The sequence below is a fragment of the Streptomyces coeruleofuscus genome (assembly GCF_039532725.1).
Classification (GTDB): Bacteria; Actinomycetota; Actinomycetes; order Streptomycetales; family Streptomycetaceae; genus Streptomyces; species Streptomyces coeruleofuscus.
The window spans coordinates 1-56,159 of record NZ_BAAASE010000005.1; the positions used below are offsets into that span (position 1 = coordinate 1).

Annotated in this window: 55 protein-coding genes and 1 pseudogene (1 of these 56 running past the window's edge); 35 read left to right on the top strand and 21 right to left on the bottom strand. The window is 70.8% G+C overall.

Translation table 11 applies throughout. The annotated features are described in order from the left end of the window. A pseudogene (locus ABFX81_RS19505) lies at positions 1–108 on the top strand (IS5/IS1182 family transposase); the annotation flags it as partial. Between the two features lie 285 nt (positions 109–393). Beyond that, on the top strand, positions 394–993 hold the full coding sequence (locus ABFX81_RS19510; RefSeq protein WP_346138390.1) for a hypothetical protein: 600 nt from the start codon (positions 394–396) through the stop codon (positions 991–993). Positions 994–1,054: 61 nt separating this feature from the next. Here the strand turns inward: ABFX81_RS19510 and ABFX81_RS19515 are convergent, their stop codons facing one another. Next, a complete protein-coding gene (locus ABFX81_RS19515; RefSeq protein ID WP_086855151.1) occupies positions 1,055–2,065 on the bottom strand; it encodes a glycoside hydrolase family 3 N-terminal domain-containing protein in 1,011 nt (336 codons plus the stop codon). A 188-nt stretch (positions 2,066–2,253) separates the two neighbouring features. Between ABFX81_RS19515 and ABFX81_RS19520 the strand changes: the two genes are divergently transcribed. Further along, positions 2,254–2,982 (top strand): NAD(P)H-binding protein, encoded by a 729-nt coding sequence (locus ABFX81_RS19520; RefSeq protein ID WP_086855150.1) that lies wholly within the window; start codon positions 2,254–2,256, stop codon positions 2,980–2,982. A 65-nt stretch (positions 2,983–3,047) separates the two neighbouring features. Next, positions 3,048–4,082 carry a LacI family DNA-binding transcriptional regulator gene (locus ABFX81_RS19525; protein WP_346138597.1) on the top strand — a complete coding sequence of 345 codons (1,035 nt, stop codon included), beginning with the start codon at positions 3,048–3,050 and terminating at the stop codon, positions 4,080–4,082. Positions 4,083–4,108: 26 nt separating this feature from the next. On the opposite strand, the gene ABFX81_RS19530 is transcribed toward ABFX81_RS19525, so the two are convergent. Next, positions 4,109–4,564 (bottom strand): hypothetical protein, encoded by a 456-nt coding sequence (locus tag ABFX81_RS19530; protein WP_346138391.1) that lies wholly within the window; start codon positions 4,562–4,564, stop codon positions 4,109–4,111. Positions 4,565–4,734: 170 nt separating this feature from the next. Between ABFX81_RS19530 and ABFX81_RS19535 the strand changes: the two genes are divergently transcribed. From ABFX81_RS19535 to ABFX81_RS19560, 6 genes are all read left to right on the top strand, one after another. Continuing rightward, positions 4,735–5,940, top strand: coding sequence for a family 1 glycosylhydrolase (locus ABFX81_RS19535; protein WP_086855148.1), 1,206 nt, complete (start codon positions 4,735–4,737; stop codon positions 5,938–5,940). Positions 5,941–5,966: 26 nt separating this feature from the next. Then, positions 5,967–6,785, top strand: coding sequence for an SDR family NAD(P)-dependent oxidoreductase (locus tag ABFX81_RS19540; protein ID WP_346138392.1), 819 nt, complete (start codon positions 5,967–5,969; stop codon positions 6,783–6,785). A gap of 90 nt (positions 6,786–6,875) precedes the next feature. Next, entirely contained in the window at positions 6,876–8,726 is a 1,851-nt protein-coding gene (gene uidA, locus ABFX81_RS19545) for a beta-glucuronidase (RefSeq protein WP_086855468.1), read from the top strand. Positions 8,727–8,831: 105 nt separating this feature from the next. Then, positions 8,832–10,214: an MFS transporter gene (locus tag ABFX81_RS19550; protein WP_086855469.1), complete on the top strand. Its 1,383-nt coding sequence runs from the start codon at positions 8,832–8,834 to the stop codon at positions 10,212–10,214. 64 nt (positions 10,215–10,278) lie between these two features. Continuing rightward, positions 10,279–12,939: a family 78 glycoside hydrolase catalytic domain gene (locus tag ABFX81_RS19555; protein WP_086855470.1), complete on the top strand. Its 2,661-nt coding sequence runs from the start codon at positions 10,279–10,281 to the stop codon at positions 12,937–12,939. A gap of 67 nt (positions 12,940–13,006) precedes the next feature. Then, the gene (locus ABFX81_RS19560) at positions 13,007–13,618 is read left to right on the top strand and encodes a TetR family transcriptional regulator (RefSeq protein ID WP_086855471.1); all 612 of its coding nucleotides are present in this window, start codon (positions 13,007–13,009) and stop codon (positions 13,616–13,618) included. Between the two features lie 75 nt (positions 13,619–13,693). On the opposite strand, the gene ABFX81_RS19565 is transcribed toward ABFX81_RS19560, so the two are convergent. After that, positions 13,694–14,488 carry an SDR family NAD(P)-dependent oxidoreductase gene (locus tag ABFX81_RS19565; RefSeq protein ID WP_086855472.1) on the bottom strand — a complete coding sequence of 265 codons (795 nt, stop codon included), beginning with the start codon at positions 14,486–14,488 and terminating at the stop codon, positions 13,694–13,696. Positions 14,489–14,559: 71 nt separating this feature from the next. On the opposite strand from ABFX81_RS19565, the gene ABFX81_RS19570 reads away from it, so the two are divergent. Then, positions 14,560–15,015 (top strand): MarR family transcriptional regulator, encoded by a 456-nt coding sequence (locus tag ABFX81_RS19570; RefSeq protein WP_086855473.1) that lies wholly within the window; start codon positions 14,560–14,562, stop codon positions 15,013–15,015. Positions 15,016–15,201: 186 nt separating this feature from the next. On the opposite strand, the gene ABFX81_RS19575 is transcribed toward ABFX81_RS19570, so the two are convergent. Continuing rightward, the gene (locus ABFX81_RS19575; RefSeq protein WP_346138393.1) at positions 15,202–15,897 is read right to left on the bottom strand and encodes a TetR/AcrR family transcriptional regulator; all 696 of its coding nucleotides are present in this window, start codon (positions 15,895–15,897) and stop codon (positions 15,202–15,204) included. Between the two features lie 138 nt (positions 15,898–16,035). On the opposite strand from ABFX81_RS19575, the gene ABFX81_RS19580 reads away from it, so the two are divergent. Beyond that, on the top strand, positions 16,036–16,818 hold the full coding sequence (locus ABFX81_RS19580; RefSeq protein WP_346138394.1) for an alpha/beta fold hydrolase: 783 nt from the start codon (positions 16,036–16,038) through the stop codon (positions 16,816–16,818). 23 nt (positions 16,819–16,841) lie between these two features. Here the strand turns inward: ABFX81_RS19580 and ABFX81_RS19585 are convergent, their stop codons facing one another. Continuing rightward, positions 16,842–20,162 (bottom strand): family 78 glycoside hydrolase catalytic domain, encoded by a 3,321-nt coding sequence (locus ABFX81_RS19585; RefSeq protein ID WP_346138395.1) that lies wholly within the window; start codon positions 20,160–20,162, stop codon positions 16,842–16,844. Between the two features lie 276 nt (positions 20,163–20,438). Between ABFX81_RS19585 and ABFX81_RS19590 the strand changes: the two genes are divergently transcribed. The 7 genes from ABFX81_RS19590 (at position 20,439) to ABFX81_RS19620 (ending at position 26,145) form a co-directional block, all read left to right on the top strand. After that, a complete protein-coding gene (locus tag ABFX81_RS19590; RefSeq protein ID WP_346138396.1) occupies positions 20,439–21,377 on the top strand; it encodes an ABC transporter ATP-binding protein in 939 nt (312 codons plus the stop codon). Further along, a complete protein-coding gene (locus ABFX81_RS19595) occupies positions 21,374–22,210 on the top strand; it encodes an ABC transporter permease (RefSeq protein WP_086853098.1) in 837 nt (278 codons plus the stop codon). The genes ABFX81_RS19590 and ABFX81_RS19595 overlap by 4 nt, the downstream gene beginning before the upstream one ends. Before the next feature lie 109 nt (positions 22,211–22,319). After that, positions 22,320–23,588, top strand: a complete 1,269-nt coding sequence (locus ABFX81_RS19600; RefSeq protein ID WP_086853096.1) for a histidine kinase — start codon at positions 22,320–22,322, stop codon at positions 23,586–23,588. Then, positions 23,585–24,250 (top strand): response regulator, encoded by a 666-nt coding sequence (locus ABFX81_RS19605; protein WP_086853094.1) that lies wholly within the window; start codon positions 23,585–23,587, stop codon positions 24,248–24,250. Before ABFX81_RS19600 ends, ABFX81_RS19605 begins: the two co-directional genes overlap by 4 nt. 100 nt (positions 24,251–24,350) lie before the next feature. Continuing rightward, positions 24,351–25,055 carry a YqjF family protein gene (locus tag ABFX81_RS19610; protein ID WP_346138397.1) on the top strand — a complete coding sequence of 235 codons (705 nt, stop codon included), beginning with the start codon at positions 24,351–24,353 and terminating at the stop codon, positions 25,053–25,055. Between the two features lie 4 nt (positions 25,056–25,059). Beyond that, the gene (locus ABFX81_RS19615) at positions 25,060–25,695 is read left to right on the top strand and encodes a hypothetical protein (RefSeq protein ID WP_086853091.1); all 636 of its coding nucleotides are present in this window, start codon (positions 25,060–25,062) and stop codon (positions 25,693–25,695) included. A 69-nt stretch (positions 25,696–25,764) separates the two neighbouring features. Continuing rightward, positions 25,765–26,145 (top strand): hypothetical protein, encoded by a 381-nt coding sequence (locus ABFX81_RS19620; RefSeq protein WP_086853089.1) that lies wholly within the window; start codon positions 25,765–25,767, stop codon positions 26,143–26,145. Here the strand turns inward: ABFX81_RS19620 and ABFX81_RS19625 are convergent, their stop codons facing one another. From ABFX81_RS19625 to ABFX81_RS19640, 4 genes are all read right to left on the bottom strand, one after another. Continuing rightward, positions 26,146–26,589 carry an SRPBCC domain-containing protein gene (locus ABFX81_RS19625; protein ID WP_086853087.1) on the bottom strand — a complete coding sequence of 148 codons (444 nt, stop codon included), beginning with the start codon at positions 26,587–26,589 and terminating at the stop codon, positions 26,146–26,148. A 2-nt stretch (positions 26,590–26,591) separates the two neighbouring features. Next, positions 26,592–26,942, bottom strand: a complete 351-nt coding sequence (locus ABFX81_RS19630; RefSeq protein ID WP_086853085.1) for a metalloregulator ArsR/SmtB family transcription factor — start codon at positions 26,940–26,942, stop codon at positions 26,592–26,594. Continuing rightward, complete coding sequence (locus ABFX81_RS19635) at positions 26,939–27,397, bottom strand: SRPBCC domain-containing protein (RefSeq protein WP_086853083.1); 459 nt, start codon at positions 27,395–27,397, stop codon at positions 26,939–26,941. Before ABFX81_RS19635 ends, ABFX81_RS19630 begins: the two co-directional genes overlap by 4 nt. 94 nt (positions 27,398–27,491) lie before the next feature. Further along, positions 27,492–28,709, bottom strand: a complete 1,218-nt coding sequence (locus tag ABFX81_RS19640; protein ID WP_086853081.1) for an acyl-CoA dehydrogenase family protein — start codon at positions 28,707–28,709, stop codon at positions 27,492–27,494. Positions 28,710–28,846: 137 nt separating this feature from the next. Here ABFX81_RS19640 and ABFX81_RS19645 point away from each other — a divergent pair, with 137 nt between their 5' ends. The 7 genes from ABFX81_RS19645 to ABFX81_RS19675 all read left to right on the top strand — a co-directional run bounded on the left by ABFX81_RS19645 (position 28,847) and on the right by ABFX81_RS19675 (position 36,451). Beyond that, positions 28,847–29,683, top strand: coding sequence for an enoyl-CoA hydratase-related protein (locus ABFX81_RS19645; protein ID WP_086853079.1), 837 nt, complete (start codon positions 28,847–28,849; stop codon positions 29,681–29,683). A 94-nt stretch (positions 29,684–29,777) separates the two neighbouring features. Then, on the top strand, positions 29,778–30,410 hold the full coding sequence (locus tag ABFX81_RS19650; RefSeq protein ID WP_346138399.1) for a hypothetical protein: 633 nt from the start codon (positions 29,778–29,780) through the stop codon (positions 30,408–30,410). Beyond that, on the top strand, positions 30,407–33,001 hold the full coding sequence (locus tag ABFX81_RS19655; protein WP_086853075.1) for a putative PEP-binding protein: 2,595 nt from the start codon (positions 30,407–30,409) through the stop codon (positions 32,999–33,001). The genes ABFX81_RS19650 and ABFX81_RS19655 overlap by 4 nt, the downstream gene beginning before the upstream one ends. Then, positions 32,998–34,116: an acyl-CoA dehydrogenase family protein gene (locus ABFX81_RS19660; RefSeq protein WP_346138400.1), complete on the top strand. Its 1,119-nt coding sequence runs from the start codon at positions 32,998–33,000 to the stop codon at positions 34,114–34,116. Before ABFX81_RS19655 ends, ABFX81_RS19660 begins: the two co-directional genes overlap by 4 nt. Positions 34,117–34,134: 18 nt before the next feature. Then, positions 34,135–34,578: a zinc ribbon domain-containing protein gene (locus tag ABFX81_RS19665; RefSeq protein WP_086854782.1), complete on the top strand. Its 444-nt coding sequence runs from the start codon at positions 34,135–34,137 to the stop codon at positions 34,576–34,578. Further along, on the top strand, positions 34,575–35,729 hold the full coding sequence (locus ABFX81_RS19670; protein WP_086854781.1) for a thiolase C-terminal domain-containing protein: 1,155 nt from the start codon (positions 34,575–34,577) through the stop codon (positions 35,727–35,729). The genes ABFX81_RS19665 and ABFX81_RS19670 overlap by 4 nt, the downstream gene beginning before the upstream one ends. A gap of 17 nt (positions 35,730–35,746) precedes the next feature. Continuing rightward, the gene (locus ABFX81_RS19675; protein ID WP_086854780.1) at positions 35,747–36,451 is read left to right on the top strand and encodes an SDR family NAD(P)-dependent oxidoreductase; all 705 of its coding nucleotides are present in this window, start codon (positions 35,747–35,749) and stop codon (positions 36,449–36,451) included. Between the two features lie 6 nt (positions 36,452–36,457). On the opposite strand, the gene ABFX81_RS19680 is transcribed toward ABFX81_RS19675, so the two are convergent. Next, a complete protein-coding gene (locus tag ABFX81_RS19680) occupies positions 36,458–37,156 on the bottom strand; it encodes a TetR/AcrR family transcriptional regulator (protein WP_346138401.1) in 699 nt (232 codons plus the stop codon). 143 nt (positions 37,157–37,299) lie between these two features. Here ABFX81_RS19680 and ABFX81_RS19685 point away from each other — a divergent pair, with 143 nt between their 5' ends. Then, positions 37,300–37,905: a TetR/AcrR family transcriptional regulator gene (locus ABFX81_RS19685; protein ID WP_086854778.1), complete on the top strand. Its 606-nt coding sequence runs from the start codon at positions 37,300–37,302 to the stop codon at positions 37,903–37,905. Between the two features lie 16 nt (positions 37,906–37,921). On the opposite strand, the gene ABFX81_RS19690 is transcribed toward ABFX81_RS19685, so the two are convergent. The 4 genes from ABFX81_RS19690 to ABFX81_RS19705 form a co-directional block, all read right to left on the bottom strand. Next, positions 37,922–39,373 (bottom strand): 2-oxo acid dehydrogenase subunit E2, encoded by a 1,452-nt coding sequence (locus ABFX81_RS19690; protein WP_346138402.1) that lies wholly within the window; start codon positions 39,371–39,373, stop codon positions 37,922–37,924. Between the two features lie 5 nt (positions 39,374–39,378). Beyond that, the gene (locus tag ABFX81_RS19695) at positions 39,379–40,404 is read right to left on the bottom strand and encodes a pyruvate dehydrogenase complex E1 component subunit beta (protein WP_086854708.1); all 1,026 of its coding nucleotides are present in this window, start codon (positions 40,402–40,404) and stop codon (positions 39,379–39,381) included. 5 nt (positions 40,405–40,409) lie between these two features. Beyond that, entirely contained in the window at positions 40,410–41,414 is a 1,005-nt protein-coding gene (locus ABFX81_RS19700) for a thiamine pyrophosphate-dependent dehydrogenase E1 component subunit alpha (RefSeq protein ID WP_346138403.1), read from the bottom strand. Between the two features lie 95 nt (positions 41,415–41,509). Beyond that, on the bottom strand, positions 41,510–41,965 hold the full coding sequence (locus ABFX81_RS19705) for a VOC family protein (RefSeq protein ID WP_346138404.1): 456 nt from the start codon (positions 41,963–41,965) through the stop codon (positions 41,510–41,512). A gap of 232 nt (positions 41,966–42,197) precedes the next feature. Here ABFX81_RS19705 and ABFX81_RS19710 point away from each other — a divergent pair, with 232 nt between their 5' ends. From ABFX81_RS19710 to ABFX81_RS19725, 4 genes are all read left to right on the top strand, one after another. Beyond that, entirely contained in the window at positions 42,198–43,436 is a 1,239-nt protein-coding gene (locus tag ABFX81_RS19710; RefSeq protein WP_346138405.1) for an aromatic ring-hydroxylating oxygenase subunit alpha, read from the top strand. Continuing rightward, positions 43,433–44,257, top strand: coding sequence for an SDR family NAD(P)-dependent oxidoreductase (locus tag ABFX81_RS19715; RefSeq protein ID WP_346138406.1), 825 nt, complete (start codon positions 43,433–43,435; stop codon positions 44,255–44,257). The genes ABFX81_RS19710 and ABFX81_RS19715 overlap by 4 nt, the downstream gene beginning before the upstream one ends. 31 nt (positions 44,258–44,288) lie before the next feature. Further along, entirely contained in the window at positions 44,289–46,025 is a 1,737-nt protein-coding gene (locus tag ABFX81_RS19720; protein WP_086854704.1) for a PEP-utilizing enzyme, read from the top strand. A gap of 71 nt (positions 46,026–46,096) precedes the next feature. Then, the gene (locus tag ABFX81_RS19725; RefSeq protein WP_086854703.1) at positions 46,097–46,411 is read left to right on the top strand and encodes an antibiotic biosynthesis monooxygenase; all 315 of its coding nucleotides are present in this window, start codon (positions 46,097–46,099) and stop codon (positions 46,409–46,411) included. Positions 46,412–46,449: 38 nt separating this feature from the next. On the opposite strand, the gene ABFX81_RS19730 is transcribed toward ABFX81_RS19725, so the two are convergent. From ABFX81_RS19730 to ABFX81_RS19745, 4 genes are read right to left on the bottom strand one after another with little or no spacing between them, the layout of a single operon-like run. After that, positions 46,450–47,481 carry an NADP-dependent oxidoreductase gene (locus ABFX81_RS19730; RefSeq protein WP_346138408.1) on the bottom strand — a complete coding sequence of 344 codons (1,032 nt, stop codon included), beginning with the start codon at positions 47,479–47,481 and terminating at the stop codon, positions 46,450–46,452. Positions 47,482–47,485: 4 nt separating this feature from the next. Then, complete coding sequence (locus ABFX81_RS19735; protein WP_086847888.1) at positions 47,486–47,701, bottom strand: transposase; 216 nt, start codon at positions 47,699–47,701, stop codon at positions 47,486–47,488. Positions 47,702–47,708: 7 nt separating this feature from the next. Then, a complete protein-coding gene (locus tag ABFX81_RS19740; protein WP_346138409.1) occupies positions 47,709–48,035 on the bottom strand; it encodes a 2Fe-2S iron-sulfur cluster-binding protein in 327 nt (108 codons plus the stop codon). After that, positions 48,020–49,426, bottom strand: a complete 1,407-nt coding sequence (locus ABFX81_RS19745; protein ID WP_346138410.1) for an aromatic ring-hydroxylating oxygenase subunit alpha — start codon at positions 49,424–49,426, stop codon at positions 48,020–48,022. The genes ABFX81_RS19740 and ABFX81_RS19745 overlap by 16 nt, the downstream gene beginning before the upstream one ends. A 237-nt stretch (positions 49,427–49,663) precedes the next feature. Here ABFX81_RS19745 and ABFX81_RS19750 point away from each other — a divergent pair, with 237 nt between their 5' ends. From ABFX81_RS19750 to ABFX81_RS19765, 4 genes are read left to right on the top strand one after another with little or no spacing between them, the layout of a single operon-like run. Continuing rightward, positions 49,664–50,806 carry a substrate-binding domain-containing protein gene (locus tag ABFX81_RS19750; RefSeq protein WP_086847894.1) on the top strand — a complete coding sequence of 381 codons (1,143 nt, stop codon included), beginning with the start codon at positions 49,664–49,666 and terminating at the stop codon, positions 50,804–50,806. Further along, positions 50,791–52,314 (top strand): sugar ABC transporter ATP-binding protein, encoded by a 1,524-nt coding sequence (locus tag ABFX81_RS19755; protein WP_346138411.1) that lies wholly within the window; start codon positions 50,791–50,793, stop codon positions 52,312–52,314. The genes ABFX81_RS19750 and ABFX81_RS19755 overlap by 16 nt, the downstream gene beginning before the upstream one ends. A 27-nt stretch (positions 52,315–52,341) precedes the next feature. Beyond that, positions 52,342–53,436 carry an ABC transporter permease subunit gene (locus ABFX81_RS19760; RefSeq protein ID WP_086847898.1) on the top strand — a complete coding sequence of 365 codons (1,095 nt, stop codon included), beginning with the start codon at positions 52,342–52,344 and terminating at the stop codon, positions 53,434–53,436. A 2-nt stretch (positions 53,437–53,438) separates the two neighbouring features. Next, positions 53,439–54,500, top strand: a complete 1,062-nt coding sequence (locus tag ABFX81_RS19765; protein WP_086847900.1) for an alcohol dehydrogenase catalytic domain-containing protein — start codon at positions 53,439–53,441, stop codon at positions 54,498–54,500. Here the strand turns inward: ABFX81_RS19765 and ABFX81_RS19770 are convergent. The 3 genes from ABFX81_RS19770 to ABFX81_RS19780 form a co-directional block, all read right to left on the bottom strand. Further along, positions 54,488–55,192: a DUF4328 domain-containing protein gene (locus tag ABFX81_RS19770; RefSeq protein WP_346138412.1), complete on the bottom strand. Its 705-nt coding sequence runs from the start codon at positions 55,190–55,192 to the stop codon at positions 54,488–54,490. The genes ABFX81_RS19765 and ABFX81_RS19770 overlap by 13 nt on opposite strands. A 171-nt stretch (positions 55,193–55,363) precedes the next feature. Next, complete coding sequence (locus tag ABFX81_RS19775) at positions 55,364–56,146, bottom strand: ThuA domain-containing protein (protein WP_086847904.1); 783 nt, start codon at positions 56,144–56,146, stop codon at positions 55,364–55,366. A 3-nt stretch (positions 56,147–56,149) separates the two neighbouring features. Then, a protein-coding gene (locus ABFX81_RS19780; RefSeq protein WP_086847906.1) for an SDR family NAD(P)-dependent oxidoreductase crosses the window boundary here: on the bottom strand, positions 56,150–56,159 show its 3' end. It continues 755 nt past the right edge of the window; only the last 10 of its 765 coding nucleotides appear in the window; its start codon lies beyond the right edge, outside the window; the stop codon is at positions 56,150–56,152.

Sequence of the window (56,159 nt, forward strand, 5' to 3'; positions counted from 1 at the left end):
AACAGGCTCAAGCAGTCACGGGCCGTGGCTACCCGATACGACAAGCGCGGCTACGTCTTCCTCGGCACTGCCACTGCGGCGGCCCTCGTCATCTGGCTCCGTACATGATCGGCCGGACAAGTCCTAGCTGGCGCCTGGACCGGTCGCGGCCGACTCGCTTCAGCGTCCCGCCTACACGGCGAGCTCGCTATCAGGTACCGAGCTCCTGGCGGCGCTGACGGAGCTTGGCGGACAGGGAACGCAACGCCCCGACCAGTCCGCTTCCTCTGATTGCTGGTGAGTGGATGGTAGGTCGAAGTCGATGGCGAATACGACGGGGGATCCGCCGAATCCGAGCGTCATCGGCTCCTTGAGCCGTTGTCAGGGCTACCGGCGCCCAGTAGTGTTCCGCTCATGGACGCTGGGGGAATAAAGCAGAAAGCAGGCAGTGTGAACGTCCTGACGTTCACACTGCCTCCGCTTTTCGGCATACTTATCTGGGGTGGCGTCTATGCCGCGGCCCGGGGGGTCTGGAACGCGGGCTACGGGAACTGCGGGGTGCGAGGATATCCGGAATGCCCGACCGGAACGGGGTTCGGCGTTCTCTCAATATTCCTCGTCGGGTTCGCCGTGATCGCTTACCTGGCGTCCTCGGTGAGCGCGTCGAGCAGGGGCGGACTGATACACCTTCTTGCGGTGCCGGTAGGCGCACTTGTCGTCTGGCTACGTGTAACCGTCACAGGGATCGCAAACTACCACGGAGATGTGAATGTGATCTTCCTTATGGTTTGCCTCACCATAACCGCATACCTTTTCGGATATCTTTTCCTGAGCAAGGTGGTCGTCGGTGATCGCGCGACGCGATGCGCATCGCTGAGGCGCTTTCGAACCGAGAACAAGAAGTATGAACCCCCGCGGAATCCGGCAGAGTTCAGAATCTTCTTCACCGTCTTACTGGTGGATCTTCTGAGCATCGCGGCTGGTATCTGGTTGTTCTCGTATCCGTTCTCATGATGACGTTCCTCATGCCGACAGGGGACTTGATGCGCGACGGGAACGGGCTCCCAAACTGAACTCACACGCGCTTGGCCGCTTCGGCAGTCTTGCGCACATGCTGTGCGGCACGCGCGACGGCTTGTCCGAACGCGGGATCGTCTCCAGACCGCGCGGCGATCGCTTCCGCCAGGGCGATGACCTCAACCCCGCCAGGCAGGAGCAGCAGCTCCGCTCCGGCCTCGATGCTTGCGAAGACCGTATCGACAAGACTGCGGCCATGCGTGGTGCTCGGTGCGTCGAGGTCATCGCTGATGATCAGGCCGTTGAATGCGAGCGACCGGCGCAGAAGGTCGACCGTGGTCGTCGATGTGGCCGCCGGCTCGCCGGCGTCCAGAGCCTCAACGACCGCAGGGCCGAGCATGACTGCTCCCACCCCGGCCTCGATGGCCCGACGGAAGGGGACGAGGTCACCTTCGTCGGTTACCTGGGCCGCCAGAACGGTGTCTTCGAGCGCAGGGTCGAGATCGAGCTGCGGGAAGCCGGGAAAATGCTTGGCGACAGCCACCACGCCCCCTTCCTGCACACCGGTCACGACGGCGGCCGCGATCCTGCCCACCTCTTCGGGCTTCAGCGCGAGTGAACGACCCTCGAGCCACGGATTGGCCCCGGTCAAGATGTCGAGTACAGGCGCTAGGAACATGTTCACTCCGAGACCCGCCGCGGCGGTCGCCACCGCCTTCGAGGACGCACGGATCTCCTCGTCGGAGAGCTGCGGCAGCAGCCTGGGCTCGGGGTAGGAGGGGACGAGTCCATGCAGTCGCTGGATACCCCACGGTTCCTGGTCGACCGCCACGAGAACAGGCGCCCCCGCCAGGTCTTCGACCTCGGTGACGAACCGGGTGAAGTCGACGGCCGTTTCAGTGGCGCGACGCCGGGCGCTCATCCTCCGCGCCACGTACTCTTCGCGGCTCTCACCGGGCAACACGGCGACGGTCCCGCGCTCCAGGAGCGTGCGGAGCCAGGGACTCACGGACAACTCACTGACAACCGGCAGGAGTACCGCATGCGCATCGCGGGTGTGCTGGCTCATGACGCCTTCCTCCAGAGTTGGTGATACGAATAACCACGGACGTTCGCATACGTCGTCGAGGCCGTCAAGCTCCGAACCGGTGGTACGGAATGGGAGGGGCGATCAGGATGTTGGGAGCGAACGACCCCAGGCACGTTCTGAGGCAGGGACACGCGAAGTCACCTCGTTGGAGGGAAGGGAGCACTCGGATGAACGTGTTCGTCATCGGGATCACGGGCAAGATCGGCCGCCTGCTGATGCAGGAGCTTCTCTCCAGGGGGGATGCCGTTCACGGGCTCGTGCGCCGCGATGAACAGCGGGCGGACCTTGCCGCGCACGGAGTCGATGCGGTGGTCGGGGATCTGGCCGGCATGTCCGTGGAGGAGCTGGCGGAGGCGTTCGGGGACGTTGACGCCATCGTGTTCACTGCCGGATCCAACGGCGGATCCAGGGAGTTCACGAAGGCAGTTGACGGTGATGGCTTCGTCAAGGCGATCGAGGCTGCCCGTCGCGCGGGGGTTGTCCGCCTCGCGCATGTCTCGGTGTTCCCGGAGGCCTGGCGTGAACGTGATCTGGGTGACGAGGTCGAGTACTACTTCGCCGTGAAGAAGGAAGCAGACATGGCACTCAGCCGCAGTGATCTGGACTGGCTGATCATTCGCCCGTCATTGCTTGTCGACGATCCTGGACTGGGCACGATTTCACTGGGGCCGGCAGAGTTCCATGGCCAGGTGGCCCGCGCCGATGTCGCCGAAACCATCGCCGAGCTGCTGCACGAGCCTGGCATCGGCCGGCAGATCCTCGAACTCAATACCGGATCCACTCCGATCCGAGATGCCGTCAAAGCCAACGCCCATCGACGTCAGCCCGACGCAGGGCAGGTGCATGCGGCCCCCGTGCCGTTGCGACGCAACCAGGGCGTCGGCGGGAAAAATTAGGATGGGACCGTCGGGCGACCGGGGCCCGCACCATCGTCGGAGGGCGGGACAGCGCGTTGGTCACCATGAAGGACGTAGCACGCGCCGCGGGCGTCTCGCAGGCGACGGTGTCGTACGTCTACAACAACCTGGGCAGGGTCTCCGAAGCACAGCGTGAGCATGTCTACGCCGTGGCCGCCCAGCTCGGATACGCCGGACCGAACGCCGTGGGCAGCAGCCTGCGCTCAGGGCGAGTGGGCGCGGTCGGTGTCGTCGTCATGGACTCGGTGGTCGATGCCCTGGAAGATCCTTCGACGATCCTGCTGATGAAGGGAATCGCCGAGGTCGGCGACCTGGAGGGCGTGGCCCTGACGCTTCTGACCGCCGGCGAGGACGTAAGGACCTCCAAAGCGCTGCGGGGTCTGGTCGACGGGATCGTCCTGCACAACATGCCCGAGGAACATCCCCTGGCCGGGGTGTTGGCGACTTCGGGCATTCCTGCGGTGGCAGTGGACTCACCGCGGGGCAGCGGCCTGCCGTACGTAGGCATCGATGACCGGCGTGGCGCCCGGCTGCAGATGGAACACCTGCTGGAGCTCGGCCACCGCCGGGTGGGCATTCTCGTCGACAAGCTGTTCACCCATGGCGATGGCGGCCTGGTGAGCCTTGCCCAGGCGCGCAGGGCGACTGAGCGCAACGCGAGGGAGCGGCTGGCCGGTCACTTCAAAGCCTGGCGTGACGCCGGCCTGGAGCTGTCCGACCTGCGGATCGTGGACGCGGCGGGGATCGACGAGGTGGCGGGCGCTCGCGCGGCCCTGACCCTGTTCGACGATGCCGAGGTGACGGCGGTTGTCGCGCTGTCCGATGTGCACGCGGCGGCCGCGATGCGTGTTGCGCGGGACCGCGGAATGTCAGTGCCAGGTGATGTCTCGGTGATCGGTTACGACGACGCGCCCGTGGCCGCTCTGACGGACCTGTCCACGATCCATCAGCCGATCGTGGAGAAGGGCCGGCAGGCCGCGGGCATGCTGTTGGACCGCATCGCCGGGGGCAGCCGCAAGCGGACGCTGCTGCGGACGAAGCTGGTGAAGCGGGGCTCCACGGCCGCACCGCGCATGTGAAGCCGTTGCGGCCGGCGTCGGCCGGGTCATGGCCCCCGGCTGACGGATGATGTCGACGGCGCCGTGCGACTTCCCCCGTTCACCCGTCTGACCGGAGCGATGTGCGCCGCGCCGGCGCGAGGCAGCCGGTAACACGTGCGCACGCAGTCGGGCAGGAACACGGGAAGGCGCAGCTCGTCCAGTCCCACAGCCAGGGCAGACGTCCTGGCCCACCGGTCGCTCAGTGCCCGGGCGACCAGCGCGGCGACCGGCAGCAACGCCGGCGGCAGCCAGGGCTCCACTGTGGCCAGTGTGCTGGCTCCGCCGGTGAACACCACGCCGGGTGCGGGGAGTTGGCCCGGGGTGAGGGCGTAGAAGAACCCCAGTGGCTCCCCGTCGGCATCGCCGTCGCGGCCAGGTCCCCGCTGCGTCGGCCCGGCCATGCGGGCGGGTGCGCTGCGGGCGTGTCCGCCGAAGACGCGCACACGTAACTCGGCCAGCACCCGGTAAGCCAGCTGGACGAGAAGCCCTACACCTGACGAAGCGTCACCAGATAACGCTCTGATCACGAAGCCGAACCGCGGTCTTCCCACCCTTGCGATCCCGGTCTACGTTCCCTCGAAAACCAACCACGTGGTAACAGTTGGCCGACAAGCAGGAAAGGCAGTCGACGATGACCGAGTTCGCTCCGGGATTCCTCTGGGGAGCCTCCACGGCACCGCACCAGATCGAAGGCAACAACCTCAACAGCGACTTCTGGGCGAGTGAGGGGCGCATGCCGGGCATGGAGCGCAGTGGTGACGCCTGCGACAGCTACCACCGGTACCGCGAGGACATGACGCTGCTCGCCGACGCCGGGCTCGACTCCTACCGCTTCGGCGTCGAGTGGGCACGGATCGAGCCGGTCCCCGGGATGATCTCGCGGGCCGAACTGGCCCACTACCGGCGCATGATCGAAACGGCCTTCGAGCTGGGTCTGACGCCGGTCGTGACCCTGCACCACTTCACCAGCCCGCTCTGGTTCGCCCAGGAGGGCGGCTGGCTCGGCGACCGTGCCGTCGAGCGGTTCCGGGCGTACGCCGAGGCGGTCGCCCCGATCCTCGACGGCGTCGAGTGGGTCGTCACCATGAACGAGCCGAACATGCTGGCCATCATGATCGGCATGGCACGGGCGCTGCAGGACGACCCGCACGCGGCTGACGCGTGGCTGAGCCCCACCGTCGACAACGAGGGCCCGCGGCCGAAGACTCCGGCCCCGGACGTGAAGATCGGTGAGCGGCTGGTCGAGGCGCACCACGCCGTCCGCGAGGTGCTGCGCGAGCGCACCGGCGCGAAGGTCGGCTGGACGGTCGCCAACCGCGCCTTCGTCGCCCGCCCGGGGGCAGAGGAGAAGAAGCGGGAGCTGGAGTACATCTGGGAGGACCTCTACCTGGAGGGATCGCGCGGCGACGACTTCGTGGGCGTGCAGTCGTACTCCAGCCAGTGGGTCGGCCCGGACGGTGTCGAGCCGCACCCGCAGCACCCGGACAACACCCTCGTGGGCACCGCCTACCGGCCCGACGCCCTGAGCATCGCCGTGCGGCACACCGCCGAGGTCACCGGCGGCATGCCGATCCTGGTCACCGAGAACGGCATCGCCACCCGTGACGACACCCGCCGGATCGCCTACACGGACGAGGCGCTGAAGCACCTCAGGGCGGCGATCGCCGACGGTGCCGACGTACGCGGCTATCTGCACTGGAGCTTGCTGGACAACTACGAGTGGGGGCACTGGGAGCCGACGTTCGGCCTCATCGAGGTCGACCGCGAGACCTTCGAGCGCCGCCCCAAGCCCAGCCTCGCCTGGCTGGGCGAGACCGCCCGCCGCCTGCGCGGCTGACGGCCCCGCCGCCGGAAGGACGCACTGTGCAGGTATCCGTACCGGACGTCTCGTCCCGGTCCCTGGCCGAACTGATCTCCCTGTCCGGACGACGGGCCGTCGTGACCGGTGCCGGCCGCGGTCTCGGCCGGGCCATCGCCCGGCGCCTGGCCGAAGCGGGCGCGGACGTACTCGTCGCCGACATCGAACCAGAGCTCGCCGCCACCGCCGCCGAGGGCCTGAACGCCCTCCGCCCGGGCTGTGCGGTGGCCGCTCATGTGGACGTCTCCGACGCCGGCAGCGTCATCGCGGCCGCCGACCTCGCCGTCCGGGAACTGGGCGGACTCGACATCTGGGTCAACAACGCCGGGATCTTCCCCAGTGTCCCCGCACTTGAGATGTCCGACACGACCTGGGACGAGGTGTTCGCCGTCAACACGCGCGGCGTCTTCCTCGGGTCCCGGGAGGCCGCCCGCCGGATGCGCGAGGGCGGGGGCGTCATCGTCAACGTCGTCTCCACGGCCGGGTTCCGGGGGACGGCCCCAGGGCTCGCCGCCTACGTCGGTTCCAAGCACGCCGCACGGGGGGTCACCCGGCAACTCGCCCTGGAATTCGCCCCGTTCGGCATCCGCGTACTGGGCGTCGCGCCGACGTACGTGCCGACCGAGGGGAACATGGCCGCTGCCACCGCGGCCGCCGGGGATCCCGCGGCCGCCGGGGACATCGTCTCCGTGATGCGGCCGAGCCGGCTCGGTCGTCTCGGCGTACCCGACGACATCGCCCGGGTGGTGCTGTTCTGCGCGAGCGATCTCTCGGCCTTCATGACGGGGAGCACGCTCCTGGCCGACGCCGGAGAAACGATTTAGCCCCGTCCGCCCCACCCCCTCCACTCCCCCGCCGCCCTGCCCACCCCTGGCCCCCTCTGGCCACTGTCCGCAACGACGCGTAGGAGCCCCATGCTCTCCCCCCGTACCAGCCCGACCCGCGACATCGTCAGCCTCGACGGCCTCTGGCGATTCGCCCTCGGCACCCGCGCCGGTGCCGACCCGTGGACGTCACGGCTCACCTCGTCGCTCGAAGCCCCCGTCCCCGCCAGCTACAACGACCTGTTCGTGGACGCGGAGATCCGTGACCACGTCGGCGTCGCCTGGTACCAGCGCGACGTGCGGGTGCCGCGCGGCTGGGCGGGAGAGCGGGTGGTCCTCCGCTTCGGCTCCGTCACCCATGCGGCACAGGTGTACGTGGACGACCGTCTGGTGGCCGAACATGTCGGCGGTTACACGCCGTTCGAGGCGGACCTGACCGGGATCGTGCGCCCCGGCGCCGAGTTCCGGCTGACGGTCGGCGTCGACAACCGGCTGACGAACGAGACGATCCCGCCGGGCACCGTCACCACAGGCTCCGACGGCCGCGAACGCCAGTCCTACCTGCACGACTTCTACAACTACGCGGGCATCGCCCGCCCGGTCCGGCTGTGCAGCACACCGCTGACCTTCATCGAGGACGTCACGGTCGTCACCGGACGGGACGGCGCCGCCGGCATCGTCGACTACCGCGTGGAGACCGGCGGCGAGACCGCGGAGGCGACGGCCGTCCGAGTGCGCGGGGTCGACGAGGCGGGCCGGACCGTGGCGGAGGCGTACGGCCCCGAGGGGACCTTCCGCATCGAGGACGTCACCCTCTGGCAGCCCGGCGCCGCCTACCTCTACGACCTCGTGGTGGAGCTGCTCGCCGAGGACCGGGCCGGTGCGGGAGAACTCGTCGACAGCTACACCCAGCCCTTCGGCGTCCGCACCGTCGAGGTGCGCGGCACCCGGTTCCTCATCAACGGCGAACCGTTCTACTTCACCGGTTTCGGCAAGCACGAGGACACCCCCGTCCGGGGCAAGGGCCACGACGACGCCTACCTCGTCCACGACTTCCAGCTCATGGAGTGGACCGGCGCCAACTCCTTCCGCACCTCGCACTACCCGTACGCCGAGGAGGTGCTCGACTTCGCCGACCGGCACGGCATCGTCGTCATCGACGAGACCGCCGCCGTCGGCCTCAACCTGGGCGTCATGGGCGGCCTCACCGGCGCCGCACCGACCCCGACCTTCGCGCCGGAGAACTTCGGCGGGGTCACCGGCGAGGTGCACGCACAGCACCTGCGGGAGCTCATCGAGCGGGACAAGAACCACCCGAGCGTGGTGATGTGGTGCCTCGCCAACGAACCGGCCTCCAACGAGGACGGCGCCCGCGAGTACTTCGAACCTCTGGTCGAACTGGCCCGCAAGCTCGACCCGACCCGCCCCCTCACCTACGCGGCGGTCATGTTCGCCACGCCGCAGAACGACCTGATCGGCGACCTGTTCGACGTCCTCAGCATCAACCGCTACTACGGCTGGTACCTGTTCACCGGCGACCTCGCGACCGCCGAGCAGTACCTGGAGGAGGACCTGCGCGGCTGGGCCCGGCGCTTCGGCAAGCCGGTGATGATGTCCGAGTACGGCGCCGACACCCAGCCCGGCCTGCACTCCGTCTGGGACACCCCGTGGAGCGAGGAGTACCAGAGCGACTACCTCGCCATGTACCACCGTGTCTTCGACCGCCTCCCCGAGTTCGTCGGCGAACACGTCTGGAACTTCGCCGACTTCCAGACCTCCAACGGCATCCACCGCGTCGACGGCAACAAGAAGGGTGTCTTCACCCGCGACCGCAGGCCGAAGACCGCCGCGTTCTCGCTCCGCCGCCGCTGGCGCGGCCTGGACGGGCGCAAGCCCGGTCTCTCGGACGGGTGTGAGCCCGGTGCCACAACGGACGACTGACGCCAGCGACTGAAACGTTCCAATCGGCGGCCTCTCCACGACCGCGCATGCCGTCCCTCCGCCAACTGCCGCGCCACCTGGCATTCATGAGACGAAGGAGTCCTCATGCCTCAGAACGACCGTGACATCAGTGTGGCCGGGCCCCCGCCGACCGAGCCGGCGAAGGGCGACGGTGCGGAGCCGACCCGGGGGGCCGAGGTCTTCGGGGAGGAACCGGCCGAGACCCCCGGCCCCGAGATCGAGGCCCCGCCGCTGGAGAGGGTCAGCGGCAGTTACCTCGCCTGGATCATGATCGCCAGCTTCGGGGCCTCCCTGGCCCTGATGGTTCCTCTCTCCTACTCGCTGGCCGTGCGGATCGACGACCTCGCTCCCGGACGCGAGGAACTGCTCGGATACGTCACCGGATCCGCCCAGTTCGTCTATCTGGTCCTCAGCCCGCTGATCGGCTTCTGGAGCGACCGGATGCGCTCCCGCCTGGGCCGCAGGACACCGTTCATGTACGTCGGCACGGTCATCGGCCTGGCCGGGCTCCTGGGGATCGCCGTCGCACCGACCGTCTTCCTGGTGGGCCTGGCGTGGGTCGTGGGCATGGTCGGCTGGTCCACGGTCGGGCAGGCCATCCAGAACGTCCAGGCCGACCGCGTGCCCGAGGAGCAGCGCGGACGCGTCTCGGCGGTGACCAGTGTCATGACCCATATCGCGCCGGTGATCGGCATCGGCATCGCGTACACGGTGGCCTCCAGCACGCTGCTGGTGTTCCTGGTCCCGGGTGTCATCGGAGCGGTGATGCTGTTGCTGTTCCCGGTGCTCAAGCCCGAGGGCGACTCCCGCGCACTCGTCCGCACCAGCGAGGTGAGCCTGAAGGGCCTGGTCGCCAGCTACGGGTTCAACCCGCGGAAGTACCCCGACTTCGGCTGGAACTGGCTCGGCCGCTTCGTCTTCTTCATGGGCCTGTACTTCAACACCACCTTCGGGACCTTCTTCTACGCCCAGCGGCTCGACATGCCCGTCAAGGAGGTCGCCGGCGTCGTGGCGGCGATCGGGATCCTCGGGGTGCTCGCGGCGACCGGCGGCGCCATCGGGGGCGGCTTCCTCTCCGACAAGCTCGGCCGGCGCAAGCTGTTCACCGTGATCGGCTCCGCGATCTTCGTCGCCGGGGCCGTCGCCGAGGCGTTCGCCCATTCGCTGCCCCAACTGGTCGTCGGAGCGGTGCTGATGCAGGTCGCCATCGCGATGTTCAGCGCAGTCGACCAGGCGATCGTGTTCGCCGTCCTCCCGGACCGGGCCCAGGCCGGCCGCTATCTCGCGGTGGTCGCGTTCGCGCAGAAGATCCCCAGCGCCCTCGCCCCGCTCATCGCACCGCTCGTCATCACCGTCGGTGTCACGGGCGGAGAGGAGAAGAACTACACGCTGCTCTACCTGAGCGGCGCGGTGCTCGCGCTCCTCGGCGGGCTGATCATCAAGTTCAAGGTCAAGTCGGTCCGGTAGCGGGCAGGCGGCCGCCGGCCGCAGTGAGAACAGCAGAGTTCGACGAGTTCCCAGAAGGCAGAGCATGAACAACGCACCGTATGACCTGCGCATCGACAGCGGAGGCGACCAGTTCACCGTGTCGGGCCCCGCACCCCGGCTGTCGTGGAAGCCGCCGTCGGACGCGGAACGCCCGACGGGACACGAGCTGGAATGCACAGTCGACGGCGAGGAGCGGCCCGCGGTACGGGTCGCGTCCGGCCGGCACCGGTTCCTCCCCTGGCCGTGGGCGGCTCTGAGCAGTGGCCGGCAGGTGTCCTGGCGTGTCCGGGCCGTCGGCGCGGGAGGGCCGTCGCCGTGGTCGCAGTGGAACGCGTTCGAGGTCGGCCTCCTCGACGAGGACTGGCGGGCGCGCTGGATATCACCGGCCGAATCCGGCGACCCCGGCTACGGCAAACGACCGGCTCACACCCTGACGACCCGGTTCGAGGCACGGGCCGGGGTGCGCTCGGCCCGGCTGTACGCGACGGCGCTCGGCGTGTACGAGGCGTACGTGAACGGTGAGCGCGCCGGTACCGCCGAACTGTCCCCCGGCTCCACCTCGTACGACCGCACGCTCTACGCCCAGGCGTACGACGTCACGTCCGCCGTCGAGGCGGGCGGCAATCTTGTCGAGATCGTCCTCTCCGACGGCTGGTACCGGGGCCAGGTCGGCGCGTTCCGTCTGCCGGCCGGCTGGGGGGCGGTGCTCGGCGCACGTGCCGAACTGCACGTCGTGTACGAGGACGACTCACGCCAGGTCGTGCGCAGCGACGAGACCTGGACGAGCACCCGGTCGGCCATCACCCGGGCCGACCTCATGGACGGGCAGACCACCGACTTCCGCGCCGGGCCGGACGCCGAACAGCCGGTCCTCGTCGATCAGGTCGAGGCACCCGCGATCGACTGGTCGCCGGCACCACCCGTGCGCGTCGTCGAAACGCGTCCGGCCGAGACGGTCAGGCAACTGCGGGACGGCCTCTGGATCGCCGACTTCGGCCAGAACGCCTCCGGCTGGATCGCTCTGGACGACCTGGGCCCGGTCGGCACCCGCACCGTCGTCGACCACGGCGAACACGTCGGTGCCGACGGCGACCTGACGACCACCCACCTGGACTCCACGCGTCCCGGCGAGGACCCGATCCTCTTCGTGCAGCGCGACGAGGCCGTCTCGGCGGGCCGGGGTGAGGCGTTCGAGCCACGTCACACCGTGCACGGCTTCCGGTACGCGCGCATCCGCCGCGACGGCGCCCCGCTCCACCCGGCGAGCGTCACGATGCGCGTCGTCCACACGGACCTGCGCCGCACCGGCACCTTCGCGTGCAGCGACGACGACCTCAATCGCCTGCACGAGATCGCCGACTGGAGCTTCCGCGGCAACGCCGTCGACGTGCCCACGGACTGCCCGACCCGCGAACGGCTCGCCTGGACCGGCGACTACCAGGTCTTCGCACCGACCGCCACGCGCCTGTACGACGTCCTCGGCTTCAGCCGCAAATGGCTCCGCTCGGTCCGCGACGACCAGCTGCCCGACGGCCGGATCGCCAATTTCTCGCCCGACGGCCGCCGCATCAAGCACCACCTCGACGACCAGTTCGCCATGATGACCGGCTCGGCAGGCTGGGGCGACGCGATCGTCGCCGTCCCCTGGGAGCTGTACCGGTCCTATGGTGACCGGGAGGTCCTCGCCGAGAACTGGGAGGCGATGGTCCGCTGGGTCGAATGGGCGCTCAAGACCGCCCGCACCGCCCGCCACCAGTCCCGGATCGAGCGCTCGGCCCAGCCGCTCCCCCACGAGCGGTACATCTGGGACGGCTCGTTCCACTGGGGCGAGTGGACCGAGCCGAGGGCGAAGGCGGCCGACGGCACCCGCATCGACCCGATCCGGACCGACCCGGTCGCCTGGTTCATGGCGGACAAGGGCGAGATCGGCACGGCGTTCCTGTACCGCTCGACGTCGACCCTCGCCGACGTCGCAAGGGTGCTGGGCCGCACCGAGGACGCGGCCCGCTACACCGAGACCGCCGAGCGCGTCCGGGACGCGTGGCGCACCGAGTTCCTCACTCCCGAGGGACGCACCACCGGCGACACCCAGGCCGCCTACGTACGGGCACTCTCCCTCGGGCTCGTCCCCGACGAGCTGCGCCCGGCCGCCGCCGCCCGCCTCGTCGAACTGATCCGGGCCGCCCACACCCACCTCGGCACCGGCTTCCTCGCCACCGGCGACCTGCTCCCCGTGCTCTGCGACACCGGCCACGACGACACCGCCTACGAGCTTCTCCTGCGGCGCACCGCACCGTCCTGGCTGTACATGCTCGACCGCGGCGCGACGACCATCTGGGAGGACTGGGAGGGCATCGACGACAACGGTGACGCCCACGACTCCCTGAACCACTACAGCAAGGGTGCCGTGATCCGCTTCCTGCACACCCACACGCTGGGACTGCGCCAGGCGCCGGAGTCGGTCGCCTGGGAGTCCGTCGAGGTCGCGCCCGTCCCCCACCCGTCGCTGTCGTGGGCCCGGGGCACGCACGAGTCCCCGCAGGGCACGATCACCGTCGAGTGGCGGACGAGCGGCGACGAGCTGACCCTCACGGTCGACGTACCTCCCGGCACCACCGCACGCGTCGTCTTCCCCGACGGCACCACCGAGGCCACCACGACAGGTGTCTTCAGGCGGACGAAGCAAATTCCGACCGTATGGTAATTTTTGAAAGGTCAATCACTGCGCAGGACTTGTCGGGACCGGCTTCGCCGGGGAGAGTGAGCGCACCGTGGGTCAGGCAACAGCGCGCGGGCCGTACGCCAAGACACCGGCCCGCCGAGCGGAGATCGTACGGGCGGCCCGCGACAGTTTCGCCGAGAACGGCTACGCCAAGGCCTCCCTGCGGGACATCGCGGAGCGGGCGGGCATCACCCATGCCGGACTCCTCCACCACTTCCGCAACAAGGACGAGATCCTTGCAGCAGTGCTCGCCGAGCGGGATTCCGAGGAGTGGCAGCACGGCGCGGCACAGGTCGACGGTCTCGACCAGCTCGCGCCCTACCTGGGTGAGCTCATCCGTCACCACCAGAAGGCCCCTGAGCTCATGCGCCTGTGGATCGAGCTCGCCGCCGCGGCGTCACGCACGGATCATCCCGCCCACGCCTACTTCGTCGAGCGCTACGAACGCGGGCGCACGCAGTTCGCCGAAGGCTTCCTCGACCAGGCGGCCCGCGGCCGGCTGCGCGAGGGAGTCAGCCCCGAGAGCGCCGCGGCTCTCTTCCATGCCGTGCTCAACGGCCTCCAGTTGCAGTGGGTCCTCGACCAGGACCTCGACATCATCGGACCGCTCAACGACTTCGTACGCCTGCTTCTCGACCGGGACGACGGAGACGAGGGGTAGGCGGAGCGTCACCGGACACCGCGCGTCGGCCGTGAAGACTTCCGGTGACCTGACCTGACCGGCGTGCGGTACGTCTCAGGAGTTGGGCTTCCTGTCGTACCGAGCCGCGAGGACCGGCCGATTGCCGCCGGTGACCAGGGCGGTCTCGGCAGCGAGCAGGGCGTCCAGGGCGGCGTCCTGGTCCTCCAGGCCAGGAGCGCAGACGGTTTCGCCGAGGCGCAGTCCGGTCAGGCTGGCCGAAGCCACGTCCTCCGGCGACATCGCCCAGGGGATGCTGCGGCCGGCACCGCTGTTCCAGTCCGTGGCCACGACGCCGGGGCACACCACCTGGACACGGACCGGCGTGTCGGCGAGTTCACCGGCGAGCGTGCGGGTGAATCCCAGGGTGGCGGCCTTCGCGGCGACGTACAGGGTACGCCGGGGCGCTCGCGGGTCCGTGCTGCCCGCGCTGAAGGCGAGGAGCGAGGCGACGGTGAGGATCGCGCCTTCGCCTGCCGCGAGCATTCCGGGCAGCGCCGCGCGCACGAGCCGGATGGGGGCGACGGCGTTGAGGGTGAGCAGGTGATCGATGTCGGCCGGGTCGACCTCGGCGAGCGGGGCGTACCCGCCGGCGCCGGCGTTGCTGATCAGCATACGTACGTCCCCGGCGGCCAGGCGCTCGGTGACAGCGGCGATGCCCTCGCGGGTGGCGAGGTCGGCGGGCAGCACCTCGACGGCCGCCCCGCGGTCGCGGAGTTCGTCGGCGAGGTCGCCGAGCCGGTCGGCGCGCCGCGCCACCAGGACGAGGTCGTGGTCGTCCGCCAGGAGACGGGCGTAGGCGGCGCCGATGCCGGAGGAGGCACCGGTGATCAGGGCAAGGGTGCGAGTCATGGGACCAGTGTCATCAAGTGCTGGTCTAGTGTCAAACGTTTAATAGTAGTGAAGTGTCGTACCCTTCACCCGTGACACGACACGACGACGATCCGGTCGGACCCAACGCGCTGGACCGGGTGACCTGGGCACTGCGCCGCGCGGAGCTGGCGGTTCAGACACTCAAGGAGCAGCGACTGCGCCCGCTGGGCATGGCGGCGGCGCACTACACGCTGCTGATCTCGGTGCACGCCGAACCGGGGCTGACCGGCGCCGAGCTGGCCCGGCGCCTCAACGTCACCCCCCAGGCCATCGCCTCACTGGTGGCGCGACTGGAGAGCCGCGGACAGTTGGAGCGACGCGAGCATCCGCGTCACCGGCACGTGCAGGAGCTGCACCTCACCGACGCCGGACGGGAAGCACTGCGCGCCGGCGACGCGGTGATCGCCGACATCGAACGCCACATCGCCGAGAGCCTCGGAACGGACGAAACGGCGCGACTGCGGGCACTGCTGGACCAGGTGAACAAGGCCGTCCGCGACGCTTGAGCCGCACTCTCCGGTCGCAACAGCCGGCGCCACCCGTCAAGTTGTGCGTCGCCTACGTCATGGGCACCGGGAAGTCCCGAGTTGCACTATGCCGGAGCCAAGGCCTCTCGGTGACCTCGACCGTCACCGGCGCCTTCTCCGGCGTGGCCAAAGGTGAGCGGGGTTTGGTGCGTCGAGCCGCAAGGCCTAGCTCTGGTCGGTCGTGGGCCAGGCCCGCATCGCCGACTCCGCCACCTTCTCCAGCACCTCCCGAGAGGCACCGTCGCACGCCTGCTGGTTCATACCCTGGATGACGGACGCGTAAAAAGCCGCAAGGCCTTCCGCGTCCGTGTCTCCAGGCAGGCGCCCCGCATCGACGTCTTGGCGGATACGGGCGGCGATGGCCGCCTTCGAGGCCTCCCGCATGTCGCGGAGTTCCGCCTTCACATCCTGCGAACCCGGTCCGCAGTTCGCAGCGGCCGAGATGATCGGGCAGCCCGGGGGATGCCGGGGATCGGTGTAGTCGGCCGCGAAATGCCGCAGCATGGCCTCGATCGACGAGCGCGCGTCCTGGCCCTCGGCCGAGGGGGCTGTGGCGGTGGTGCGCTGATACAGGCGCACCGCCTCGCCGAACAACTGCCGTTTGTCACCGAACGCCGCGTACAGGCTGGGCGGATTGATCCCCATCGCCTTGGTGAGCGAGGCGATGGAGGTGGACTCGTACCCGTAGGTCCAGAACTCCCTGAGCGCCGCGGCCAGGGCCTCCTCCCGGTCGAAGGCGCGACGGGTCCGCGTCGCAGGGGGCCTGCCCGGCGGGGCGGCGGGCGAGTCGCCGCCTTCTCCGCTCGCGCCCGTGCCGCGCCGCCTGCGGCTCTGCCGTTCCTTCTCCCCGCTCTCCGTCACCTGCGCAGTCTAACCCGCCATCTTTAGCGAACGCTAAAGCAGCACTGCTACAGTCACACCATGCGCCAGCTTTAGCGATCGCTAAAGCTGGCGCGATCGAGCACCCATGCCCACGTTCCGCGCATCAAGGATCCAGCCATGACCACCACAGTCCCCGCCCCCTACGCCCGCACCGTCCACGGCTCGGGCCCCGGCCTCCTCCTCGCCCACGGTGCCGGCGGCAGCATCGAGGCCAACTACGGCCCGATCATCGAAGGGATCGCCGCCCGGCACACCGTGGTCGGCGTCGACTATCCGGGCTCCGGCGACACCCCCACCGCGCAGGGCACACTGGAACTCGACGAGCTGGCGGACCAGTTGGTCGCGGCTGCGGATGCCGAAGGGCTCGACACGTTCGCCGTCTCCGGGTACTCCCTCGGTGGCCCGGTCGCCATCCGCATCGCCGCCCGCCACCCGGAACGGGTCACCTCGCTCGTACTGAGCGCCACGTTCGCCCGCCTGGACACCCGCACGGAGCTGGCCGCCGACGTCTGGCACCAGCTCTTCACCTCCGGGCAGTCCCGGTTGCTCGCCCAGTACCTGACCCAACTGGCCCTCAGCGCCCCCGCCCTGAACTCCCTCACCCCCGCCCAGGCCCGCGCCGCCGCCGAGCAGACGGCCCTGGCCGTACCGCCGGGCACCGGCGCCCAGGTCGACCTGGTCCGCCGGGTCGACGTACGTGACGACCTCGCCGCGATCACCGTCCCGACCCTCGTCGTCGTCACCACCGCCGATTCCCTCGTCCCCGCCACCTTGCAGCACGAGCTGGCCGCCGCCGTCCCCGGCGCTCGGATCGCCGAACTGCCCACCGGGCACCTCCCGTTCGTCGAGCGGCCCACGGAATGGCTGGAGCTCATCACCCAATTCCTCGGTCGTCAGTAGGTGACGAGCCGCAGGACTACGCCCTACCGGGTCATTGCAGTTCTCCCGGTCTCGCCGGGGCCGCCGAGTGCGGGGCCGACGCCGAAGCTGTAGGACCCGGACCCGACCTCGAACACGGCAGCTCCGTCCTCCATCCGGAGGAACCGGACTCCCCTGGCGGCGTCGGCCGGCCGGCCGCCCTCGGTGACCGCCGAACGGGTCCGCGTGGGCACGTGGACTTCGGCGACGGTGTTGACCGGCACCGTCACCTTCAGGTCGACGGCGCCGTTGTGCGTGCTCCACTTCGACGAGAGGCGGCCGTAGACGGTCTTGAGGCTTCCGGAGCCCTCCGTCAGGTTCCCTCCGGGTGCCGGCGCGATGCGTGAGCGCTTGTAGCCGGGCTCGATCGCCGAGAGGCCGCCGATGTTCTGGAACATCCAGTCGCCCACGGCCCCGTAGGCGTAGTGGTTGAAGGAGTTCATGTCGACCGGGCCGAAGCTGCCGTCGGGCATGATCGAGTTCCAGCGCTCCCACATGGTGGTGGCACCGTTGACGACCTCGTAGCCCCAGGACGGGTAGTCCTTGTGCAGCAGCATCTTGTAGGCCAGGTCGTCCCGGCCGATCTTGCTCAGCGCGGGCAGCAGCAGCGGTGTGCCGATGAAGCCGGTGCGCAGGTGGTAGTCGGTGAGCGCCAGCTTGGCCACGAACTTCTCACCGGCCTTCTCGACGAGTGCCGGATCCGAGATCAGGTCCATGCCGAGTGCCAGCGCGTATCCGGTCTGCGAGTTGCGCTTGACCGTGCCGTCGGGTGCGACGTAGGCCTTGGTGAAGGCGTCGCGGATGTCGGCGGAGAGCTTGCCGTAGTCGGACGCCGCCGTTTCGTCACCGAGGGCCTTGGCCACCTCGGCCATCATGCGGGCGTTCTCTGCGTAGTAGGCCGTGCCCAGGATGCCCTGCTCGGTGGGGTCGTCCAGGTGCAGCCAGTCGTCGGTGAAGAAGGTGGTGCGGCCGGGCTCGAGCAGGTCCGGTCCGGCGCTGTCGCGCACGAACTGGAAGAACTTCTGCATGGCGGGGTAGTTCTCCCGCAGGATGCGGGTGTCGCCATAGGAGCGCCAGACCGAGTACGGCACGGTGATCATCACGTCGGACCAGCCCACACCGCTCTCGCCGAACTGGCCCTGAGGGGTCGGTACGACCGCGGGCAGGTCACCGTTGGCGTACTGGGAGTTGCGCACGTCCGCCATCCAGTGGGACAGGAAGGCGCGGGTGTCGACGAGGTAGTTGGCCGTCGGCGCGAACAGGCTGATGTCTCCCGTCCAGCCCAGGCGTTCGTCGCGGGCCGGGGTGTCCGTGGGGATGGAGAGGAAGTTGCCCCGCTGGCTCCAGGAGATGTTGCTCACCAGCCGGTTGAGCATGCCGTCCGAGGTCTTGAGCGTGCCGGTGGCCGGGAGGTCGGATCCCCATACGACGCCCTTGACGTGGGAGAGGGCGGGAGGCTCGGTCACCCCGGTGATCTCGATGTAGCGGAAGCCGTGCTGGGTGAAGGTGGGTTCGTAAGTGACACTTCCCGTCTCTGCAAAGGTGTAGCGGTCGGTGACCTTGGCACTGCGGAAGTTGTCGGTGTAGAGGGTGCCGTTCTTGTTGAGCACCTCCGCGTAGCGGATCTTGACCGTCTGGCCGGCGGAGCCGGTCAGGGTCAGCCTGGACACGCCGACCATGTTCTGACCGAGGTCGTACACGTAGGTCCCGGCAGTGGGCTCGGTCAGCTTCTGGGCCTGGAGCACCTGGGTCCGGCGTACGGGCTCGTCGCTCTGCGGAACCAGCAGGGCGGTGCGGGACGTGAGGCTCGCGACGGGCTCCCACTTCGCGTCGTCGAACCCGGGCCGGCTCCAGCCCGACGGCTCCAGTCGGGCGTCATAGGTCTCGCCGTCCTGCAGATCGGCCTTGGCGTAGGGGCCGTCGGCCGACTTCCATGAACCGTCCGTCGCGATCCACTGGACGGAGCCGTCGGTGTAGGTGACGCGCAGCTTCGCCACCAGGGCGGGGGTGTCCCCGTACTGGCGGCTCCAGCCGAGCCCGACCTTGCCGGCCCACCAGCCCTCCGCCAACGACGCGCCGAGTACGTTGTCGCCGCCGTCGAGCAGCTTCGTCACGTCGTAGGTCTGGGACTGGATGCGCTTGTGGTAGTTCGTCCAGCCCGGGGCGAGGACCTGGTCGCCGACCCGCTTGCCGTTGATCTCCAGTTCGTAGAGGCCGAGTGCCGACGCGTAGACGCGCGCGGAGGCGACCTTCTTGCCGGGCTCGGTCGCGAAGTCCTTGCGCAGCAGCGGCTGTGGGCGGGCCGCGGGTCCATAGAGGGCGTCCGTGGTGCCGGACACGACGAGGGCGGAGTCGGCGATGTCACCGCCGGTGAACGGGTTCCGGCCGGAGGCGAAGTCGGTGTCGAGCAGTGTGCTGCCGTCGGCGCCGGTCACGACGGCGTCGTAGACCGTTCCCCGTTCGCCGCAACAGGAGTGTGTGCGGAAGCCTATGTACCCCTTGGTGAACGTGGAGTCGGTGAGGGTGCTGACCGGCTTGCCGTCGAGGGTCGTCCTGATGGTGGTGCCCGCCACGTCGTAGCGGACGGTGTGCCGTCCGTCGAGGAGACCGGCGTTGGTGAAGCCGTAGGGCGCGAGATCCACCTGCTGGACCACGGTGTAGGTGCCCTTCAGCTGCTTGTGCAGTCGCAGCATCGGTGTGGGACCCGTGACGTTGAACTGCCACATGTAGCCGTTGCTCGCGTCCGAGGCACGCAGGAACATACCGAAGGCGGCACTGTCGAGCCTGAAGTCGACCGTGGCGGTGTAGTCGGTCCACTTGTCCAGCTCACTGGGAGCCGCAGGGCGAGTGATCCACTGGGCGCCGTCCCAGTCGCCGGAGTTCAGCAAGCCGGTCTCGAAGTACGCGGTCGCGCTCCACGGACTGGCGGCTCCCTTGTCGTCCCACGCCCGGACGCGCCAGAAGTACCGCGTGCCCGCCTCCAGGCCGGGGCCTTCGTACCGCACGCCGACCTGACGGCCGGACTCCACCTTGCCGGACGACCACACATCTGCGGACCCCGGCCTGCGTCCGACCTGGATCTCGTAGGCCTTCTGCGACGTCGCCCGCCGGGACGACGCCAACTGCCAGCCGAGGACCGGGTCCTCACCACCGATGCCCAGCGGGTTGACCCGGCCGTTGGCGGTCAGGGCCTTCACCGTGAACGGAGCGTCGGACACCGACGCGGCGGAGGACATGGACGTCGGCAGGATCGCCACGCCTCCGACCACGGCGAGCACTACGAAGCCTCTGAGGAGCACGAGCAGGACCGAGCGCTTTTCGCCCATGGCAACTCCGCATTGAATCGTTTCAAACAAGCAGGTTGCCGGGACGGTACTGATGTGACGCCGGACACGTCAAGAGGGAGGGCGGATGGATCGGCAAAGCCGGGGCGGCTTTCAGCCTTGTCGACCACGGCGGTCGGCGACGGGCGTCCCCCCAGGGTCGCTGCCGTCGGCAGTGACGTACTCCGGTCGTGGTACGCGCAGTGACCGCCGTGGGGCGACGCGAGAACCGGCCGCCTTGCAGGAGCCTTGAGGCCTTGAACAACCCGGAGGTGGATCGTGATCGAAGTGAACGACCTCAGCAAGCGGTACGGGGACAAGCTCGCGGTGGACGCGCTCAGCTTCGCCGTGCGTCCTGGTGTGGTGACGGGCTTCCTCGGGCCCAACGGCGCGGGCAAGTCGACGACGATGCGGATGATCATGGGACTTGACCGGCCGTCGTCCGGGACGGTACGTGTCAACGGCCGCCCGTACGAGCAGCACGAGGCGCCGCTGGAGACGATCGGGGCGCTGCTGGAGGCGAAGGCGATCCACCCGGGACGCTCGGCGTACCACCACCTGCTGGCCCTCGCGGCGAGCAACGGCATCGGCAGGCGGCGGGTGCTGGAAGTGATCGACATGGTCGGCCTGACGGAGGTGTCCCGCAAGCGGGCGGGTGGGTTCTCGCTGGGCATGGGGCAGCGGCTGGGCATCGCCTCGGCGCTGCTCGGCGACCCGCGGATCGTCATGCTGGACGAGCCGGTCAACGGACTCGATCCCGAAGGCGTGCTGTGGATCCGCAACCTGTTGAAGGACCTCGCGGACCAGGGGCGGACCGTCTTCGTCTCCTCCCATCTGATGAGCGAGATGGCACTGATCGCCGAGGACCTCATCGTGATCGGGCGGGGCCGGCTGCTGTCGGCGGGCCCGCTCGCCGACTTCGTCGCGCAGTCCTCCGGCCGCAGCGTACGGGTGCAGTCGCCGCAGTCCGGAGCCCTGCGGGACCTGCTGGTGGGTGACGGCGTCTCCGTCACCGGCAGCCGGCCGGGCGTGCTGGACGTCCAGGGGCTGGAGGCCGCCGAGATCGGTGAACGCGCCGCTGCCGCCGGGCTGGTGCTGCACGAGTTGTTCGTCCAGGAGGCGTCGCTGGAGGAGGCGTTCATGGAGCTGACCCGGGACGCCGTCGAATACCACGCCACCACCGCCGAGTTCGCCACCACCGGAGGGACGAGCCGATGAGCACTGCCGCCCTCGACACACAGAAGACGACCGGGACCGCCGGCCGGCCCGCGCGGGGTTTGCGGGTGACCTTTCCGCGCGTCGTCCACATGGAATGGATCAAGCTGCGGTCGCTGCGCTCGACGCTCTACACGATGACGATCACCGTGGCCCTGGTCATCGGCCTCGGACTGCTGTTCAGCAGCCTGGTCGGTTCGGGACAGGGCCCCGGGGAGGACGATTTCAGTGACCCGACCTCGATCAGCCTGGGCGGGGTGATGCTCGCCTCGCTGGCCGTCGCGGTGCTCGGGGTCCTGATGAGTGCCGGCGAATACGCCACCGGGTCCATCCGCGCCACGCTGGCCGCGGTCCCCTCGCGCCTGCCGGTGCTGTGGGGCAAGGTGATCGTCTTCGCCGTGGTCAGTTTCGTGCTCATGTTCGTCGCGGCCCTGGGGGCGTTCCTGGGCGGTCAGTCGGTTCTGTCCTCCCGTGACATGGCCACCGCCGCGCTCTCCGACCCGGGCGTGTTCCGCGCTCTGATCGGCGCGGCGGTCTACCTCACGGGTGCAGGGCTGATCGGCCTGGCGGTCGGCGTCCTGCTGCGCAACACGGCCGGGGCGATCACCACCGTGGTGGGCGCCCTGTTCGTGCTGCCGGGGGTGATCCAGCTCCTGCCGAGCAGCTGGAACGACGCCATCGGCCCGTACCTGCCGTCGAACGCGGCGAACGCGTTCATGTCCGTGCGGACGAGCGGTGACTCGCTGTCGTCCGGGTCCGGGCTGGCGGTGTTCGCCGTGTACCTCGTCGTGCTCCTGACCGGCGCGGCCGTCCTGCTCAAGCGACGCGACGCGTGAGCCCGACTGCCGCGGGCACGCCGCCGAACCCCCTCGTACGCCTTCGGGCGTGGGGGCGGGCGGCCGCGTCCGTGCGCAGCGAGGATCTGTACGAAGGGACGGTGAAGCCGTGATCGGACCGGCGTCGCTGCGACGGGTGACCAGCACCCACCCTCGCCTGCTGGATGCCGCCCTCGCCGCCCTCGTGGGTGGTGCGGGCATGCTGCCCCTGCTGTTCGGGCGCTGGCCCGACGGCGACCGGGCGTCGGGCGCCGACGCCGTCGCCGCCGTGGCCGCGTTCCTGCTGCTGCTGGCGCGCCGCCGGGCACCGCTGCCCGTCCTGGCGCTGACCGTGCTCGGCGAGGTGGCGTTCACCGTCCTCGCGTCACAGCCGTCGCGGGCGCTGAAGGTCACCGTGTTGCTCGTCATCTACACCGTGGCCCGCACGGTCCCCCGGCGGACCGCGCTGATCGTCACAGCGGGCACGGCCCTCGTCCTGTACGCCGTCATCACGTATGCGATGGGTTCGGCCTACACCCCGGAGGCCGGCGCGGTGTTCGCCTGGACCGGGATGTTCGCCGCTGTCGGGGGCACCGTGCGCACCTGGCGCGACTACGTCGCCGCGGTGGAGGAGCGAGCGCTGCGGGCGGAGGCGAGCAAGGAAGCGGAGGCACGTCGTCGCGTCGCCGAGGAGCGGCTGCGCATCGCCCGGGAACTGCACGACGTGATCGCCCATCACATCGCCCTGATCACCATTCAGGCGGGCGTCGCCGGGCACTTCCTGCGTGACCGGCCGGACCAGGCCGACGTGGCGCTCGGCCACATCCGAGACGGCGGCCGTACGGTGCTGGACGAACTGGGCTCGCTGCTGCGCGTCCTGCGGCAGTCCGGTGACGAGTCGGACGCGACGCAGCCGGCCGAACCCGTGCCCGGGCTGGCCCGGCTCGGAGGGCTCCTCGAATCGCTGACCGCCGCGGGGCTGAGCGTCCGCCACCGGCAGACCGGCCGGCCGCGCCCCCTGCCGACCGCCGTCGACCTGGCCGCCTACCGCGTCATCCAGGAGGGGCTGACCAACGCGCACAAGCACGGTGCCACCGCCGAGGCGGACCTGCTCGTCGGCTACGGGCCCGACGCACTGCGCATCCGGATCACCAACCTCCTGCACGCCCGCCCGTCCCCGGTCCCGGCCGCGGCGGGCACCGGACACGGGCTGACGGGCATGCGCGAGCGCGCCCACGCGGTCGGCGGCAGCATCCGTGCCGGAGCGGAACCCGACGGTCGTTTCCGCCTCGACGTGCGTCTGCCGCTGCCTAAAGCCGCACCACCGGCCGGCACTCACACGCCGGACGGGTCCGGCACGGCCCTCTACCCGACCGCCGCTCACGGGAGGCAGGGATGACCATTCGTGTTCTGCTCGCCGACGACCAGGTCCTCGTCCGTGCCAGCTTCCGCATGATCATCGATTCGGAACCGGACCTGGAGGTCGTAGGTGAGGCGGCAACGGGCGGTGAGGCTGTCGGACTGGCCCGCAGTACCCGTGCCGATGTCGTGCTGATGGACATCCGGATGCCCGACATGGACGGCCTGGCCGCCACACGCGCCATCTCGGCGGACGAAGACCTCGCGGGCGTACGGGTGCTGATCCTGACGACGTTCGAAGCCGACGAGAACGTCTTCCAGGCGCTGCGTGCCGGGGCCAGCGGGTTCCTCGGGAAGGGCGTGGAACTCTCCGACCTCCTCGACGCGATCCGGCTGGTGGCCCGCGGAGAGGCGCTGCTGTCACCCAGGGCGACCAAGGCACTCATCGCCCAGTACCTGACCACACCCGACCTGACGAACGCTCCCGCCCCGGAGCTGACGAGCCTGACCGAACGCGAGCGCCAAGTGCTCGTCCTCGTCGCCGCCGGCCTCTCCAACGACGCCATCGCCGGACAACTGCACGTCTCGCCCTGGACCGCCAAGACCCACGTGAACCGCACCATGACCAAGCTCGGCGTCCGCGACCGCGCCCAACTCGTCGTGATCGCCTACCAGACCGGATTCGCCCGACCCGGCGCATGACCGGCTCCACGGAAGTAGTCGTGGAAGACCGGCCGGGCGTTTTCCGCCGGCCGCGCTGGGGGACTCGCCGTGTGTGGTCGCGTATGGAGCGGAGCGGCGCGTGCGCGTTCCCGCGCTTCGGGCCGGCTGGCTGAGGCAGACGTTCGTCCATTGGGCCTTTCCGCCGGACGCGGTCCAGGCGCTGCTGCCCGAGGAACTGGTGGTGGACGAGTACGAGGGGTCGGCCTGGGTGGGGCTCACCCCCTTCGTGATGGCGGATGTGCGCCCTCCCGCGGTGCCCGTCCAGGTGCCAGGCCTCCCGACATTCGCGGAGACCAACCTGCGGACCTACGTGCGGCACCGGGACGGGGCGGACGGGCTGTGGTTCCTGTCCATCGAGGTGGCGTGCCCGCTGATGCTGGCGGCCAGGGCCGTGGGCGCGCCGTACAACCCGGGCAGGCTGAGCGTCTCGCTGAACGGGGACGCCGTCGCGTACGCGGGGTCCAGGTGGGTCGGCGAGGCCTCCTACCGCTTGGTTGTCCGGCCCTGTGACCCGATCACGCCCACCGAGCGGGACGTGTGGCTGACCTCGCGCTGGCGGGCGTACACCCGTCGGCTCGGCATGCTCTGGGAGACGCCGGTCGAACACGAGCCCTGGCCGCTGGCCCACGCCGCCGTCGACGTGCTCGAGGAGACGCTGACCAGCGCGGCAGGCCTCCCCGCGCCCGCCGCCGAGCCCCTCGTGCACTTCTCGGAGGGAGTGCGGCACGTGCGGCTCGGGGCGTCGAGGCCACGCGTCCCGACGCCAGGTCTGTCCGGGGGGTAGCGCCGTGAGCCGCACGCGCGGCACCCGCGGAAGGCGCCCGCGGCTGCGCTTCGACGGCTGGATCGCGGGCGTGGGCACCTCTTCCGGGACGCGCGTCGTGCTGGGGCACTGGCAGCGGTCGCCGTTCGGGCCGTTCAGCGACGTGATGATCGAGCGGGCCGACGGGGAACGGCTGCTGCTCGCCCCCTCGCACCGGACGGCGGACTTCGTCAGCGACACCTACAGCTTCGACTCGGTGCGTGTCGTGCCGGTCGAGGTGAGCGTCGCGGACGAGACCTGGACGGTCGCCGCCGGGCCGCTGGAGCTGCGCTTCACCGTCGGCCGACGACGACGGGCGCTGGGCGTTCTCCTGCGGGCCGTGCCCGGCGTACTCGCCGCCCGCCCGGCATGGGCCGCCCTGACGAACGGGCCAGCCCACCTGCTGCCGACCCACGTACGGACCCGCGGCCGTACGGGCGCGCGACGCCGTGAGTGGTACGGCGTACGGGACATGCGGCCGGTCGGCGTGGTGTCCGCGGTCTTCGAGGGCCTCGACCTCGGTGTCATGGCACCGGTCGAACCGCCCGTGCGCTTCGGATTCGGTTCGGTGCCCCGGGAACCCACCCTCACGCGGGTCACGACGACGGTGGAGCTGCGGTGACCTTCGTTTCCCCGCAGGTTCGGACGGGTACCCGGCCGAACCTGCGAAGAGAGCGGAAGGGGCGCCGCTATGGGCAGAGCGAGAGTGCCGGACCGGGCGGACACGGTCGCGGTGGCGCACGGCCTGTTCAACATCGTGGGCGGGCTGTGGCCGCTGGTTCATCTGCGCAGCTTCGAGTGGGTCTTCGGACCGAAGGCCGACGACTGGCTGCAGATGACGACGGGCGGCTTGCTGGTCTCGGCCGGCGTCGCCCAGCTCGCTGCGGCTCCGGGACCCCAGGGGCCGGTCCAGGCCCGTCGCATCGGCCTCGGCACGGCCACCACCCTGCTGGCCATCGACCTGATCTACGTGCCCAAGGGGCGGATCCGGCCGACGTACCTCCTGGACGCCGCGATGCAGACGGGATGGATCGCCGCCTGGCTGCGTTCGGCGGCTGGTGCCAGTCGCTGATCAGTGCCAGTCGCTGATCCGGACGTCGTCGGGCGCCGGCCTGCCGCGTCCCGTCTCCACGAAGTCCTTGAGGCTCATCAGGAAGGTCGCCCACTTCGTGCTGCAGTGGTGCATGAACTCGACCGGCTCGCGCCAGCCCTCGTGTTTGAACAGGACGATCGTGTAGTCGTCGCGTCGGCTGAGGCTCCAGTCGATCTCGGTCCCGATCCACTCCGCGGGGCCGTCCGTGACGCGCCACCGCACCCGGCCGACCGGGTCGAGCTCCAGGATCTCCATGTCGAAGCCGCCGACGTCGCCGAAGCGGAACACCAGCTGACCGCCGACCTCGCTCTTGCCGGTGGTGTCGGTCGTCCACCAGCCGGCGATTCCCTCGGGGGTCGCGATGGCCCGGTAGACGTCGTCCAGCGGCGCGAGGGCGCCGACGCGATGCAGGATGTCGGGCATCTTCATTCTCCTTCGGTGTGGTTGCGGCTGCGCTCGATCGCCTCCGCGATGTGCTTGATCCGGCGCAGTCGGGCGTCCCAGGACGTGCCGACCGCTGCCAGTTGCGCGGCCGCGCGGGCGAGTTGTGCCTCGTCGACCCGGTAGCGCCGCTCGCGGCCGGCGGGCTCGGCACGAACCAGCCCGACCCGGTCGAGGACGGCGAGGTGTTTGGACACGGCCTGCCGGGTGAGGGGCAGGCCCGAGCTGAGCGAGGTGGCCGTTCCGGCTCCGGACGCGAGGAGCAGGTCGATCAGCGTGCGCCGGGTGGGGTCACCGATCGCCGACCACAGTTCGTCGTCGACCGGCGTGCTCATGGGGTCGACACCAGTCGCGCGATGTACGCGTCCAGCCGGGGGATGTAGTGGTCCCAGCCGCTCACGTGATCGCGGTACTGCTCCTCGAGTACGGCGATCTCCCAGCCCATCTCGCGGAACCCGGTCTCGGTCATCCGCACTCGGGTCCCCTGCTCCGTCGGCACCAGGTCGAAGGTGACCAGCAACGAGTCCCCGCCACGTGCGGCGTCGGTGTAGCACCACCTGAAAGAGAACCGCGACGGCGGGTCGACCTCGACGACGGTGAGCGCGACGGTCATCGTCTCGCCGGTCCCCTCGTCCCGCCAGAAGAGCTCACCGGGCGCCCCTGCGACGGGCTTGAACCGGGCGTCGTCCGGCCACCACTCCCGCATGTGCTCCGGCCGGCTGACGACCTCGAAGACCACCTCCGGTGGTGCGTCGACGTGGATCTCGCGTTCGATGCTGCCGTACTCCATGCCCGAACCCTTTCGCAACCTTTAGTTGCGTATCAGAGTACGGCAGCGGGCGTTCATGCGCAACTTTTGGTTGCGCATTGGCTCGCCGTCGTCATCAGCCGTCGGCGACACCCGTGCGCGGCTGCCGGTAGGGCCGCAGCGCGCGACGCGCTATGGCGAAACGATGCGTCTCCGACGGGCCGTCGTAGATGCGGAACGGCCGCACCTCCCTGAACAGGCGGGCCAGCGGAGCGTCGGCGGCCGAGATGCCCAGCGCTCCGCAGATCTGCACCGCGCGGTCCACCACTCGGTTCACCGCCTCCGCCACGAAGGTCTTGGACACCGAAGTGAGCTGCGAGGCGGCCGCGGAGCCGGTGTCCAGTTCCCAGGCGGTGCGCTGGATCAGGGCGCGGCTCGCCTCGATGTCGATCTCGGAGTCGGCCAGCATCTGCTGGACCATGCCGAGGTCTCCCAGCACCGAGCCGAACGCCATCCGGCTCCCCGCCCGCTCCAGCGCCACGTCCTGGGCACGGCGGGCAGCTCCCAGCCAGCGCATGCAGTGCGTCATCCGGGCGGGACCGAGCCTGACCTGGGCCCCCTCGAAACCGTGGTCCACCGCGCCGAGCACCTGCTCCTCCCCCACCACGCACCCCTCGAAGGCGATCTCGCTGTGCCCGGCGAAGAGCGACTCGTCGAGGGTCTCGATGGTCCGGACGAGACGCATGCCGGGATTGCCGGCGTCGACCAGGAACATGGTGGCGCCGCCCGGGTCGCCGGGACTGCCGGAGGTGCGGGCCATGACGATGGCGAAGCCGGCTCCCTCGGCACCGGTGATGAACCACTTGCGCCCGTCGATGCGCCAGCCGCCGGGGACCCGGGTCGCGGTGGTCCGCAGGGAGCGGGGATCGGCACCCGCACCAGGCGCCGGTTCGGTCATGGCGAAGCAGGACCGTGATTCGCCCTCGGCGAGCGGACGCAGATACCTCTGCTTCTGCTCTTCGGTGGCCACCTTCTCCAGCAGGTGCATGTTGCCCTCGTCCGGGGCGGCGCAGTTCAGCGCCAGCGGTCCGAGCAGGGAGTAGCCCGCCGCTTCGAACACCACCGCCTGCCCGCGCAGGTCGAGTCCGTGTCCGCCCCAGCGCGCAGGCACGTGCGGAGCGAACACCCCCGCGTCACGGGCGGCCTTTTGCAATGTCTCCCGCAGGGCCTCGGGGGCGTCGTGCACCGAGCCGCCGCACTCACGCTCGGCCGGAATGACCACTTCGCGCACGAACTCGGCCGTCTTCGAGGCGAGTTGAGTGACAGTCGGGTCTACATCGAACTGGATGGGCACGGGACCTCCCGCCGACGGGCGTACGGGCATCGGGTCCCGTCGCATCTAGAAACTGTATAGCGTCTTAAGTATCTTGCCTGGAAGCACCGGGGACGGGAAGCACCCGGCGACGGGAAGCTACGACAGGAGAAGCACCCATGGGCCTTGCCGTGAGCACCGAGCCGGTCCGGATCGTCCGCCACCCCGACCGGGTCGTCGAGCTGAGACTCGACGACCCGGGACGGGGCAACGCCCTGGACTTGAGGACGGCCGAGGCCTTGCGGGACATCGCGCGCGAGGTGGCCGCGGACCCGGGCGGCGCCGTGCTGCTGCGGGCGGCGGGCGGCAGCTTCTGCGTGGGCGGTGACCTGCGCGCCTTCGCCGGTCGCGGCGCCGGGACCGGCGCCTACGTGCATGCCGTGGCGAGCGCCGCGCACGCGGCGGTACAGGCCCTGTACGAGCTGCCCGTACCGCTGGTGACCGCCGTGCGCGGCGCGGCCGCGGGTGGCGGGATCGGCCTGGCGCTGGTCGGTGACATCGTCCTGGCGGCCCGGTCCGCGCGGTTCCGGCTGGCGTACACGGCGATCGGGCTGACGCCGGACTGCGGGGCCTCCTGGTTCCTGCCGCGCCTGGTGGGCCCTCGCAGGGCGGCGGATCTGATCCTCACCAACCGGGTCCTGACCGGCGACGACGCCGAACGGTGGGGCCTGGTCTCCCACTCCGTGGACGACGAGGAACTGGACGACGCGGCACACCGGACAGCGGCCGGCCTGGCCGCCGGCGCCGGTGACGCGCTGCGTGCCGCGAAAGGCCTGCTGCGCGCCGGCACCGGCGCCGAACTGTGCCGCCACCTCGCCGAAGAGGCGCGGCTGATCGCCTCTCTGGCCGACGGCCGGGAGGCGCGGGACCGCATGGCGTCGTTCCTCGCCGCGCGGCAGCGTCCGAAGGCGGGCGACGGCCGGACCGAGGCCGGCGAATCCGAAAGTGTTTCTTGAGTCCCTCTTCACTAACAGGCTCGCCGAGGCGTAACCTCCGGGCAACACAGATCCAAGGAACCGGTCACCACAGAACCGGGGAAAAGGTGTGGCGATGCAATCTGCTGCCGTGGGCCTTCCGGACGCTCCCGACGAGCCTCTCGGCGAAGCCCTCGTCGACCTCGTCCTGCGTGGCATGTGGCGCGGCCGGCCGGAGTCCGAGCACCGTCCGCTGGTCGACGCCGGGCTGGCGATGGTGAAGGGTCCGGTGGTGCTGCCGACCGAGCGGGCCAAGGCCGCCGCCGCGCGGATGCTGCGGGTCCCCGCCGGCTCCGAGCAGGAGGCGCGGATCACCGCCGCTTACGAGGCCTTCCTGCCGGTCAACCGGAAGATCCGCGACGTGTGCACGGCCTGGCAGTGCCGCCCCGACGGCTCCGCGAACGACCACTCCGACGACGCCTACGACGCCGGGGTGCGCGAGTCGCTGGAAGACGTCCACGAGGCCATCCAGCCCGTGCTGCGCAGGCTGGAGCGGGTGCTCGCGGGCAGCGACCGGTACCTCCCGGCCCTGGAGGAAGCCCTCGACCGTTTCGACGACGGCGCGACGGCGTGGCTGGCCTCACCTCTGTGCGACTCGTACCACACCGTGTGGATGCGGCTGCACCAGGAGCTGCTGCTCGTGCTGGGGATCAGCCGGGCCGAGGACGAGGCCCTGGAAGAGGAACTGGTCACGAGGAGCCGGGGGTGAGCGTCGCCGACCGCGAAGCGGGCCCGCTCGCACAGTCCGGCGCTCCTCTCGCGCCCTCCGAGGCCCCCGGCCGGGTCCTGGTGCCCTACGGGCAGGGCCGGATCCGGGGCCTCGACGCCAATGAGCTGGGCGCGCACGGCGCGGCGATGGACCGGCTGGTGGCCCTCGGGCTGCCGGTCGTGCCGGGGCTCACCGTGCCCGCGGGCGCCTCCGCGTCGCTGGGTGAACCCGACACCGCCGAGGCCGCCGTCGATCTGGTCGAGCAGCTCTCGGGGCGGCGGATCGGCGACGCGGGCCGGCCGCTGCTGCTGCGGCTGTCGGCGAGTGCGCCGACCGAGATCGCGGGGCTGCCGCCGGACCTGGCCTGTCTCGGTGTGACCTCGGGCAACGCCGACGACCTGTGCGCCGTCATCGGACGCGCGGAGGCCTTGCACGAGGTGTGGGCCGCCACCGTACGGATGATCGCCGAGTACGCCCTCGACGTGTCCGGTGCGGTGCTCGACGACGCCCTCCTGGACACGCCCGAGCCGCGAGCGCGAGTGGAAGCGCTGCTCTCCCTGGTGGCGCGGCACGGCTCCCAGCCCTTCCCGGACGACCCTGCGCAACAGCTCGCGCTGGCCGCCCGCGCCCTCCTCGCCCGGTGGGACTCACCGCGCGCCCGGAGGTCCCGCCGGGCCCAGCGGCTCCCCGCCGATCTGACCCTCGCCCTGCACGTGCAGGCGTCGCGCATCGGCCCGGCGGACCACTCGGGCTACGGCACGGCGGTCAGCCGCGACCCCGAGACCGGGCGGCTCTCCCCCCAGGGCTTCTTCTTCCGAGGTGTGCGCCGCAGCGCCCCGCCGCCGCACACCGGTGAACCGCTGGACCGGCTCGCGGGCGGGTCCGCCCTGCTGGAGCACTCCCTGCTCACCCTGGAGCGTCATCTGCGGGCACCGGTGTCGGTCGACTTCGAGGTGCGCGACGACGAGATCTCCCTGCTCGCCGCCTCGGCGCAACTCCGCCCGCCGCTCAGGGCGGCGGTGTGTCTGGCCGCGGACCTGGCCCGGGACGGGGCGCTCGGCCGCGAGGACGCCGTACGGCGGATCACCCCCGCGCAGGTGCAGGAACTGCTGCACCCCCAGCTTCGGCTGACCGGCGGGGAGGACCTCCTGGTGACGGGGCTGCCCGCGTCCCCGGGGGCGGCGACCGGAGCGGTCGTGCTGTCCAGTGAACGTGCCCTCGAACTGGCCGCGGACGGTACGCGGGTCGTGCTCGTGGCCGCTGAGACGACCCCGGCGGACGTTCCCGGGATGCTGGCCTCCGCTGCCGTGCTGACCGGCAGCGGCGGGATCGCCTCGCACGCCGCCGTGGTCGCGCGGGGCGCCGGCAAGCCCGCGGTGTGCGGCGCCGAGGGGCTGCGGGTGGACCTGGCCGCCGGGACGGTCCGCTTCGGGGAGCGGGTGGTGCGCGAGGGCGACCCGGTCTCGCTGGACGGCCGTACCGGCGCCGTCTACGCCGGGACCCTGAGCGTCAGCGTCGCCGGACCGCCGCCCGAGCTGTCCACCCTGCTGGAGTGGGCGGACGGCATGCGCCGGCTGGGCGTACGGGTCAACGCCGACACCGCCGCCGAGGTCGACACGGCCCTCGCCCTGGGCGCGGAGGGTGTCGGACTGTGCCGTACGGAACACCAGTTCCTCGGCGAGCGGCTGCCGCTGATCCGCCGGGTGCTCCTGGCCGCCGACCCGACCGCCCGCGACGAGGCCCTGGTGGCGCTGGAACGCGCCCAGCACGAGGACTTCCGCGCGCTGCTGGCCGCCGTCGGGAACCGCCCGGTGACCGTGCGCCTGCTGGACGCCCCGCTGCACGAGTTCCTGCCCGCCCCCGGACAGGCCCTGGACGCGGGCGAGGAGCAGCGGGCCGCCGCACTGCGCGAGGCGAACCCGATGCTCGGGCTGCGCGGGGTGCGGCTGGCCCTGCTGCACGAGAGGCTCTACCCGGCGCAGGCCGAGGCGCTCTTCACGGCCTGGGCAGATGTCGCCGCCACCGGTGTGCGGCCGGAGCTGGAGGTGATGATCCCGCTCGTCAGCCTGCCGGAGGAACTCGCCGCCGCGGCCGCGTACGTGCGCGGAGCCGCCGACGCGGTCGCCGCCCGCACCGGAGTGGAGGTCCCTTACCGGCTCGGCACGATGATCGAGACCCCGCGGGCCGCGCTGCTGGCCGGTGAACTCGCCGAGCACGCCGAGTTCTTCTCCTTCGGCACCAACGACCTCACTCAGCTCACCTACGGGTTCTCCCGGGACGACGTCGAGCGCCAGGTGCTCGCCTCGTACCGGGAGCGCGGGTTCCTGACCGCCAGCCCGTTCGCCCGGCTCGACCCGGACGGGGTGGGCGCACTCGTGGCCCTGGCCGCCGAACGGGCACGGATCGTACGGCCCGGCATCAAGCTCGGCGTGTGCGGTGAGCACGGCGGGGACCCGGAGTCGATCGCCTTCTGCGACGACGTCGGCCTGGACTACGTCTCCTGTTCCGCGCACCGCGTACCGGTGGCCCGCATGGCCGCCGCGCACAGTGCCCTGCGGCAGCGGCAGGACGAAAGCGGGAGCGCGCGATGACGAGCACCACGACCGAGGGCACGGCCCTGTCGGACACCGAGCTGGACGATCTGCGCGAGACCGTGCGGTCGGTGTGCGCCGACGCCGGCGGCACCGCCGCGGTCCGCCGGATGTCCGAGGAAGCCCCCGGCATCGACGCCGAGTTGTGGGACACCCTCGGCCGGCAGATCGGCCTCGCGGCCCTCGGCCTGCCCGGGTCGGCGGGAGGCATCGGCGGCCTCGCCGAGATCACCGCCGTCTGCGAGGAACTGGGCAGGACGCTGGCACCGGTACCGCTGCTGTCCTCCACCGTGCTGGCCGGGCAGGTGCTGGCCGGCTGCGGTACGGCCGACAAGGCACTGGCCGGGCTGGCCGAGGGGACCGTGCACGCCCTGGCGGTCGCCGCGCCCGACGGCAGGTGGCGGCCCGACGCCGTGCCGGTGGCCGTCTCCTGGCAGGGCGGTGTCCCGCTGCTGGACGGCACCGCGTCCTTCGTCCTCGACGGCGCCGACGCCGAGGCGCTGGTGGTGGCCGCGGCGGGCACCGACGGCGTGGACCTCTTCCTGGCCGACCCGCGCGAGCCCGGGGTCACGGTGCACCGGGTGCCCACGCTGGACCTCAGCCGGGGCCAGGCGGTGATCACCTTCTCCGGGGCCCGGGCCAGGGCGCTGACCGCCGGCGGCGAGGGAACGGACATCGTCTCCCGCGCCCTGGACGTGGCGCTGATCGCCCTGGCCGCCGAGCAACTCGGCGGGGCACAGGCCGCGTTGGACATGACGGTGGCCCATGTGCGCGACCGCACCCAGTTCGGCAGGGCGATCGGCGGCTTCCAGGCGGTCAAGCACGCCTGCGCCGACATGCTGCTCCAGGTCGAGGCCGCACGGTCGGCCGTGGTCCGCGCGGTCCTGGCGGACGGCTCACCCCAGGCGCTGGCCGAAGCGGCGGCGGTGGCGCAGGCGTGGTGCGGCGAGGCGTTCGTCTCCGTCGCCGCCGAGTGCGTGCAGTTCCACGGCGGTATGGGCTTCACCTGGGAGCACGACGCGCACCTGTACTTCCGGCGCGCCCAGTCGGACGCGGTCCTGCTGGGCGGCGCCGCACACCATCGGGAACGGCTGGCCGGGCTGCTGGGCTGGTGACGTGGAAGGCGGGACGGCATGACCACCAGACTCATCGACGAGTCACTGTTCGACGGGGAGTTCGGCGGGGGCTCCGACGCCGGGGATCCACCGCGTCTCGTGGGCGCCCGCTGCTCCGCGTGCGGCACCGTCGTCTTCCCCCGGCAGGACTCCTGCCCCAGGTGTCCGGACGGGGCGATGTCCGCGCGGGTGCTGCCGGTCAGCGGGCGAGTGTGGTCGTGGACGCTCCAGGCGTTCCCGCCGAAGCCGCCGTACCGGCCGCCGTCGGGCGGCCACCGGGCCTACCACGTGGGCTATGTGGACCTCGGTGAGGTCCTCGTCGAGGCGCGGCTTGCGGTGCCCCGCGCGGAGATCCGGATCGGTCTGCCGGTCCGGCTCACCACCGTGACCGCGTATCAGGACGAGGACGGGACCGAGGTGCTGACCTTCGCGTTCGCACCGGACAGGGACGGCGGACGATGAGGCGGACCGACGACGTCTATGTCGTGGGCTGCGGTATGCATCCCTTCGGCCGCGACGAGAGCGTCACCGGGATGGACATGGCCGAGCGTGCGATACGCGAGGCGCTGGCCGACGCCGGTGTCGCCTGGGAGGACATCGGCTACGCGGCCGGCGGCTCCGACGTGTCCGGCAAGCCCGACACCCTGGTGGGCCGGCTCGGCCTGACCGGAGTGCCGTTCGTCAACGTGCAGAACGGCTGTGCGACCGGCGCCTCGACCGTGCTCACGGTGGCCAACGCGCTGCGCGCGGGCGAGGCCTCCTTGGGACTGGCGGTGGGATTCGACAAGCACGAGCGCGGCGCGTTCCACGTCTCCGCGGCCCGCTACGGGCTGGGTGACTGGTACGCCGAGACCGGCATGATGCTCACCACCCAGTTCTTCGCCCTCAAGACCCGGCGGTACCTGTACGAACACGGGATCTCGGAGCGGGCGCTGGCGATGGTGGCGGCGCGGGCCTTCCGCAACGGCTCGCACCACCCCCTGGCGTGGCGGCGCAAGCCGCTGACGGAGCAGGAGATCCTGGACTCGGCCGAGGTCAGTCCCCCGCTCACCCAGTACATGTTCTGTTCGCCCGGACAGGGCTCGGCCGCGCTGGTGCTGGCGCTCGGCGACCGCGCGTTCGACCTGTGCGAACGACCGGTCAGGCTCGCGTCGCTGGCCTTCCGGACCCGGCGGTTCGGTTCGTTCGAGGTGTTCTCGCCCTGGCTGCCCCCGGGACCGCACCGAAGCCCCAGCGTGGACGCCGCGGAGGCGGTCTTCCGCACGGCGGGGCTGCGTCCCGCGGATGTACAGGTGGCCCAGTTGCAGGACACCGACAGCGGCTCGGAGCTGATCCACCTGGCGGAGACCGGGCTGTGCGGCCACGGCGAGCAGGAGGCGCTGCTGGCCGCCGGGGACACCGATGCCGCGGGCCGGATACCGATCAACACCGACGGCGGCTGTCTGGCCGGCGGGGAGCCCGTCGGCGCCTCCGGGTTGCGTCAGTTCCACGAGGTCGTACGGCAGTTGCAGGGCCGGGCGCCGGGTCTGCAGGTGCCCGGCGCTCCCCGGGTGGGCTTCACCCATGTCTACGGGGCGCCCGGGATCAGCGCCTGCTCGGTCCTCACGGTGTGAAAGGGGCGGACACCGCCATGCAGCACGACGGCAGAACCGCACTCGTCACGGGCGGGGCACGGGGAATCGGGTTGGAGATCGGCCGGCAGCTCGCGGACCGGGGGCTGCGGGTCCTGGTCGCGGCGCGAAAGCCGGAGGCCGCCGAGGAGGCGTGCCGTGCCATCGGCCCGGCGGCGGTGCCGCTGGCCCTGGACGTGACCTCCGCGAGGAGCGTCACCGAAGCGGTCCGGGAAGCGAGGGAGCTGACCGGCGGGATCGACGTGCTGGTGAACAACGCCGGGGTGTCGCTGGACGGCGATCTGCGGCCCCCTTACGTCGACGAGGACGTCCTGCACGCCACGCTGGACACCAACTTCACCGGCGCCTGGCGAGTGGCCCAGGCGGTCGTCCCGGGCATGGTGGAAGCCGGCTACGGACGGGTCGTGAACGTCACCAGTTCCTACGGTTCGCTGGCGCTGATGGACTCCGGCCGGCGTCCCGCCTACCGGATCTCGAAGACGGCGCTCAACGCCCTGACCCGCATGCTCGCGGCCGAGCTGTCCGGCACGGGCGTCCTGGTCAACGCCGCCGATCCCGGCTGGACCCGCAGCGGCATGGGCGGCTCCTCCGCCCCGCGCGGTCCACGGGAGGGGGCGGACACCCCGGTCTGGCTGGCGACCCTGCCCGAGGGCGACGAGACGACCGGCGGGCTGTTCGCCGACCGCAGGCCACTGGCCTGGTGAACCGCCTCAGGTCCGGGACGTGACCGGCTTGGCCGACTTCGCCGATTTTCCCGATTGCGCCGGTTTCGCCGGTTTCTGTTCGGTGGCGACGATGCGCAGTGCCAGCTCCCTGACCGCCTCCAGCACGGAGCGGGAGGGCAGCCGGGACAGCGGTCCCCCCTCCGCCCGCAGCGCGGTGACGAGCATGGTCGTACTGATCAGGGTGCGGACCGCGAGCGCCTGTGACGCGTGGCGCACCTTCGCCGCACGGGGGCTGCGGGTGGTGCCCTCGGGCAGATAGTCGTAGCCACGCTGGACGTGCCGCTGCTCGAACTCGTCCCGCAGCACCTTGACGCTGCCGTTGGCGGAGGCGACCTGGACCTGGTACAGGCGGGCCTCGTCCGGGTTCTGTTCGACCCAGTCCCACACGGCGTCGATGACGCGGATCAGCCCCTCCGCGTCACCCGGCTCGGACTCGGGACGGGCCGCCTCCACGACCGCGTTCAGCTGGTCGAACACGCGACGCATGGCGAGTTCGAGCAGCTCCTCCTTGCCGTCGAAGTGGTAGTAGACGGCCGTGGGAACCACCTGGGCCTCGTCCGCGATGTCCTGGATGCTGGTCTCCGCGAAGCCGTTGCGGCCGAACACCCGCACGGCGGCGGTGATGATGTGCTGCCGCCGCGAGGGTCGGTGGGCGGGCTGCTTGCCGTTCTTCGTGCTGGCCATCATGCTCCCTGCCGGCTGCCGTGACCCCGCGTCCGCGGGCCCTGTGTACTGCCCATGCTATCCAGTAACTCCAACCGGCCGGAGGAGTAATTCCTGCTGCGCGTGGGCTTACGGGACACTCCCCGCCCGGCATACTTGACACCATGACGACCTCCGGAACCCGCGCCGCTCACCGTCCGTCGCGCAAGCAGTGGGTGATCGAAGCAGCCACCGAGCTGTTCGCCACCCAGCCGCCGGACGAGGTGACGGTGGCCGACATCGCCGCTCGCGCGGAGATGACCTCGGCAGCGGTGTACTACCACTTCTCCTCCAAGGACCAGGTCCTGGCAGAGGGGATGCGGGCGTTCGCCACCGCACTGCGCGAGCAGTTGCAGGCGCTCACCGAGGCCCACGAGCCCGGCTCGGACGTCGGTGCGGCGGTCACCACGCTGCTGGCCTGGCTGGGCGAACACCGTTCCGCCGCCACGGTGTTCTTCGTGTCGTCGGCCGGCATGAGCCAGGAGGCGGAGGCGCTGCGCCAGGAGAGCCGCAGCGAGTTGCTGGACGAGTTGGTGCGGCTGATCCGCAAGGCCCGCACGTCCGTCACCGACGCCGAGGCGGCGGTGATCGGGCTGGGCCTGCTGGCGCTGCTGGAGACCGCGGCGATCTCGCAGGTCCGGGGCGACGACGTGTACCGGTCGCTGGGGCACCGCTCGTTCGTCCGCGAGGTCGGCGCCCTCGCGGAGCGGATCGCCGACCCGGCGTCCTGAGGGGCGGTCCGGCGGATCACACCAGCAGCCGGAGGGGCCTGCGCAGCAAGTCCCCGACCGTGCGCAGATATTCGGCTGCGGGTGCCCCGTCGACGGCACGGTGGTCGAAGGTGAGGCTCAGGGTGAGCACGCGCGTCCGCAGCGGCCGGTCGTCCGCCCACTCGACGCCGTCCCTGAGCCTGCCCACCCCGAGGATCGCGACATTGCCGGGGTTGATCACCGGGGTGAAGAAGTCGACGCCGTATCCGCCCAGCGAGGTGACGGTGAAGGTGGCCCCTTCCAGTTGTGCGGGGGAGATCCGCCCCTCACGCGCGGCCTGGGCCAGGTCCCTGGACCGGCGGGCCATCTCGGGCAGCGGCAGCTCCACGGCGTCCTCGATCACGGGGACCATGAGGCCGCCCGGGACGGCCACGGCGAAGCCCAGGTGGATGCCGTCGAGCAGATGGATGCCGTCATCCCGCACCGTCGCGTTGAGCAGCGGGTGCTCGCGCAGGGCCAGGGCGGCGGCCTTCAGCAGGAAGTCGTTGAGGCTGGGCACCGGCAGATCGCTGTCGGCCCACTCCTCCTTGAGCCGGTCCCGCAGGGACACCACGGCGTCCATCCGCACCTCGTAGCCGTGCGTCAGCTGTGCCATCTCCTGGAGGCTGGCGTGCATCCTGCGGGCGATGGTGCCGCGCATCCCGGTGAGCGGGACGACGTCGCCGGGCCGAGGGGCCGCGGCCCGGTGGGGAGGGACCGCGTCCCGGTGAGGAGGGGCCGTGGTGACGGCGTCGAGGTCGGAGCGGCGGATCCTGCCGCCCGGCCCGGTGCCGTTCACCTCGGACAGGTCGATGCCCCGTTCCTTGGCCAGCTTGCGGACCAGCGGCGAGTAGGAGGTGCCGCCCGGCGCGTCCGGCTCGCCGAGGACGCCCAGGTCACCGAGGTCGCCGGGGAGGGCCGCGAGGAACTCCTCCACGTCCTCGGAGACGATCCGTCCGCCGGGTCCCGTGCCGCGTACGGCGGTGAGCTCGACGTCGGCAGCGGTGGCGACCCGCCGGGCGTTGGGTGAGGACAGGAGCCGGCCGCCGGTGCCGTTGGCGGAGGGCACCGCGGGAGCAACGCCGGTGTCGGTGCCGTCGACGGAGGACACCGCGGCAGCAGCGTCGGCGTCGATGCCGTTGAGCGCGGGCAGAGACGCACCGGCACCGGACCCGGCTGGCATCGGCGTACCCGCCGGGTCCGGTGGCTGCTCACCCTCGGCCAGCAGCCAGCCGATGAGGGCCCCGGTGGGGACGGTGACGCCCGCCGGGACCACCGGGTGGAACAGTCCCCCGGCCTCCGCCTCGACGTCCACGTCGACCTTGTCGGTCGCCAGCCTCAGCAGCGCGTCGCCCTCCGCGACGGCCGCGCCGACCGGCACGAGCCATTCGTCGATCGTGCCTTCCTGCATGGTCAGACCGATCTTCGGCAGCAGAACCTCGACCGCCATGTCGGTCACGCCCTTTCGAGGAGACGCCGGCAGCCCTGGGCGATGCGGGCGCGATCGGGCACGTACGCCTTCTCCAGGACCGGGGAGAAGGGAACCGGGGAGAAGGGGGCGCCGATGCGCAGCACCGGCGCGTCCAGGTAGTCGAAGGCGGCGTCCTGGATCTGGGCGGCGATCTCCGCTCCGAGTCCGCCGAAGGTGACGGCCTCGTGCACCACGAGCACCCGGTTGGTGCGGCGGACGGAGGCGAACATCGTCTCGGTGTCCAGCGGCTGCACGCTGCGGGGGTCGATCACCTCGACCTCCACGCCCTCGGCCGCCAGTTCTTCGGCAGCCGCGAGGGCCTCCCCCACCATGCGCCCCAGGGCGATCACCGTGACGTCGGAGCCGTGCCGGGCGGTGTGCGCCTGGCCGAGGGGGATGCCGTAGATCTCCTCGGGCACCTCGCTGGTGCTGCCGAGCAGGACCTTGTTGAGCATGATGACGACCGGGTTGTCGTCCCGGATGGCCGAGACGGTCAGGCCCTTGGCGGTGTAGGCGTCGCTGGGCATGACCACCTTGAGGCCGGGCACGTGGGCCAGCCAGGCCTCCAGGCTCTGGCTGTGCTGCGCCGCGGCGCCGAGGCCCGCGCCGGAGGCGGTGGTGATGGTGAGCGGCACGGACAGCGCGCCGCCGAACATGTACTTCATCTTGGCGGCCTGGTTGACGATCTGGTCGAGGCAGACGCCGATGAAGTCCATGAACATCAGGTCGACGACGGGCCGCAGGCCCCGGGCGGCGGCTCCCACGCCGAGGCCGACCAGGGCGGCTTCGGAGATCGGGGTGTCGATCATGCGGCGGGGGCCGAACTCGTCGAGCAGGTTGTCGAACATGCGGAAGACGCCGCCGTATCCGGCCACGTCCTCACCGGCGACGAAGACGTTTTCGTCCTCGCGCATGGCCTGTGCGAGTCCCTCGTTGAAGGCCTTGACGTAGGACAGCTTGCGGGGGGCGGCGACCGGGGTGACGGCCGGTGCCTCGGTGGTGGTGGTCATGGCGGTCATCCCGAGTAGACGTTGAGCAGCAGGTCGGCGGGGTCGGGCAGCGGGCTGGCCTCGGCGTACGCGATGGCCTCGGCGATCTCGTCGCGCGTGCGCCGCCATACGTCGTCCAGCTCCGCACGGGTCGCGGTGCCGTCCGCGACGGCCCGGGCCTCCAGCAGGTCGATGGGGTCACGCGTCTTCCACTCGGCGACCTCCTCGTCGGAGCGGTAGGGGTGACGCAGGCCCTTGACTCCCTGGTGGTCGAAGAAGCGGTAGGTCTTGGCCTCGATCATCATCGGGCCCGCGCCGGACCGGGCCCGTTCGACGGCTTCGACGGCGGCCCGGTGGACGGCGGCCGCGTCCATGCCGTCGACGATCACGCTGGGCATGCCGTAGGCGGCGGCGCGGTCGGCGACATCCGTGAGCAGCATGTGCCCGGACTGCGGGGTGAACTCCGCGTAGCCGTTGTTCTCGCAGACGAAGACCACGGGCAGGCCGAGGATCGCGGCCATGTTGGCGCCCTCGTGCCAGGCGCCGATGTTGGTGGCGCCGTCGCCGAAGAAGGTCACGGCGACGTTGTCCTCGCCCTTGTACCGGGCGGCGAAGGCCGCGCCCACGGCGATCGGGACGCCGGCCCCGACGATGCCGTTGGCGCCGAGCATGCCGCGGGTGAGGTCGTTGATGTGCATGCTCCCGCCGCGGCCGAGGCAGGCGCCGGTGACCCGGCCGTACAGCTCGGAGTACATCTCGCGGAAGCCGACGCCCTTGGCCACGGCGTGCCCGTGGCCTCGGTGGGTGGAGGTGATCTGGTCGTCGTCGCGCAGGGCCGCCATCACGCCGGCGGCGACGGCTTCCTGGCCGACATAGAGGTGCAGGAAGCCGGGCAGTTTGCCGGCCTCCATGAGCTTTCCCGCCTCGGTCTCGAACAGCCGGATGCGCACCATGCGCTCGTGCAGGTCCTTGATGACCTGCGCGCTGACCTGCGTGGTTTTCTTCGACGCCGTTGACACTCGTTGAGCCACCGTCCGCCCCTTCGTCCGAGGGAGGTTGCCAAGCAATCGGACTTACTTGTGCTGGTCTACAGTAACCAGCAGGGGCACCTTACTGAACAGCGTCTCTAATTACTATGGCCCGGGCCGGGGTCGTCGGCACGCGCGTCCACCAACTCCACGACGTTGCCCTCCGGATCGGCCCAGAAGCTGATCCGCCGGCCACGGGCCCGGACGACGACCGGGTCCGACAGAGGCCGGGCACCCGCGGCCGGCAGCTCCGCCACCACAGGGTCCATGTCGTCGAGATGGAAGGTCAGATACGACAGCCCCAGACGCCCGGCCGGCGAGGCCGCCGCGCCCGCCGCCACCGGGGCCGACCGGGGAAGGATCAACTTGACGCACCCCCCGCAGGGCACCCGCAGCCAGGCGACCACCAGCTCGCCGCCGAGGCCGGCCGGGCCGCCGACGGACTCCGGTACGCCCGAGCGGCGCTCGGCGCGGCAGCCGAGCACGCCGCAGTAGAAGCGCTCCATCAGCTCCAGGTCCCGCACCACCACGCCCACCTCGAACGGCAGGGTCATGACCATCACACCCACCCCCACGGGACACCGAGCGGCAACTTCGCCACTTTCTATTGACAGACCACACTAAGTCCTGTTGTCGTTTCGGACACAGCCCAGCTGTCGCATTCCGAAGCCGGTCACCGGCTCGCGGCTGGGAGGATGTGAGGACATCGTGGTCCAAACCAGTTCGCCGGAGATTCGGGGAACAGACGCCGAACCCAGGTCGCCGATCTCGGTACCGTCGGCCCCCTTGGCCTCCTCGGCCCCATCGGCCCCCGAATACGCGTCGTGGATCAGCCAGGACCGGTCCACCGACGCCGCGTCCCTGACGATGCGGCGGGAGGCCGCCGAACTCGTCGAGCGTGTGATGACGCACTACCGCGACAACACGACGCACGAGGCGGACGGCCAGTGGACGGAACCCGTCGCCAACTACCTCGACGCCGACCGCTGGCAGCGCGAGACGGACGCCGTCCACCGCAGCGTCCCCCTGCCGCTCGCCATGTCCTGCGAGCTTCCCGGGCCGAACACCTACAAGGCGATCGACGTGCTCGGCATCCCCGTGCTGATCACCCGTGACCGTCAGGGCGCCGTGCACGCGATGATCAACGCCTGCCGGCACCGGGGAGCCAAGCTCCTGGAACCCGGATGCGGGGTGTCGAAGCGGCTCACCTGCCCCTACCACTCCTGGTCGTACGACCTGGCCGGAGAGCTGCGGGGTGTGTACGCGGAGAAGACCTTCGGCGAGGTGCCGCGCGAGGGCCGCAGTCTCGTCCGGCTCCCGGCCGGGGAGCGCGCGGGGATCGTCTTCGTCTCGCTGGACCCGGCGGCCGAGCCCGACCTGGACGGCTGGCTGGGCGACCTCCAGCCCCTGCTGGAGGGCCTCCGGCTGGCGGACTGCCACCACTACGCCACCAGCGAGCTGACCAGTCCCAACTGGAAGGTCACCCTCGACGGGTACCTGGAGACGTACCACTTCGCCTCGCTGCACCCCAAGACGGTGTTCGAGACGAACCTCTCGAACATGATGGCCCACGACACCTGGGGCCCCCACCAGCGCATCGCACCGGCCCTGCGCCCCATCGCGCAGGCGGTCGAGCTGCCGCCGGACCAGCGTGACCCCGGGGACTGTGTCGGGCCCATCTACTGGCTCTTCCCGGGCCTCGCGATCGCGGGCGGCTGGCGCCAGAAGATCGCCGTCTCCCTGGTGCTCCCCCGGACGGCGACCGAGTCGGTGACCCAGCAGATCATCCTGCTGCGGGACCCGGCGGTCACCGAGGAGGAGCGCCAGGCCGCCGACCGGTTCGGCGCATGGTTCCACGAGGTGGTCCGCGACGAGGACTACGCGACCACCTACGGAGTCCAGCAGGGCCTGAAGGCCCTCGACGGGACCGACTTCGTCTTCGGACGCAACGAGCCCGGACTCCAGCACTTCCACCGCACCATCCATCAGCACCTGGACACAGCAGCCCCCAGAGCCGCCAGGTGAGCAACCAACAAGACTCGCGGGAGAACACCATGGTGGCTACGGGCAGCCTCGACGGACGTGTCGCGGTGATCACGGGCAGCACGCGCAGCATCGGCCGCGCCATCGCCGAAGCATTCCTGGCCGACGGCGCCACGGTCGTCATCAGCGGCCGCAGCGAGGTCAAGGGCAAGCAGGCCCTGGAGGAGATGGACGCCGGGGACCGGGCCGTCTTCCACCCCTGCGACGCCAACAGCCAGGAGGACATCGAGGGCCTCGCCGACTTCGCCGCCGAGCGCTTCGGCAGGCTCGACATCTGGGTCAACAACGTCGGCGGCAGCTCCGGCTTCGCCCCGATCCACCAGCTCAGCGACGAGGCCTGGCACGACGCCCTCAACCTGAACGTCAACGGCTACTTCTACGGCACCCGCCGGGCCCTGCCGAAGATGCTGGAGGGCGGCTGGGGCCGCATCATCAACATCTCCTCGGTGGAGGGCAAGCAGGCCAACAAGCCCGCGATCAGTCACTACATCACCAACAAGCACGCCATCCACGGCCTGACCAAGGCGACCGCCTTCGAGTACGGCACCCAGGGCATCACCTGCAACGCCATCTGCCCCGGCGCCGTCGACACCGACCTCATGCGGGCCGCGGGTCCCGCCGCCGCGGAGGCCGAGGGCATCTCCTACGAGGACTGGCTGGGCCGCTTCGCCGAGCACGCCGCCACCAAGAAGATCACCACGGTGGAGCAGATCGCGGCGGTCGCCTCGCTGCTCGCGAGCGAGGCGGGAGCGGGTATCACCGGCACGCTGATCAGCGTCGACGGCGGAACAGCGCAGTGGTAGGCGCGGGCACGGACAGCGGGAGACCTCGGTCATGAAGAGCTGGATCACGGACTGGCAGCGCAGTGAGCGGCTGCCGCACTACACCCGGGCCAACGCGGGAGAGACCCTGCCGGAACCCGCCAGCCCGCTGGGCTGGACCCTGGTCTGGGGGCGGGGCCTGCAGGGCTGGCGTCGCGGCTTCGTCGGGTTCGGCATCTACCGCGAGGAGGAGGTGGCCGGCCCCCGGCCGCCGTTCGTCGGCATGTTCGGCGGCCACTTCTACCTGAACCTGTCCCACATGCGGCTGTTCGGTATCCGTATGGGACAGACAGCGGACCAGATCGACGCGGCCTTCGTCGGTCAGCGCTCCGACACGCCGGTGTACCTGGCGCACCCGGACGACCAGGACGAGGAGCTGACCGCCAAGGCGGGTGCGACGCTCCAGCGGATGCTCGGCCAGGCCGGCTTCCCGGAGGCCGACGCCGACCGGGAACGGCTGCGCGCCCTGCGCCGTTCGCGACCCGGCCTGGCGAGGCTGTCCGACGCCGAACTGGTGGCGCACGCACGGTCGTTGCTGGACGAGGTGGAGACGACCTTCCAGCGGCACGTCGAGTCGTCGCTGCCCGCGTCCGTCGGGCCGGCGATCCTCGGCCCGCTGTGCGCGAGCGTGGACCGCCCCGGTGCCATGCTCGACCTGATCGGCGGTCTCGGCGACGTCGACTCCGCCTCCCCGTCGACCGGGCTGTGGACGCTGTCCCGGCAGGTGGCGGCCTCGGCCGAACTGAGCGCGCTCTTCGACCAGGGTCCGGCCGCGGTGGAGCGGGCACTCGACGGGGCGAGCGGGGACGTGAAGGCGTTCCGTGACTCGTTCGAGGAGTTCCTCGCGGAGTCCGGCGACCGCGGCCCCAACGAGTGGGACATCCACGCGCTGTCGTGGGAGGCGGCACCCGTCCAGGCGCTGGCCCTGGTCGACCGGATCCGGCACAGCCCCGACGACGACTCCCCGGCTGCCCGGCGCACACGGCTGACCGAGGGGCGCGAGCGGACGGCGCGGGAGATCCGGGCCGTGCTGCCCGAGGAGGCGCAGCCGATGTTCGACGCCGGCATGCACGCCTCCCGGGTGTGGATCCCGGCCCGCGAGCGCACCAAGGCGAACTGCGTCACCGTCGTCAACGAGATCCGCATGGCCGTACGGGAGCTCGGCCGCCGTGGCGTCGCGGCGGGGCTCTTCGCCCGGCCCGAGGACGTGATGATGCTGCTGGACACGGAACTCGACGACTACGTCGCCGCCCCGGAGTCCTTCGGCCCGGTCATCGCGCGGCGCCTCGAGGAGTACGCGGGCCTGCACGAGCTGGAACCGCCGTTCTTCGTCGCCGACGACGCGCAGACCGAGATCGACACCTGGCCGCGCCGCGCCGAGGAGCGGACCGAGGCGGCCGTCGAGGGCGATGTTCTCGGGGGTGTCGGCGGCAGCCACGGCACGTACACCGGCAGGGTCCGGGTGGTCACCGACCCGGCGTCCTGCGAGGCGCTGGAGCCCGGCGAGGTGCTGGTCGCGCCGATCACGGACGCGGCCTGGACCCCGCTGTTCCTGGTCGCCGGCGCGGCCGTCGTGGATGTGGGCGCGCTCAACAGCCACGCCGTGGTGGTCTGCCGTGAGCTGGGCATCCCGGCCGTCATCTCCGTCGAGGGCGGCACGCGACGGCTGCGGGACGGCATGATGATCACGGTCGACGGTGAGCAAGGCACGGTCACCGTGGACAGTGTTCCCGCCCCGCTCGGCATCTGAGAACTCCGCGGGCCCGTCGCTTCCCTGCACCGGAGCGACGGGCCCGCGGGCGCGACCTCGAAAGGACCGCCATGGCTGAGGAACTCATCGTCTCCGGCTGGATGGACTACGCACCCGACGACCGCGACACCGTGCTGTCCGCCCTCGTCGAACTGGGCCGGCGTACCCGCGAGGAGGAACCCGGCTGTCTGGACTACGCGATGACCGCCGATCCAGACGACGAGCGGCGAATCCGGGTGTTCGAGCACTGGACCTCGCGGCAGGCCCTCGACGAGCACTTCGCCACCCCGCACATCAAGGACTTCCGGACGGTTGTCGCGGGGCTGGCCCGCGTCGGGGTGTCCCTGACGGCCCACACCGTCGCCGCGTCACATCCCATGCGCTGAAACGGCGCCCCCGCCAGGGGGCGCCGTTTCCGGCAGTCTCAGCGGGAATCGTCCAGCCGCACCAGCATCTTGCCGACGTTGCCGCCGCCCAGCAGGGACAGCAGTGCCCCCGCGGCGTTCTCCAGGCCGTCGGCGACCGTCTCGCGCGCGGTGATCCGGCCCTCGGCGAGCCAGCCCGCGACCCGCTGCTCGAACTCCGGCCGCAGGTCCTCGTGGTCGCGGACGATGAACCCGGACAGCGTCAGTCGCTTGAGGACCGCCTGGATCAACTGGTTGATGTCCACGGTCCGCCCCGCGCCACCGAACTGCGACATCATGCCGCACAGGGCGACCCGGCCACCGGTCCGCAGCGCGTGCAGAGCGGCGGCGAGCTGCTCACCGCCGACGTTGTCGAAGTACACGTCGATGCCGTCGGGTGCCAGTCGCGCCAGCGCGTCGCGCACCGGCTCGGCACGGTAGTCCGCGGCCGCGTCGTAGCCGAACTCCTTCACCAGCAGGGCGCACTTGTCAGGCCCTCCGGCGGTCCCGATGACGCGGTCCGCGCCCAGCAGGCGGGCGAACTGGCCGGCGGCGGTGCCGACGGCGCCGGCCGCGGCCGACACGAAGACGGTGTCGCCCGGCCGCAGTCGCGCGACACGGGTCAGGCCGACGTACGCGGTGAACCCGGTCTGGCCGAGCAGGCCCAGCCAGGTGGGCAGCGGCGCCAGTGCCGGGTCGATGCGGCCGGCGCCGTCGACGGCCGCCGCGTCGAGCACCGCCCGCTCCCGCCAGCCGAGCTGATGACGTACGTACGTGCCCGGCGGCACCGAGGCGCAGCGGCTCTCCTCCACGACACCGAGGGCTCGGCCGTCGAGCGGCGAGCCCGGGGTGAAGTTGTGCGTGTAGTGCTTCTCGGTGGTCGACAGCCGCCCGCGCATGGACGGGTCGACGCTCATGTAGAGGTTGCGGACGAGCAGCTGCCCCTCCCCCACGGGCGGCAGCGGGCGCCCCTCGACGGCGAAGTCGCCGGGGAGCGGTTCTCCGTCGGGCCGGCGCACCAGGCAGACCACTCGGGTGGTGCGGGGCGTCATGGGGTCACTCTTCCGGCTGCCGGGTCTCACGCCGCTGGGCGAGGCGGCCGACCCAGCCGGCCATCTGGAGGTCGGCGTGGCGCAGTTCGCCCGACTGCCACCGGGCCTGGAAGTCGAAGACGCCCTGCACCCCTGTCCTGGGGTCGGTCACCTCGACCAGGCCGTCCTCGGTGAGCCGGTACACATGGCCGGTCAGCGGGTGGATCACTTGCTTGGACACGGGGGCCTCACTCCTGCACTCGGCGGCGTACGCCGCGCTTGGTCACGGTCACCGGGCCCTCGACCCGGAGCCGGCAGGCGAGCCGGGTCAGGCCGTCCACCGGTCTGCGCAGGGCCTCGATGCCCTCGCGCTCCAGCGGGCCCACGGGGGAACAGTTCTCGACGCCCTCCTCGACCTGGACGAAGCAGGTACGGCAGGTGCCCTTGCCGCCGCAGACGGTGGGCCAGCGGTAGCCGAGCCGCCCGGCGGCGGTGAACAGGTCCTCGCCGTCGAGGACTTCGAGCTCGACGCCGGAGGGCCTGACCGCCACCCGGTGGGTCACCTGCTCATCCACTGGTCGAGCGTCTGGTTGAAGTGGCGGATACGGCTCTCCTGGTAGTTCGCCAGGGTGATGCCCGGCTTGCGCATCGCCTTCAGGCCCTGCTGGACGTAGGGCAGGTTCTCGCAGTCCTGGTCGAAGACGGGCCCGAGCACGCCGAGTTCGGGTATGTCGGCGAAGAGCGTGTCCTCCGGCACCCAGCGGATCTTCGCCGGGGGCGGCGTCTCGCCGGGCTGCTTCGGGGACGACATGAAGATGATCTCGGCGGTGCACGAGTCGGGGTCGAGGCCGTTGGGCCGGAACCGGTAGATGATGTTCGACTTGGCGCCGCCCCAGGGGTTGAAATTGGGGAACAGCAAGTAGTTGATGGCGTCCAGCAGCTCGGTGTCGGGTGTCTCCGAGAAGTCCTGCTGCGAGGTGGCCGCCAGTTGTTCGCGCATCCGCGCGGCGAGGACCTGCCGGGCGGTGCCCCCGGGCGGGATCGCCGGCAGTTCGTCACCCTCCTGCATCACCAGGTCACGTCCCTGGGCGGCGGCATAGAACGAACGCGAGTCGTAGAAGGTCTCCAGGACGTCCTCCTCCGTGACCGAGTCGGCCACGTGCGGGCTGGGCGCGCCCTGGATGTTGATCATGCGGTTCCAGTTCGGCTGGTCCGCCATGACGTCGTACTGCGAGTTGGCGTCGGCGAGCCACGTCAGCATCTGCGGATGCGTGGCGATCACGTGGAAGGACTCGATGAACGCGTCCTGCGCGACCTTCCAGTTGCAGGGCAGCACCTTGGCGATGTGCAGCGACTTGTAGCGGTTCTCCAGCGGCCAGATGTAGTAGTCGTCGAAGGTGCCTCGGTAACTGTCGAAGGACTCGGCGTACGGGTCCATGTTGATGAAGACGAAGCCGCGCCAGGTGGCCACCTGGGCCTCGGGGAGGGCGAACTTCTCCGGGGTGACGTGCGGGAAGTCCCAGGCGCAGGGCGGGGTCCGCATCGTGCCGTCGAGGTTCCAGGCGAAGCCGTGGAACGAGCAGCGGAACTCGCTGACGTTGCCGCCGCCGGTGCGCAGTTTGCGGCCGCGGTGCAGACAGACGTTGACGAAGGCGCGGATCTCGTCGGGAGCCGTGCGGACGACGATGAGGGAGTCGTCACCGATCTCGTAGACCTCGTGGTCGCCCACCTCGGGGATCTCGCTCTCCAGGCAGGCGAACTGCCAGACGCGCCGCCAGACCTGCCGCATCTCGCGTTCGGCCCACTCGCGGGAGGTGAAACGGGCGGTGTCGATGTCCTCGCTGCCGAGGTAGTCGTTCCGCTCGTACCTCAGGGCGGGGGGAACGGGGCGGCTGTCCTGGTCGAGGTAGTCCTGGACGCTGGGCCCGGGGCACCGTGCCGTGGCCGGTTCCGACGTTTCGTCCATCATCTCTCCTCCAGCAGAAACTTTAGATTGAGTGTAGTTACCGGTTGCCGCCGGGAGCAACACTCGTGCTGGTGGACGATCTCCGTACCTGACGAGGTCACCGCACTTTCGCACCGTTATTCCGGAATTTCTTGCGGCAACCCTCTCCCCAAGCCCGCCGGGGCATGTCACACTCCGACCCACTTGAGGCTGTAGTGCCTCATAAGTTTCTCCGTCACACCACGGGAGTGCTCAACGATGAGTTCCAGACCCCGTCGCGCGGTCCGCCGCGCCGTCACCGCGACCCTCCCCGTCACCGCCCTGCTCGCCCTCGCGGCATGCGGTACCGGGACCACTCCGGCCACCGACTCGACACAGGCGGGGGCGCCCGGCTCCCCCGGCCTGACGGCTGCCCGCGCAGCCCTGGCGAAGTACTCCGAGCGCCCGGCCACGATCTCCGTGACCGAGCCGGTGGGCAAGGCGATCCCCAAGGGCAAGAAGATCGACTTCATCCTCTGCGGCGTCCAGTCCTGCAAGGACCTCGCCGACTTCTTCACCGAGGCCGCGAAGGAACTCGGCTGGCAGGTGAAGCAGATCGCCACCCAGGGCACCCCGGAGTCCGTCCAGGCCGCCTACGAGCAGGCCGTACGCGACAAGCCGGACGCCGTCGTCGCCTCCGGATTCCCCCGTGCCGTCTACGCCAAGCAGCTGGCACAGCTGAAGGCGGCCGGCATCCCCGTCATCCAGTCGAACGCGGACGACGTGACGGGCGACGGCATCTCCCTGCTGAAGAACGGGCCGAAGGACGTCGGCGTCCAGGGCGAGATGCTCGCCTCGTGGGTGGTGTCGAACAGCGGCGCCAAGGCGGACACCGTCTACTTCGACCTGCCCGCCTACACGATCCTCAAGCCCGTCAAGGACTCCTTCGCGGCCAAGTACAAGGAATGGTGCGACGGTTGCGCGCTCGACAACGTCGACGTGCCGATCACCGCGGTGGGCAAGGACATGCCGGACCGCGTGGTGTCGTACCTCCGGTCGCACCCGAAGGTGACCCATGTCGTCTTCTCCCTGGGCCTGCTCAACGTGGGCGTGCCGGCCGCGCTGAAGACCGCCGGGATCACCGGCAAGCACATCGTCGTCAACGTCGGTGACGCGCAGAACTACCAGTACATCCAGGGCGGTCTCACCGACGGCGCGATGGCGCTGAACTCGCACGAGACGGCCTGGCTCCAGGCCGACGCGCTGGCCCGGCACTTCACCGGCCAGTCCATGGCCTTGGGCCAGAAGGCGGCACTGCCCAACATGCTCGTCACCAAGGACAACCTGCCCTCGGCCGACGGCGACTTCCCGATCGTCGAGGGCTACAAGAAGCAGTTCAAGGCGCTGTGGGGACTGAGTTGACCGGGCCGGTGCTGCGGGTGACCGCCCTGTCGAAGAGATTCGGCGGCACCCAGGCGCTGGAGGACGTCGATCTGGAGGTCATGCCCGGCGAGATCCACGCCCTGATCGGGCCCAACGGCTCCGGCAAGTCCACCCTGATCAAGATTCTCGCCGGCTACCACCACGCGGAGCCGGGTGCGGTGGCCGAACTCGACGGCGAGCCCTTCGGCCTCGGCCAGGTCGCGGCTTCCCGCCACGACCGGCTCCGCTTCGTCCACCAGGAGCTGGGGCTGGTGGGCGAGTTGAGCGCCATCGACAACCTCGCGCTCAGCCACGGCTTCGCCCGCACGGCGTTCGGCAACATCCGCTGGCCGGAGATGGAGCGGCGGACGAGCGCCCTCGTCGAACGGTTCGGCCTCGGCATCGACGTACGCAGACCCCTGATGACGGCGACCCCCGTCCAGCGCACGGTGGTGGCCATCGCCGCCGCGCTGCAGGGCTGGGAGGGCCGCCGCGGGGTCCTGGTGCTCGACGAGCCCACCGCCGTGCTCCCGCCCGGCGAGGTGGCCCGTCTCTTCGACATCGTGCGGGAGGTCCGCGACGCCGGCGCCGGTGTCCTGTACGTCTCGCACCGGATGGACGAGATCTTCGCCCTCGCCGACCGGGTCACCGTGATCCGCGGCGGGCGCCGGATCGCCACCCGCCCGGTCGCCGAACTCACTCCGCGCCTGCTGGCGGAGCTGATGGCGGGCGAGGAGATGGAGACCGCGCACCGTCCGGCGTCCCCCTCCGGTCCCACCAAGCCCGTGCTGGAGGTCCGCGACCTGTGGGCCGGGCCGCTGCGGGGAGTCGACTTCGACCTGGCCGGGGGCGAGCGCCTGGGCATCACCGGTCTTGTCGGCTCCGGCCACGAGATCGTGCCGTACGCCGTGTGCGGGGCCCATGCCGGGCGGGTGAGCGGCAGGCTGCGGCTGCCGGAGCGCTCCGAGCGGTGGACCGAGGCGCGTGACGCGAGCGGTCTGGGCCTTCCCCTGGTACCGGCGGACCGGGCGGGCGAGGGTGTGATCGGCGACTTCTCGGTCGGCGAGAACCTCACCCTGCCGCTCCTGGACCGGCTGCGCTCCCGGTCCGGGCGGTTGCGCCGGCGCCGCGAGTCCGCCCTGACGCAGGACTGGATCCGGCGGGTCGGGGTGCGTACGGCCGGGAGCGGGGCCCGGATCACCACGCTGAGCGGCGGCAACCAGCAGAAGGTCGTCATGGCCCGCTGTCTGGCCGGGCGGCCGCCGGTGCTGGCGCTGTGCGAACCCACGGCGGGCGTGGACATCGCCACCCGACTTCAGCTGTACGACCTGATAGAACGTCAGGCCGACGAGGGCATGGGCGTCCTCGTGTCCTCCTCCGACACACAGGACCTGCTCGCGCTGTGCACCCGCGTCCTGGTGGTGCGGGACGGCCGGATCACACGGGAGATCAGGGGCCGGGACATCACCGAGCCCGCGCTCGTGCACGCCATGGAAGGAACCGAGTGACATGAGCCCTGGAAGGAACCGAGTGACATGACGTCCACCCCGACCCGGGCGGCGGAGCTCCCGCCGTCCGCACCGGAGAGATCCGCGGTGTACGTACCGGGGACATGGGCCCGACGGGCGGCGGCCGCCCTGTCGTTCCGCAACATCGGCGCCGTGTACGTGTGGCTGGTCATCGTCGTGCTCTTCACCGTCTGGGCGCCGGACACGTTCCCGACCACCATCACGGTCAAGCAGGTACTGAACGGCAACGCCGTGGCGGGCCTGGTCGCACTCAGCGTCGTACCACCGCTGGCCGCCCGCGTCTTCGACCTCTCCATCGCCTTCACCATGTCGCTCACCAGCGTGCTGACCGCCCACTTCATGGTCTCCGCCGGGCTCGGGCCCGGCACTGCCATCGCCCTGGCGATGACCGCCGCACTGCTGGTCGGGGTCGTCAACGGCATCGTGGTGGTGGTCCTGCGCGTCGACTCGTTCATCGCCACCCTGGCCACCGGTGCGCTGATCCAGTCCCTGATCACCATGGTCACCAACGACAGCTCGATCACCGGTGTGCGGCTGCTCGCCGAGCCGTTCGCGAGCATCGCCCAGCTGGACGCCGGCGGCGTCACCCTGCCGGTGCTGTACCTGCTGCTCGCCGCCCTGGCCATCTGGTTCCTGCTGGAACACACCGCCACCGGGCGCCGGTTGTACGCGACCGGATTCAACGCCGACGCGGCCCGGCTGCAAGGGGTGCGCACCGACCGGCTGCGCTTTCTGACCCTGGTGGCCTCCGCGCTGCTGTCCGGTTTCGCCGGTGTCGTCTTCACGGCCTCGGTCGGCTCCGGATCTCCGACCGCGGGCACCCCGTATCTGCTGTCGGCCTACGCCGCCGCCTTCGTCGGGGCGACCCAGTTGCGCGCGGGCCGCTTCAACGCCTGGGGCACGGTCCTCGCGGTCCTCCTGCTCGGCACCGGCATCACCGGACTCGGGCTCGCCACCAGCGCGCAGTGGGCCGCGAGCCTGTTCACCGGCTCGGTCCTCATCGTGGCGCTCGTCCTCACGGGGGGCCGGATCGCCCTGCCCACCGTCCTGCGCCGCCGGGCGAGAACCCGGCCGGACCCGACCACCGGCAAGGAGCTCTGATGATGAAGGCACTTCAGTACCGGCGAGTGGGGCACGCCCCCGAGGTCGTGGAAGTCCCGGTACCCGAACCCGGCCCGGGCCAGGTGCTGTTGAAGGTGACGGCGGCCGGGCTCTGCCACTCCGATCTGGCGGTGATGGGCTGGCCCGAGGAGCAGTTCCCCTACGCCCTGCCGATGACACTCGGTCACGAGGGCGTCGGCACGGTGGCGGCGCTGGGCGCCGGCGTCACCGCCGTGACGGAGGGCGAGGCGGTGGCGGTGTACGGCCCCTGGGGCTGCGGGCGCTGCCACCAGTGCGCCGCGGGCAGGGAGAACTGCTGTCCGCACGCCGCCGGGCTCGGCATCCTGCCTCCGGGACTCGGCTCACCCGGTGCCCTGGCGGAGTACCTCCTGGTGGACTCGCCCCGGCACCTGGTGCCCCTGAACGGACTCGACCCGGTGCAGGCCGCACCCCTCACGGACGCCGGACTGACCCCGTATCACGCGCTCCGCGGGTCGCTGCCGAAGCTGCTGCCCGGCAGCACGGCGGTGGTGATCGGCGTCGGGGGTCTGGGTCATCTCGCCGTGCAACTGCTGCGCGCGCTGACCCCGGCCAGGGTCGTCGCCCTCGACGTGAGCAAGGAGAAACTGGAGCTGGCCCGCGAGGTCGGCGCCCACGAGACGCTCCTCTCCGACGGCGAGGCGGCCGCGCGGATCCGCGAACTCAGCGGCGGTACGGGAGCGGAGGTCGTCCTGGACTTCGTCGGGGCCGAGGCGACCCTGGCGGTCGCCGCAGCGTCGGTGGCGGTGGCGGGCGACGTCACCGTCGTCGGCCTCGGCGGGGGCACCCTGGCCGTCGGCTTCGGGGGAGGTCTGCCGTTCGAGGTGTCGGCCTCCTTCCCCTACTGGGGCAGCCGGACGGAGCTCATGGAGGTCCTGGAGCTCGCACGCCAGGGTCTCGTGTCGTCCCGCGTCGAGACCTTCACACTGGAACAGGCGCCCGAGGCGTACGAGCGCCTGCACGCCGGGGAGATCGACGGCCGCGCGGTGGTGCTGCCGCACGCCTCGTCGCCTCACGCGCTGTAAGGGCTGCTTGCCGTCGCCTTCCGCCAGTGCATGGACGTCAAGCGGGCGGCGAAGTACACGGCGGCCACGACAGCGGCGATGTGGAGAGCGTCCGCTGCCATGTACTGCATCACCGCGGCTCGAATCTCCGTGAGGGCCTCGGCGCTCTGGTATCGCGACGCGGCGTACCAGTCGAACAACGTGCTGGAAACGAGCAGCCCCCACCACAGGTTCACGGGCCAGATCGATGTCCGGTACGGCTCCCCGCCGGCGGGCAGGGGTGTCGCGGCACCCCACATGTCGACGGCGATGCGGTACGGCAGCCAGAAGTTCGCCAGTGGGATGAGCCAGCCGCCGATCGCCCAGCCCGGCCCCTTGCGGAACCGATCGGGTGCCAGCAGCCCGGTGTTGCGCCGCGTCCGGAAGAACCAGGCGACGAAGAGGGCCGCGCAGGGCAGGTACACGTTGCCTTGAAGGTCGCCGGCTGTCTCGTACAGCGAGTAGGCGGCGTCCAGCCTTTGCTGCGGAGCGGCGGCGAATCCCTGTTCCTCGTCGATGAGCAGGTAGATCCGGGCTCCGGCGAAGACGGCGAAGAGATCGCTGAGGGCGATGATCGCGAGCGCCGCCGACGCCGCGGCCAGCAGGCCGCGCGCCGAGCGTGGTGTTCCGCTCGGCAGCATGCGACGCGGACGGAGTTCTCTGGATGCGGACATGACGGTGGCCCCCCACGGGCGGAGAACGAAAAGGCCCGCGGAAGATCGCGCGCGGGGGCACGGTACGCCTGAAGCGAAGCCCCGTCCATGACAATCCGCAGGTCGGACGGTTGGGCTGGACCCCTGCGTGGTCCCCGGGCGTCCCCCAGCACTCACGCCACGGCCCGAGCTTCACCGAGCCGGGCTTCGCGCGCCCACCGTCCGCTCCACACAACGCCCGAGCACTGTCAGGAACTCCGGTGTCTGCCAAGGACCCACGTCCACGCGCCCGGTGTCGTCCACGCCGAGGTCCTGCACGTCGTAGCGGCCCCGGCAGTGGCCGAGGGTGAAGTAGCAGACCTCGCCGCGGCCGTGCCGCTTGAGGTACAGCACCGGCCGGGGCGCGCGGTCGAGGGCCGCCGTGTCGCCCTCGGCGAAACCGCGGCACGGCCCCGTGTACTCGGCGTGCAGCAGCACCTCCAGCTCGCCGTGCAGCTCGCTCACGTACAGCTCGTCGGTGACCGTGAACGGTTCGATCCCGGCGACCAGCGGGTGGTCGGGCCGGGTCACCCGGACTTCGTACGGCTCGATCGGCGGGTGGGCCAGGAACTGGCTGCCGAGCACCTCCGCCACTTCCCCGAGGAGCCGCGGAGTGGTGAACACCCGTGTGCCGCCACCCGCCGACGGCTCGATCACCGCGTTGGTGCCGTGCAGGGCGAGCCAGCGCCCGCCCCGCTCGACGAACCGTGCCAGCGCAACCCGTTGCGCCGGGCGTGGCCGGACGTCGCAGGTGTAGGTGACCAGCAGGTCAGCCTTGTCGAGGGCGGACAGGCAGTCGTAGTCCTGGTACACCGTGGTGCGCACCCGGGGGTGCTCCGCGAGCAGCTCCAGCAGCCGCAGCCGCGCGTGGTCGAAGTCGTGCCACCGGCCGCCGCAGACCAGTACGGCGTCCAGCCGGCCGGCCGGGCCCGCCACGGCTCAGTACTGG

Coding starts and splice junctions, on each gene's coding strand:
- uidA (WP_086855468.1), top strand. CDS start 6,876: ATGCTCTCCCCCCGTACCAGCCCGACCCGCGACATCGTCAGCCTCGAC.
- ABFX81_RS19765 (WP_086847900.1), top strand. CDS start 53,439: ATGAAGGCACTTCAGTACCGGCGAGTGGGGCACGCCCCCGAGGTCGTG.
- ABFX81_RS19580 (WP_346138394.1), top strand. CDS start 16,036: ATGACCACCACAGTCCCCGCCCCCTACGCCCGCACCGTCCACGGCTCG.
- ABFX81_RS19515 (WP_086855151.1), bottom strand. CDS start 2,065: ATGAGCCAGCACACCCGCGATGCGCATGCGGTACTCCTGCCGGTTGTC.
- ABFX81_RS19630 (WP_086853085.1), bottom strand. CDS start 26,942: ATGAGCACGCCGGTCGACGACGAACTGTGGTCGGCGATCGGTGACCCC.
- ABFX81_RS19535 (WP_086855148.1), top strand. CDS start 4,735: ATGACCGAGTTCGCTCCGGGATTCCTCTGGGGAGCCTCCACGGCACCG.
- ABFX81_RS19770 (WP_346138412.1), bottom strand. CDS start 55,192: ATGTCCGCATCCAGAGAACTCCGTCCGCGTCGCATGCTGCCGAGCGGA.
- ABFX81_RS19605 (WP_086853094.1), top strand. CDS start 23,585: ATGACCATTCGTGTTCTGCTCGCCGACGACCAGGTCCTCGTCCGTGCC.
- ABFX81_RS19670 (WP_086854781.1), top strand. CDS start 34,575: ATGAGGCGGACCGACGACGTCTATGTCGTGGGCTGCGGTATGCATCCC.
- ABFX81_RS19720 (WP_086854704.1), top strand. CDS start 44,289: ATGAAGAGCTGGATCACGGACTGGCAGCGCAGTGAGCGGCTGCCGCAC.
- ABFX81_RS19585 (WP_346138395.1), bottom strand. CDS start 20,162: ATGGGCGAAAAGCGCTCGGTCCTGCTCGTGCTCCTCAGAGGCTTCGTA.
- ABFX81_RS19635 (WP_086853083.1), bottom strand. CDS start 27,397: ATGGAGTACGGCAGCATCGAACGCGAGATCCACGTCGACGCACCACCG.
- ABFX81_RS19625 (WP_086853087.1), bottom strand. CDS start 26,589: ATGCCCGACATCCTGCATCGCGTCGGCGCCCTCGCGCCGCTGGACGAC.
- ABFX81_RS19730 (WP_346138408.1), bottom strand. CDS start 47,481: ATGACGCCCCGCACCACCCGAGTGGTCTGCCTGGTGCGCCGGCCCGAC.
- ABFX81_RS19760 (WP_086847898.1), top strand. CDS start 52,342: ATGACGTCCACCCCGACCCGGGCGGCGGAGCTCCCGCCGTCCGCACCG.
- ABFX81_RS19620 (WP_086853089.1), top strand. CDS start 25,765: ATGGGCAGAGCGAGAGTGCCGGACCGGGCGGACACGGTCGCGGTGGCG.
- ABFX81_RS19525 (WP_346138597.1), top strand. CDS start 3,048: ATGAAGGACGTAGCACGCGCCGCGGGCGTCTCGCAGGCGACGGTGTCG.
- ABFX81_RS19705 (WP_346138404.1), bottom strand. CDS start 41,965: ATGACCCTGCCGTTCGAGGTGGGCGTGGTGGTGCGGGACCTGGAGCTG.
- ABFX81_RS19660 (WP_346138400.1), top strand. CDS start 32,998: ATGACGAGCACCACGACCGAGGGCACGGCCCTGTCGGACACCGAGCTG.
- ABFX81_RS19745 (WP_346138410.1), bottom strand. CDS start 49,426: ATGGACGAAACGTCGGAACCGGCCACGGCACGGTGCCCCGGGCCCAGC.
- ABFX81_RS19550 (WP_086855469.1), top strand. CDS start 8,832: ATGCCTCAGAACGACCGTGACATCAGTGTGGCCGGGCCCCCGCCGACC.
- ABFX81_RS19675 (WP_086854780.1), top strand. CDS start 35,747: ATGCAGCACGACGGCAGAACCGCACTCGTCACGGGCGGGGCACGGGGA.
- ABFX81_RS19750 (WP_086847894.1), top strand. CDS start 49,664: ATGAGTTCCAGACCCCGTCGCGCGGTCCGCCGCGCCGTCACCGCGACC.
- ABFX81_RS19650 (WP_346138399.1), top strand. CDS start 29,778: ATGCAATCTGCTGCCGTGGGCCTTCCGGACGCTCCCGACGAGCCTCTC.
- ABFX81_RS19680 (WP_346138401.1), bottom strand. CDS start 37,156: ATGGCCAGCACGAAGAACGGCAAGCAGCCCGCCCACCGACCCTCGCGG.
- ABFX81_RS19695 (WP_086854708.1), bottom strand. CDS start 40,404: ATGACCACCACCACCGAGGCACCGGCCGTCACCCCGGTCGCCGCCCCC.
- ABFX81_RS19520 (WP_086855150.1), top strand. CDS start 2,254: ATGAACGTGTTCGTCATCGGGATCACGGGCAAGATCGGCCGCCTGCTG.
- ABFX81_RS19555 (WP_086855470.1), top strand. CDS start 10,279: ATGAACAACGCACCGTATGACCTGCGCATCGACAGCGGAGGCGACCAG.
- ABFX81_RS19595 (WP_086853098.1), top strand. CDS start 21,374: ATGAGCACTGCCGCCCTCGACACACAGAAGACGACCGGGACCGCCGGC.
- ABFX81_RS19690 (WP_346138402.1), bottom strand. CDS start 39,373: ATGGCGGTCGAGGTTCTGCTGCCGAAGATCGGTCTGACCATGCAGGAA.
- ABFX81_RS19725 (WP_086854703.1), top strand. CDS start 46,097: ATGGCTGAGGAACTCATCGTCTCCGGCTGGATGGACTACGCACCCGAC.
- ABFX81_RS19685 (WP_086854778.1), top strand. CDS start 37,300: ATGACGACCTCCGGAACCCGCGCCGCTCACCGTCCGTCGCGCAAGCAG.
- ABFX81_RS19565 (WP_086855472.1), bottom strand. CDS start 14,488: ATGACTCGCACCCTTGCCCTGATCACCGGTGCCTCCTCCGGCATCGGC.
- ABFX81_RS19665 (WP_086854782.1), top strand. CDS start 34,135: ATGACCACCAGACTCATCGACGAGTCACTGTTCGACGGGGAGTTCGGC.
- ABFX81_RS19510 (WP_346138390.1), top strand. CDS start 394: ATGGACGCTGGGGGAATAAAGCAGAAAGCAGGCAGTGTGAACGTCCTG.
- ABFX81_RS19645 (WP_086853079.1), top strand. CDS start 28,847: ATGGGCCTTGCCGTGAGCACCGAGCCGGTCCGGATCGTCCGCCACCCC.